The organism is Clostridium yunnanense (assembly GCF_016595795.1).
Lineage (GTDB): Bacteria > Bacillota > Clostridia > Clostridiales > Clostridiaceae > Clostridium_AR > Clostridium_AR yunnanense.
Map to the genome: position 1 here is coordinate 57,672 of NZ_JAENHN010000071.1, position 57,671 is coordinate 115,342.

Genomic DNA, 57,671 nt, shown 5'->3' on the forward strand with positions numbered 1-57,671 from the left:
GGAAAGATGGAGTAAGATATCACCAGGTATCTACTGACGAAGTTTATGGTTCACTTGGAGATACTGGATACTTCATGGAAACAACTCCATTGGATCCTCATAGTCCTTATTCTTCAAGTAAGGCTGGAGCTGACTTTATGGTTAAGGCTTATTTTGACACTTTCAATATGCCAGTAACTATAACAAGATGTTCAAATAACTATGGACCTTATCATTTTCCGGAAAAGCTAATACCATTACTTATAAATAACTGCTTAAACCATAAAGATCTTCCTGTATATGGAGACGGTCTTAATATAAGAGATTGGCTTTATGTAGAAGATCACTGTAAGGCTATTGATATGGTTGTAAGAGACGGAAGAGTTGGAGAAGTTTATAATGTTGGTGGGCATAATGAAAGAACTAACATTCAGATAGTTAAGACTGTTATAAAGCATATCCACGATAATGTTGATGAAACTGTAACAGAAGATTTAATAAAGTATGTAGAAGATAGAAAAGGTCATGATAGAAGATATGGTATAGCACCTGATAAGATAAAAGAAGAATTAGGATGGTATCCAGAAACTACTTTTGAAGTGGGAATAGTGAAGACTATTGAGTGGTACTTAGAAAATAGACAATGGATGGAAAATGTTACTTCAGGTGAATACCAGAAGTATTATGAGAAAATGTACACTGTATAATAAAAATAAAGAGGGGATAAATCCTCTCTTTAATAAATTTGTAAAGAAAATATTTAAATCAATGTAGACTTTGATATAATTAAGTTATTGATACTTATTTTACATTTTGGAGGTAAAGTAATGAAAATCTTAATAACAGGATCGAAAGGTCAATTAGGAACTCAGATAATAAATATAATAAAGTCTGGAAAGTCAGAACTTGGAGCAATTCCACAAGGTGTTGCTAGTGCAGATATTGTAGGTATAGACGTAGATGAGCTTGATATAACAAGCTTATCAGCTACAAGAAAGTATCTTAATGAAGTTAAGCCTGATGTGGTTATAAACTGTGCAGCTTATACTAATGTGGATGGTTGTGAAACTAACGAAGATATAGCTTTTAAAGTTAATGCTATAGGACCAAGAAATCTTGCTATAGTTTGTGAAGAATTAGATACAAAGCTTATACATATATCAACAGACTATGTATTCAGTGGTGTTGGAACTAAAGCTTTAAAGGAATACGAGCTAACAGGACCTGTGAGTGTTTATGGAAAGACAAAGCTTGCAGGAGAAGAGTTTGTAAAACAATTCGCTAGTAAATATTTTATAGTAAGAACAGCTTGGCTTTATGGTTATAATGGGAAAAACTTTGTTTACACTATGATGAGATTAGGAAAAGATAAAGAATATATTAATGTGGTAAATGACCAAAGAGGTAACCCTACAAATGCTGAAGATTTAGCTCATCATCTACTTAAACTTGTAGAAACTGAAGAGTATGGAATTTATCATTGTACTGGAACTGGGGAGTGTACTTGGTATGATTTTGCTAAGAAGATAATGGAACTTTCAGAAATAGACTGTGAAGTTAGACCTTGTACTTCAAGTGAATTTCCAAGTCCAACAAAAAGACCAGAATTTTCTTCTTTAGATAATATGATGCTTAGATGTACAGTTGGAGACGAAATGAGAACTTGGGAAGAGGCTCTTAAGATATTTATAAGCAACTTAAAGCAATAATTATAACTTATTAATAAAATTATTATCCAGTTAGATTTGATAGAAACTCTAATAAGGCTAAAAACTATAAAACAACTAGTTTTTAGCCTTTAAGATTAGAGATAAGGTGCAAGTTTTTATATAGACAAGTATTAAGGTGAAATATATAATAATGATAGTATTATTAATAAATGAGAAAGTTTGTATGAGGTTTATAAGGTAAATATATTCTACAAGCAGAATGATGTTTGTATATAAGAGAAAATGATAGTTGCTGAAATCAATGTATAAGAGAGGATTGAGAATATGTTCTCAGTTATTATAGCTAACTGGAATGGAGAAGCATTAATTGAAAAATGCCTCCAAAGTTTTGTTAATCAAAGCTTTAAAGAGTTTAAATTGTACATAGTAGATAATGGCTCAAAGGATTCATCCATTGATATAATCAATGGATATTGCGAGGTCTTAAATATAGAGATTATAAAATTAGATAGTAACACAGGTTTTGCTTATGCAAATAATGTTGGAATGTTAAGAGCTTTTGAGGATGATAATTCATATATCATAACTCTGAACAATGACTTAGAAGTTGAAGAAAATTGCTTTAAAGTACTAAAGAGATTTATTGAAAGTAATGTAGGCTATGATATTTTTCAGATAACAATGATTAATTATTATAATAGAAGTTTAACTGATGCCACTGGCTTATCCTTTAATAAAAGGAATTTTGTGTCTCAAATGGGATATGGAATGAGTATTAATGAGATTTCTAACATGGCAATAGACATAGATGGTGCATGTGCAGGGGCTGCGGTTTATTCTAAAGCTGCGCTTAAAAAAGTTCAAGATGAAAATGGAGTTTTTGATTCAAGATTTTTTGCATACTTTGAAGATACTGATTTAGCTTTGCGTCTTAAAAATGCTGGGTTCAAAGCTGCATTAGTAAAGTCGGCAGTAGTTTACCATATGCATTCAGCTACGGGCAAAAAGGAATCTCCATTTAAGGAGTATTATTTAACTAGAAACTTCTTTCTATATCAGAAAAAGAATAGTAGTAGTATAAGATACTATATGAATATGCCTTTCTACATAAAAGCAATGATAGATAGAACTGCTCAACTTTTAAAGGCAAAAGAATTTGAATGTGCGAAGGCAAGAGTCAAAGGTATACTTGATTACCTACGAGATGAGCCAAATAAAAATATATTGGAAAATATTTCTTGTAAAGAAATATCCAAAAGTCACGATAAAATTTATGATGCCCAAATATAAGAGGTCAAAATCATATATATTAGTATCAAATTTTAGGGGGATGCAGGAGGGTTTTATGAAACGGATAATTTTATTTCTGGTACCACTGGTCATATGCTTATTAGGGCTTAAGATTGTAGCAAAAGCAGATGAATTACCAGGCATTAGGTACCAAAGCCATGTACAGAATGTTGGGTGGCAAGGCTATGTATCAAATGGCAGTGATTCTGGTACTACTGGTAGAAGTTTGAGGATGGAAGCTTTAAAGATAGAAGTAACAAATGCTACATCAGATATGAAGCTTAAGTATCAGGCACATGTTCAAAACGTTGGTTGGCAGGATTGGGTAGAAGGTGGACAGATTGCTGGGACTTCTGGTAGGTCACTTAGAGTTGAAGCGATTAAAATACAATTAGAAAATGCATCTGGATATTCAATTCAGTACCAAGTTCACGTTGAGGGCATAGGGTGGACAAACTGGGTTAAAGATGGACAACTTGCAGGGACTACTGGAAGAAGTTTAAGAGTTGAAGCTATTAGAATTAAGCTTGTTAAAAATAATGATACTAATAGTAACAATAACACAAATACTAATGGTAATGCTACATTAAAATACAGTACACATATTCAGAATGTTGGTTGGCAGCAACAAAAAAATGAAGGTGAAATTGCTGGGTTGCCTGGACAAGGACTAAGAATAGCAAGCTTAAATATAATTGGAAGTAACTTTCCTAGTGGCATGCAAATAACTTATCAAACCCACGTACAGAATGTCGGATGGACAAGCTGGGTTAATGGTGGTGTAAATTCAGGTAATGAAACAAGTTCTCTTAGGATTGAAGGTATTAGAGTTAAGCTTACAGGTAATACTGGAGATTATCACATAATATATAAGACTTATGTGGAAGGAAGAGGATGGCAAGGCTGGCTTAAAGATGGACAGAGTTCGGGATATGTAGGAAGAAACTTGAGAGTTGAAGCTATACAGGTAAAGCTAGTGAAAACTAGTGAATTAGCAAATTACGTGAAACCAAAAGTTGCAATAGATATAGGGCATAATACACAATGGGATTCTGGTGCAAAAGGCATAAAACAAGAAGATGAACTAACTAAGGAAGTCGGGGATAAAGTAATAAATAAATTAAAAGATCTTGGGTATAGTGTTATAGATACCCTGCCTTCAAGTGCTACTAGTACAGAGGACTCATTAACTCAAAGATCAGACTTCGCAAATAAAAATGAAGTAGAAAGATTTGTATGCATTCACTTTAATGTATTTGATGGAAGTGCTGATGGTTCGGAAGTATATTATCAAACAAATTCTGAGGTATCTAAAAGTTTAGCAACAGCTATACTTAACAATTTGACAAGCTTAGGTTTTACAAACAGAGGAGTAAAAACTAATAATTTTGCAGTTTTAAGAAATACTATTGCTCCTGCAGTTCTAATAGAAAGTTGTTTTATTGATAATACATCAGATATGAGCAAATATGATTCAGAAAAATTAGCTAATGCTATAGTTAATGGATTAGTGAGCAATGTTAAATAATTAATGAAAAAGTAGCAAATTGTAAAAAATAAGCACTATAAGGATAAACCTCCTTACAGTGTTTATTTTTTTGCAAAAGGGTAAATAATATAGTTAAAATGTCAATATTTGCTGTTAAGATGTTTGTTAATAGATTTTAGTTGCATTTTTATCGATTAATATGTAGAATATAATTGTAAATATTATATTAAATATTTAATAGTGTTAAAGAAATGATTATATTTAATGTAGAATATAATATTTAAGAAGTTATATGCTGGATTTGAAGGGAGGATAAATTTTATGGATGAATTAAAATTATATAGATGCACTATAGTTGGAGAGAGCGATAAGTACTTTACAGGCAAAGATGTATTAGGAAATAAACTATTAATAGCTAAGAATAAAAATACAAGAAAGTACAAGATAGGAACTGATGATTCATTTTATGCTTCTATAAAAAAAGAAGGTTTATTAGTGAAAAAAGATATATTATATCCTATAAGTTCAGCAGAATATGAAGAATTAGTATCAAATAAAGGAATGCATAGTATAGATGACGAGATAATTGAAAAAATAAAAAGAATATAATTACATAATGATAATGTATAGATAGTTTAATATAAAAATGGGCTGTAGCACTAAGAGATTGGTGCACGGCTCTTTTTAATAAAAAAAGAGTATCACTGTAAGCTGTAATCCATTCAGTAATATGTATTTTGTTGACATTAATGTCGTAAAAACTTATTATGTATAATATAATTATTAGAATCGGGGGGGCAGTTAGATTTGCTAACAAAAGAAAGAAATTTGTATTACGACTTTATAAGAATTATAGCCTGCTTTTTAGTCATAGTTAATCACACCATCGCACCATTTGATCACTTCGATTCTATTGGCTTAAGTAGTTGGTTAATAACTGATGTTATGTTTTCCTTATGTAAAATGGCTGTGTCACTTTTTGTAATGCTAAGCGGTGCTTTACTTTTGGGTAAACAAGAAAGCTACAAAAAGGTATTTGTGAATAGGACATTAAAAATAGTATCAATCTTATTAATATGGTCATCTATTTATTATATGTGGAATTGTTGGTATGATAAAAAGCTAATTAGTTTAGAAAAGTTATTAACAAATATACCTAATTATATAGCTAAACCTATAAGCTTACATCTTTGGTACTTATATATGGTAATTGGATTGTATATAATGCTACCATTTACAAGAAAAATGATAAAGAATTTTGATAAAAAAGACTCAATAATTTTTTTGGGAATTTGGATTGCTTTTTCGTGCTTTATTCCTTTTGTGAATTCGTTTTACCCTATTATTTTATCGGAAAACTTTCAGTTACCTATCTTTTATGGATTCTTTGGATGTTTTTTTGCAGGATATTATTTAGATAAAATACAGTTGAACAGAAAGATAATAGTGGTGTCTGTAATCATATTTATAACTTCACTTTTAACTAGTACAATCCACACATTATATTTTAGTAGTTTATTTGGATTTACATCACGTAAGTTGGACAATCCTCTTATATTTCCAGTGATGATATGTTCCATTACTTTTTTCTTAATATTAAAATATATATTAACTAATTTAAATTCTAAACTTTACAAATTACGTGTAAACAAAATTATTGTGGATTTAAGCAATGCAACACTTGGTATTTATGTGATTCATATGCTTATACATAATTCCTTGTTTCAAACTTCTATTATAAAAAATCATTTTTCAAATATATCATATTCAGTTCACCAAGTTATTGTTTATGAAATTATGCTGTTTATTATTTGTTATATAATAGTTACGTTATTTAAAAGAATACCACTACTAAAATATATTGTTTAATTACCTAAGTTTCATACTTACGAAGGTTACTAACTTTTAACAAAAAAGAGTTGCTCTTATTTAAGCAACTCTTTTTGATTATTATTCAAAAGCTATTTCTAATATTTTATATACGTCGTCTCTCTCTAGTCTCTTTAAAGAACCTAGCGCTCCTTGCTTAGCAACAGTATCAGCAATGAAATCTAAGTCCTTTTTTTCAACTCCAACTTCTTTTAGGGTTATAGGAGCACCTATTTCTTTATAGAAAGCTCTTAAAGCTTCTATAGCGTTTAAGCCTTTTTCTTCTCTAGTTCCTTCTGTTATGCCAAATATTTTTTCAGCAAATCTTTCGAATTTTTCAGGCCATATACTGTGAACATATTTCATCCAAGCAGGCATAACTATTGCAAGACCTGAGCCATGTGCTATATCATTAAACACACTAACTCCGTGTTCAATTCCGTGAGAAGACCAGTCGCCTCTTCTTCCAACTCCATTTATTCCATTTAGTGCAAGGGTTGCTGACCACGCTAATTCGCTTCTTGAATCATAGTTAGAAGGATCTTTTATTAAGATTTTTGTATGTTTAATAATAGTTCTTATGATACCTTCTGAAAGTTCATCTTCCATATCTGTGTTTGAAGTGCCTCCAAAATAAGCTTCAAATACATGACTTAAACCATCTACAGCCCCATTGACTGTTTGAATAGTTGGAAGTGTTTCTTGAACTGATGGGTCAAGGATTGAAACCTTTGGAAAAAGTAGATGAGAGCCAAAGCCCCACTTCTTGCCTTCAGATTCGTTCGTTATAACTCCACCAGCATTCATCTCTGATCCTGTTGCCGAAATAGTAAGTATAGGGAATATAGGAAGAGCTTTAGTAATTTGAGCTTTTCCTTCAAAGAAGTCCCAAACATCTCCGTCATAGAAAGCTCCAGCTGCAATTGCCTTAGCAGAGTCCACAACGCTTCCTCCGCCTACTGCAACTATCCCCTCTAGATTATTATCCTTAACTATCTTAATAGCTTCATGCACCTTTGAAAGCACAGGATTAGGCTTAACCCCTGAAACTTCGATAAAATCTATATTATGTTCTTTAAGTGATGCAATTGCTGTATCGTAAACACCATTCTTGAATATTGAGCCTTTTCCATATAAGAATAAGACTTTTTTAACTCCAAAGTTGCTTACATGATTTCCTATAGTCTTAATTGTATCTCTACCGAAGACTAATTGAGTTGGATTATAATAAGTAAAGTTTAACATTTTAAATTCTGCCTCCTTCAAACTAATATAGATGAACCACTTCATAATTAAATTTATATTTTCAAATTCTTCTCTCAGAATCCATAGAAGTTTTGAAAATAGATTTCGGATTGAAGTGTTTCATATTTAGTCATTGTATCTATATTTTAGAACATTAGGTATATAATATACAATAGTGACAATATAAAATTGTGTAATTTTTATAGTAAGTATAAATATGTTAGTATATGGATAAAAAATATTTGTTTTAACGGAGTGGTAGTTTAAATAATATTTAATTGGATATATTTATAAATAGAAAATAATAAAACTGCTTAATATAGTTTGATAGGTTACTAACTTTATGTAAAATAAATTGTTATAATTTTTCCATTATGTTAAAATGTAAATGTTAAACTTATTGATTGGAGGACGTTTGTTATGAAAGTTAAAAAGGCTATAATTCCTGCTGCAGGACTTGGAACTAGATTTTTACCAGCAACAAAAGCACAACCTAAGGAAATGCTTCCTATAGTTGATAAACCAACAATTCAGTATATAATTGAAGAAGCTATAGCTTCAGGTATAGAAGAAATACTTATAATAACAGGAAGAAATAAAAAGTGCATAGAGGACCATTTTGATAAGTCTATTGAACTTGAGATGGAACTTGAAAAGTCAGGTAAAAGTGAACTTCTAGAGTTAGTTAGAGATATAAGTGATATGGTTGATATACATTATATAAGGCAAAAAGAACCAAAAGGACTTGGTCATGCAATTCACTGCGCTAAGGCTTTCGTTGGTAATGAACCTTTTGCTGTTATGCTTGGTGATGATGTTGTTTACAACGATGGTCAACCATGCTTAAAGCAACTTATGGACTGCTATGGTGAATATAATACTACAATATTAGGGGTTCAAGAAGTAGCTCACGAAAACGTTAATAAATATGGAATAGTAAACGGTATACATATAGAAGATAGGGTTTACAAGGTAAAAGATCTAGTTGAGAAACCATCAATTGATGAGGCTCCAAGTAATGTTGCTATTTTAGGAAGATATATAATAACTCCAGCAATATTCGATATACTAGACAACACTGCACCAGGAAAAGGTGGAGAAATACAGTTAACTGATGCACTTAAAACTTTGATAAAGCAAGAAGCTATGTACGCTTATAATTTCGAAGGAAATAGATACGATGTTGGAGACAAACTTGGATTTTTACAAGCAACAGTTGAGTATGCGTTAAGAAGAGATGATTTAAAGGAAAGTTTTACTCAGTATCTTAATTCAAGACCTTGGGACAATGCTTAAGTTATAATTACAATTTCAGATTTCTTAGGGTGAAAATAGGAGACAGAAATTATGCTCCTATTTTTCTTTTTTACATAATTATCACGTGTTTGGGTGATAAATTTAAGGCTATAATGAGTTTAAAGGTTATAAATATATTTTTTTGTGGTGATGAGATGAAGGAAATGTTAAGATTTATAAGATTTGGAATAGTAGGGGTTATGAATACTCTAATTACTATTATAGCATTTTGGATATTGGGCAAATTCGGAATAAATTATATTTTGGCAAATACTCTTAGTTACCTTATAGGCGTGGTAAATAGCTATTTTTTAAATAGCAAATGGGTGTTTAAGGTAAATGCAAAGAACAGTGAAAGAAGTGTAAAGTTTGTTATTATCAATCTTATTGTACTAGCTATTAATAACTGCTTGCTCATATTGTTTGTAAGTAAGTTCAGCCTAGATAAGCATGTAGCACAGATATTAGTGATTGGAATATGTATGGTGCTAAATTACTTCTTAAATAAGAAATGGACATTTTCAGAGGAGATAAAGAATAGATAAAAGGCATTAAATTATTATTCCTTGGAATTATAGGCTGATATATAGCTAGAATATACGACGAAAGCAAAAACAGACCACTATACATAAAAATGAGTAGATTAAGTCAAGATATATTAAAAATTTATGCACTTCTACAGTAGATGCCATATGAGCGAACAATAATATTAATTCCTTGTACTGCTTATATGGCATTGGATGTAGGAGTACTTTATTTTCAGTATCAATATTATCTAGGAATGAATCCAATCTTCTTTTGCATTTTTCTTAAGTTCTTAGTAGCTAAATAATTAGCCTTTTCTGCGCCCTTTTTATAGACTTCCTCTAGGTAAGACTTATCAGCTAAAAGTTCCTTAACTTTATCTTGAAGAGGAGAAAGCTCAGCAACTATTGTATCAGCAACATCACTTTTAAGCTCAGCGTAGCCTTTTCCTATATAGTCTGTAACTACTTCTTCAGGTTTTAAACCTTTTATGGCACATAATATATCTATAAGGTTCTTAACTCCAGGTTGTTCGTTTGTATAGTTTACAACTCCAATACCATCAGTAACAGCTCTGCTTATCTTCTTTCTTATAACTTCTGGTGGATCTAGAAGTAAGATGAAACTGTTTTGATTTTCATCTGATTTAGACATCTTCTTTGTTGGCTCTTGAAGGCTCATTATTTTTGCACCTTCTTTAGCTATATAGCCTTCAGGTACAACAAAGGTTGGGCTGTAGGCATTGTTGAATCTTTGTGCTAAATCTCTAGCCAATTCTAAATGCTGTGTTTGATCCTTTCCAACAGGAACTAAATCTGTATTATATAAAAGTATGTCAGCGGCCATAAGAACTGGATAATTGAAAAGTCCAGCTACTATAGAGTCGCCCATTTTTTGTGACTTATCTTTATATTGAGTCATTCTTCCTAGTTCACCCATATATGAATTACAATTTAAAAGCCATGCTGCTTCGCTGTGGGCAGGTACATGTGATTGTATGAAAAGAGTATTCTTTTCAGGATCTATACCAGCGGCTATATATATTGCTAGAACTTCTAGTGTTCTTCTTCTAAGATCTGCAGGTACTTGCTTAACAGTAATTGCATGTAAATCTACTACACAGAATAGACAGTCGTATTGATCTTGGAGTTTAACCCAGTTTTTTATAGCTCCTAAATAATTCCCTATGGTTAATTCTCCAGAAGGTTGAATGCCGCTAAATATTACTTTCTTTTTGTCTTCCATTGTTTATTCCTCCTACTCGGTTATAATGATGTATCACTTCAATAAGAAAAATATTTTCAAAACCTCAAGTGGTGCGGTAAGGGAATTTGAAAATGTAAATTTTATTAAGAAGCGGTACAGTAATATAGATAACTTTTTTATAATTAAATTATCTATAGTATAGTTTTTTTGAAAATAAAAAAGCCCTATGGATAAAAATCCATAGGGCGTATAAAACGCGGTGCCACCTATATTCAAGAGAAGTTCCGTCTCTTCTTTAATTAAGATACAATAATATCCTATCTCTATAACGTGAGAACACGACCAAAACTACTTAATTACATATAATAATTTTTCGTCTAAGTATCTCGGAGATCCATTCAACTTAAACAACAATACTGTAATTTCACCGTCTACAGCTCTCTGAAAATGTGAACTTAAGTTTACTATTTCTCTTCTTTGATTTTAGAATATAGAAGTAATAATTTGATACTTCTATAATATGACATATAAAACAAAGTGTCAACTCAGACTTTATTCTTTCTTCCGAAGATCAAATTAACTATAAAAATTATTGCTGCTACTACAAGAAGAATGTTGATAAAGTAACCTCCTATTCTAAAGATTATTCCAAGTAACCAAAAGAATATTACTATACCTCCAAGCCATCTTAGGAAAGCCATATAATCACCTCCTTTTTAGTACAGATGATTTTAAGAAATATTAAAACTAAATTTGCTTGTGTAATAATACATTTTTATATCTTGATACTAGTATTAGTAAAAATAAAATAATAATACATTAACTTTGTATCGGTACATTTGCAATGTAATGTATTATGTTATATCATCCATTTATGGATTAATTATCATTAAATTTCTATTGAAATTTAGGTACTTCTACATCCGATACTTTAATAAACTTCGCTAAGAATTAATATAAAAATTTATTAAAAAAAATTAAAAGGGGAGATATTATGGAGAATTCAAAAAACTTAAAAGTTAAAGATTTGGCTTTAACAGGATTAATGATTGCATTAGTTTTTATAGCTGGGAATATAATTAAGATTCCTACTGCTGGTGGTTTTGTGCATTTAGGAGATTGTATGGTTTTGCTTTCACCAGTAGTACTAGGTAAAAAGAGGGGTGCATTAGCGGCTGCTTTAGGTATGGCTATGGTAGATATAAGTGGAGGATGGCTTATCTGGGCTCCGTTTACTTTTGTAATAAAGGCTGGAATGGCTTATATAGCTGGAGTGGTGATTGAAAAGTTCAAGAGTACTTATGTTTCATATATAGTAGGATTTATTTTAGCGGCAATATTCATGATTTTTGGATACTTCTTGGCTGGGATAGTTATTGCAGCAGCTACATCAGGAAATGGATTTTCAACTGCAATAGTGGGCGGAATTGCACTTGCAGCTAAAGATGTTGTGGGAAATATACTTCAAGCCACCGCTGGTGTTGTTATAGCATTACCTCTGTCGGCAGCTCTTGTGAAGAAGAGGAGTAGTGCTAGTATTTAATTATAAAAAAAGGTCGCTGAAGAAATCTTTTCAGCCACCTTTTTTCACACATCTGCTTTTCTGAACGTATATTGGGAAAGTTTAGAGGTAAGTAAGCTTTGTTTTTACTGTATAGCCACAAAAAAACTTGTAAAAACATTAAAATATCTAGGTTTAGTTACCTCGGAAATTTTATAATTTCGGATGCAGTAAAAAAATAACCCAGTAATCCACGTTGGATTACTGGGTTTACTCAAAATCTCGAAAGATTAATTAGAATCTATCTCTTTGTTTTTGAGCTTTTCTTGCTTTTCTGCATTCTGGACATCTTACAGGATCGTTTTCAAATCCTTTTTCTTTGTAGAATTCTTGTTCTCCAGTAGTGAAAACAAATTCCTTTCCACAATCTCTACATAATATTTTCTTATCTTCCATTACAAAATCCTCCTTTAAAACTCATAGGCTATTTTGGATATTTACTGCCATACCAGTCTTAAAAGGGTAGGTTAGTAAACAGAAAATTTCCTATAAAATTTTAATAATATTCACACCTATATTATAGCATATTTTAGCATATTTTCAACTGGATATTTTCTTTAACTATTCTTCTTAAGCTTCAGTTTTCCTCTGTTTCCGTGAAAATGCTTTGCTCTATAAATGCTAAAAAGTATCAATGGAAAAACTAAAAATATCAAGAGATAAATGTATTGATTTATTTCTAAAATATCCATGAATATGAAAGCATTATTACCAATTAATAGTGAATAAATGTAAAGTAATATTGAGAGCATTGTTACAAAAAGTAATTTGTTTTTTATATTGTTTCTAAACAACATTACAATTCCATTTATAGCTAAGATATATTTTACCATCAGCCCAACTACACACAAGATCAGAACCAGTAATTCTCCATTTTCAATAAAGTTTCCGTAGGATATTCTTTGTACCTGCCTAAAAGCAGGGAATAAAATGTTTTTTGCTCTCATAGAACCTAAACTTGCAATATGTCCAGTTATTGCAAAGCATACCAAATCTACGGACAATAACACTCCTATAAAAAAATGAAAAGTAAAACTTTTAGTTTTTTGCACATTTTTCAGTAAAGGAAAAATTATTGCAACGCAACTAAAACCTCCTAGGAACTCTAATCCACAACGGATCCTGTTATAAAGTGAGTTGTATTTAAATAGGGGGAATAGGTAGTCAAAATGTTTATATCTATGTACTAATATCTCTATTACAACTATGGTTATTAATACTATAGAGGTTGCAATAAGTACTATATTCAGTATACTGTTGAAATTCCTAGAGGAGATATACACTGCGGGAACAATAAAGAATAACATTATATACCAAATGGGACTTTCTATAAATAGATTTACATGTATGGAACTTGCTTCTACTGCAGCACTTTCACCAGCAGAGATAAATAGACCAATTGCAAATAGCCATAGGTAAACCTCACCAAATCTATGGCCGATGGCGCCATGAATGATTTCTCTAAAATTAAAAGTCTTAGCTTTGGTAAAAGTATTTACAATGTATAGAATTAAAATCATAAATACAATTGATGAAAGTATACCAATAAGCCAAGTATCTCTTCCTCCTGCAGATATAAATATCGATGAAAAAATCTTCATAGATACTATCATAGAGCCTGCTATAAAAAGTATTAAATGTTTTGATGACAATCCTTCCAAAAAATTCACCTCTTTTGAGAATCCTATAATTACCTTAATTTATTATTCTCCAAAAAGTGAATATTAAACATTTTTAGTGAAGATAATATTTTTAGGTGATGATTATGAAAAATACAAAAGATTATATTTCAGAAAAACTAAAGGATTCTTTTGACTTAAAGGTTAGGGAGGTTGATACGGCACTAGGAAAAGCTACTGTGTTATTTATAGATGACATGTGCTCAACAGTATTTGTGAGTCAATATATTGTTGCTCCTTTAAAAAATACTAAAGAAGGTATAAATTCTATAGATGATATGGCAAACAGAGCCTTGGATATAAATATATTAGGCTATGCCAAGAATGACGACGATGCCATACTTCACATATTATCAGGCGATGTTATAGTGTTGTTTGACAATTATGATGGCAAGATACTGTATTGTGAGGCTAAGGGCTTTATAAGAAGAGGTGTAAGTATACCTGTTGCAGAAGCGGTTTTAAAAGGCCCAAGAGAGGGTTTTACAGAAGCTTTTGTGGATAATGTTGCATTGATAAGAAGAAGGATAAAAGACCCAGACTTGAAGTTTGAGCCTATATATGTTGGTAACAAATCTAATACAGTAGTATGTCTTACGTATTTAAAAGGCACAGCGCCAAAAGGACTAGTTGATTATGTAAGAAATCAGATAAATGAATTAGATTATGAATTTATCTTAGATACAAACTACATAGAGAATAAGCTTAGAGACAAGAATACAATTTTTGATACAGTAGGATACACTGAGAAGCCTGACACTGTAGTGGCAAAATTAATGGAGGGAAGAATTGCGGTGTTAGTGGATGGAACGCCTTTCGTGATGACTGCACCATGCTTCTTTGTAGAAAACTTTCAAGCTCAGGATGATTATTATATAAATAGGTATTATGCTAATTTTACGAGGTTTATGAGATGGCTTGCTTTCTTTTTCGCAGCATTTTTGCCAGGTTTATATCTAGCTATAGTAACTTATCACTTTGGAGTAATTCCTTCGTTATTTGTCTTTAGACTAGCGGTTTCTAGAGCCGGTGTGCCAATCCCTACTGTAGTTGAAGTTATACTTATGATGATTTTCTTCCAGTTAATAAAAGAAGCAGGACTTAGACTTCCTCAGCCAATAGGTACTGCGATGAGTATAGTAGCAGCACTGATACTAGGAGATGCTGCTGTTGGAGCAGGTATCGCTTCTAGAATAACAATATTAGTAGTTGCAATAAGTTCTTTGTCATATTTTTTAATTCCTAGAATATATGGAGCGATTACAGTATGGTCGATGCTTTTGGTAATTATGGCTGCATTTTTAGGATTACCTGGTTTCTTTGTTGGAATAATGCTATTGTTTGCTCACATATGCAATCTCAAGTCATGCGGATATTATTATATGTTTCCTATAGGAACTTTAAAAAAGTTAAAGCTTAAAGATATAGTATTTAGAGGACCATTAGAAGATATTTCAAATGATTTTTTAGGTGAGGATGATACTAATGAAAAGATTAAATAGAATGGTTTCAGCTTTATTGATTATATGTTTATCCGTAGGACTAACGGGATGCTATAACTATAGGGATATTAACAGGGCTACATTTGTAACCAGTATAATTTATGATATTGATGAAAATAAAAATACAGTTTTGTATTTGGATTGTGTTATGCCTTACAGAAGCACAAATGAAAGTTCTGAAAAAGGAAGAAGAATGGTCTTTAAGGGACAAGGGAAAACTGTTCTAGAAGCAATGAGAAATGCAAGTACCTTTTCAAGTTTTAAGCTTAATATGACACAATGTAGGGCGTACATCTTCTCTGAGAGAGCAGCAAAAGAAGGAGTTGGGCAATTTATTGATATAATGGCCAGAGATCAAGAGTTTCTTATAAGACCTTACGTATTTGTGTTTTTTGGGCAAGTTGAAGATCTTTTCACAAAGGTAAAGTCAGACGAAGAGTACCTAGGAATTTTTTTAAATGACTTGGTGTATAAAATGAAATCAAGTCCTAGAACCATAGCAACTAACTTAAATGATTATCTAACCAATAGAATCAATGGAGGTAATGTTGCAGTTTTAGGTGGATTAGAAATTGTAAAAGATATTATGGAAAACAGAGTGCAGATAAAAGGTGGAGCTATTCTTAAAAATGATAAACTTGCTGCGAAGCTAAGTATTGAAGAAGCACTTAGTTATAGTTTTTTAAGTAATAATGTTCAGAGTGGAACCTTGGAGATAAATAATCCTCAGAATCCTGATCAATTTATAACTCTTGAGATACTTAATTCTAAGACTAAAACTGATTTGAAATATGATGGTGAAAGAATAAAATTATACAAAACTATAAATATAAGATGTGATTTAGCTGAATCTCAAGGAAGGCTAATAGTAGATAGAACTGTAAGAGATTATATAAAAAGTGCTGAAGAGCAAAATGTGAAGAAGTATCTTAATATGGTGTTTGATACTTATAAATTGCAAGATTTGGATGTGTTTAAGGTAGGAAGGTTACTTGAGGAGAAATATCCTAATGCAAACCTAAAAGGTGAGCTTATGGAAAAAACTGATTTGATACTAGATGTAAATGTAAATTTAGAAGGACCTAGTGTAAGAGAACATACATTTTAATGTCGTAATTAAAAAGTTATTGATTTTAAAAGTTTAGATGAATTAAAGAATTTACTTAACATGTAAAAATTTGGGGGGCATGTGTATAAAAATGCCCTTGAAATTCTTGATGTAATAAGGCTCATAGGCTAAAATAACCATATGAACAATAAACTCCATAGGAGAGAAGTTTAAAGGTTAAGCCTTAGCGGGTTAAGTGCAAAGTTGGATGAGATTTGTAGTTAAATTAATGATTTGTTTTATAATAATGTAATAAAATGGTTATTTTTTTCGATTTACAAATTAAACCTAATAAGATAAAATAATATTGTATGTCGTAAATTATTAAAAAATCCTAGATACTCTAATAATGACATATTAGAGCTTGTTTTTACCCTTTATAAAGTTGAAGATTTAAATAATATATTATGTATAGATTGATAGAGAATGTTCTAAGTTTAATTTGTAAAATATTTTAATATAATGTTAAAAATGTATTTAATGGTGTGCCAATTCATAATAAAATCTAAATTGCTACTAACTAATTAATAAAATTATTAGCTTAGATCTATAAGGCAGAACTGGGATATCTATATATAGAGTTCTTATGTCGAAACTTAATTTATACTTGTTCAAAAATCACGCACCTATGACTTGTAGCATGTATAAATTAATAGTTGAGCTAGGAACTCTATAAGTAAAAGAAATTTAAATAATGATAAATTACATTCATTATAAAGAGTAAAAGAAGAAAAGTAGTAGGAGAGTTGCTTATGGACGATTACAGATTGATGTATGAGAGAATACATGAAGAGTTTGAGACCTATCAAAATTTTGCTGAAAAGCAGTTACAGGTGCTAAGTGAAAGAAATATAAGATTGGAAAGAGATCTAGATGCACTAGCAAATATAGTTGAAGTAAGCCAATATATTAATTCATACATTTCTCATGAAAACTTAATATCAATGATAAATGATATGATTGTTGGTATACTTGGGGGAACTTACTCTACAATTTATCTTATAGAAGATGGAAAATTAGAAGTCAAAGCAACTAATACAAACTCTCAAGAAATAATATTTCCTACTATAATAAACAGTTATATTGAAAATGCTGAAGAATTTGTTGTAAATTCTAAAGAAGTGATATTTGAAGATCAAAAATTTCGAAGAGATATCCGTTCGGTAATAGGTTTTCCTATAAGAATAAGAAATAGAAATATTGGGTATATAATGGTTGAGCATACCTTATATAGATTCTTTACAAGAGCACATATAAAGTTTGTGTCATCTATAGCCAATCAGATTGCTATTGCTATTGAAAATAGTATACTTTATAAAAGGATTCAGGAAGCATCTAAGAGGGATCCTCTCCTTAATATATATAATAGAAAATACTTCTTTGAAAGTTTAGATAAAAAGATTAAAGATTATCCAGATAAGAGCTTTGGAATAGTTATGATAGATGTGGATAATTTCAAAAAGGTTAATGATAATTTTGGACATCAATTTGGGGATGAAGCGCTTCAACATGTGGTGTCAGTTATAAAAAGCTGTCTAAAGGACGAAGATATAATTGCTAGATATGGTGGAGAAGAAATAATAGTTTGCTTACGGGGTGATGAAACAGAAAAAGAGATGGAAAACCGAGTAGAGCAAACAAGAAAAAAACTGGAGAATAGTCCTGTCATAAGAGATAATATTATAAAGACAGTAACTATAAGTATTGGATTAAGTTTTTATCCAGCAGATGGACATAGTGTTGATGCTGTAGTAGAAGTAGCAGATTCATTAATGTATAAAGCTAAGAGTTCTGGTAAAAATAGAATTATAAGTTCATTAATATTTAGATAAAAACAGCTTGTTGTACAGGCTGTTTTTTTGTTTTGGAGTTTTAGAAAGTTAAAGTATTGGATGTAGAGACATCTAAAATTCAACTAGTAAAGTTTTTATAATTAATTTAACTTTTATGTGGTATCTTATACAAGGCTATTGGAATATAATATATTATATTAGGATAATTTGATTTAACTTCTGAGAGGAAATTTCTAATGGATAAGAAGAAACTTTTAAGCCTACTAGCTAGGGAAGAAGGAAGAAAGTTAGATTTTAAACAACGAATAGAGCTAAACTATGAGACTGGTAAAAAAGAATTAACAAAGGATATATGTGCTATAGCTAATTCTAATGGTGGAAGAGGTTATATAGTAGTTGGAATAGAAGATAAGACAAAGAGAATCATAGGGATAAGTGAAGAAGATAAATTTAATGAGGAAAAGATTCAACAAATAGTAGCCTCTAGATGTGATCCTCCAATACCAGTATCGGTAGACTATCTCACAATTGAAGGTAAAGATGTGGCGGTAATAACAATATATAACTGGGAACAGAGGCCATATCAAGTAAGAGAAAGTGGAGCGTTTTTTATAAGAAGGGGTTCTACTACTGATATCATGAGAAAGCAGGAGCTTGTTGCTGCTTTTGAGGAAAGTCTAAACCTTAATATAGAGGCCTGTGCTATTGTAAGAAGTGATATGAGTGCTTTAAATATGGATATAGTTGATAAATACTTCAAATCTAAGTCTGTTGAAATAAATGATGAAAATAGAGAATTTCTTCTTCAAAGGAGCTCAATAACTTCTAGAGATAGAGAAACAGGAGAAACTATTTGTACGCTTGGAGGGCTCTTAGTATTTTCAGATATAAATAGTATATATATACCTCATAATATGATAAAAATAATAAATAAAATAAATAAGAATAAGCCAGAGGTAATTATAGTTCAGGGAAATATAATAAATATGATTGATCTTTGCGAAATTCACTTAAAGGAATTGCTACCAGATAATTATCCGTATATTGCAGTACTAGAAGCTATTAAGAATGCAGTTTTATACAGGGAATATTCAGAGTTCTCAAGGATAATCGAGGTTTATATGGGATACAACTCCATTGTAGTAATGAGTCCAGGCGAGCTTATGAAAACCAATAAAAAGAATGGTGATACAAGGGATTATAATAGAAGAAATATGTGGTTATATGAAAAAGTGATAACCCTAGATGATAAAGGGAGATTTCTAAAGAATAATACAGGTTTATCTAACATGAAGAAGGCTTTCAAGGGAAAAGGAAAGATAATATTTATTAATTCTAAACAAGAGAATGTTTTCAAAGTTATATTTCCAGGTGTAAGTGAAGCTTTATAAAATTGAAAAAATATAAAAAATGTTAAGAAAACTTGAATATTATATAAATAAAGTAAAATTATATAATTAGTTGATTTTTTTCACTATTTCTAGTTAATAATCTATATAAAGATGAAATACTTCTATAAAATCTTAAAAAATGTTCGTTTGTACTTATTCTTTAGTTGAAGATTTTTTACAATTATTTTATGAAAAATCTGTGCAAAATCTTGAACTAAAATTAAAATAAATTTAAGGAGTGATTCTAATGATTCAGGTATTCTGTAATAAGAGAGGTTCTGGAAAAACTAAAGAGCTAATTAATCTTGCAAACAGAAATGTTTTAACTGAAAAAGGTAACTCTGTTTTTATCGATGATGATAGCAGATGCATGCTACAAGTAGACAAAAAAATAAGGTTTATATCTACTAGCGATTTAGGTCTAATGAGCTATGAAGGTATGTATGGATTTTTGTGCGGCATAATTTCTGAAGATTACGATATTGAGAACATCTATATAGATGGGCTATGTAATATTGTTGATTGTGAAATAGAAAATGCGGCACATTTGTTTTATAAATTAGATGAATTGGCTAATAGGTTTGGAATAAACGTATACATTAGTATTAACCATGAACATGAAGCTCCGGAATTTATTCAGAAATACACTAATTGTCAATTGGTTGCTAACTAAAAATATGGTGCTAAAATTAAGTGGTCACGCATCCAATGCTTTAATGAGATTACGCAAAGAATTAATATGATTTTGTCATATTCCATGGCTAAAACTGTAAACTCACTACGTTCGAACAGTACAGTTTATTAACGCCATTACATCTGAAAAAATCATTTAATTCTAATAGCTCGCTCATATAGCATCTCCTGCATAACAACTTAATTTCAAGGATATTATTAGATATAGAAAAATATATAAAGTTGAACACCTAAAGGATTTTTGAGTGGAAAGTTAATTTATGCATGTTTAAAAATCACTAGCCCATGACTTTTGATAGCAGAACTTAATAGATGATATTGAACACTATGATATATTAAATAAGGGAGCTGCTATATAGTATTTTAATCACTATATAGCAGCTCCTATTAACTTTGATATTGTGGATGAAGCACTTAGATGCGACAGGAAATTATGAATTTATTAATTTAATTTATATGGATACAGTCTATAATTAGAGTTTTATGTTGATAAATAAATGGAATATTTATATACTATAATTATTGGCTTTTATGATATGGAATTTTTAGCTTTTAAAGAGAAGAGTAAAATAACAGTTGGATGATAAAGTGATACATCTAAGAATATTTGGAGGGATTTTAATGGCGCAAGTACTTGATGAGTTAATGGAACGTGGATACATAAAACAATTTACTCATGAAAACGAAACTAGAGAATTATTAGAAAAGGAAAAAATAACTTTTTATATAGGTTTTGATCCAACTGCTGATAGTCTTCATGTTGGACACTTTATTGCTATGATGTTTATGGCACATATGCAAAGAGCTGGACACAGACCAATTGCACTTATTGGTGGTGGAACAGCTATGGTTGGAGATCCAAGTGGAAAAACTGATATGAGAAAGATGCTTACAAAAGAGCAAATACAGCACAATGTAGATTGTATAAAGAAGCAAATGGAAAAGTTTATTGATTTCTCAGAGGGAAAAGCAATTCTTGCTAACAATGCAGATTGGCTTTTAAATCTAAACTATGTTGATTTCTTAAGAGAAGTTGGAACTCATTTTTCTGTAAATAGAATGCTTACTGCTGAATGTTTTAAACAAAGACTAGAAAAAGGACTTTCCTTCTTAGAATTTAACTATATGTTAATGCAAGGTTATGATTTTTATGAATTAAATCAAAAGTACGATTGTAAGATGCAGCTTGGAGGAGATGATCAGTGGTCAAATATGATTGCTGGTGTTGAGCTTATAAGAAGAAAATCTCAAAAAGATTCTTTTGCAATGACATGTACTCTACTTACTAACAGTGAAGGTAAGAAGATGGGGAAAACAGAAAATGGAGCTTTATGGCTAGATCCAGAAAAGACATCCCCATATGATTTCTATCAGTACTGGAGAAATGTAGGAGATGCTGATGTTCAAAAGTGTCTTGCACTTCTTACATTCCTACCTATGGATGAAGTAAGAAGATTAGGAGCTTTAAAGGATTCAGCTATAAATGATGCTAAGAAGGTCCTTGCTTTTGAAGTTACAAAGCTTATACATGGAGAAGAAGAGGCTGCTAAAGCTCAAAGTGCTGCAGAAGCTCTATTTGGTGCTGGAAGTGATATGAGTAATGTACCTACTGTAACTGTAACTAGAGAAAAATTAGGTTTATCACTTTTAGATGTTCTTGCTGAAACTGCTGTAATTCCATCAAAGGCTGAAGGAAAGAGATTAGTTCAGCAAGGTGGACTGTCAATAAATGGAGAAAAGGTAACCGACTTTAAAAGAGAACTTACTGAAGAAGACTTCAAAGATGGTGCTGCTCTTATAAAAAGAGGTAAGAAGAATTATAATAAAATTGAATTAGCTTAAGAAGCTTTTAAAGCACTACTTAATGCATTTTGTTGAAGAAGAATCAGTGGTTTTAGATGAAGGTTACTCTCAATAATTTAAGCATAGGGTAGTGCTTTTTTATAAGAAATAATAATTAAAGGAAATCAATTTAATTTTCGATAATATAGTATAAATAGTTATATAGAGGGGAGTAGCATATGCCAGCAATTTGGAATGTAAATAATGTATATAATACTGGGAATAAAAAGCTGTCTTCAAAGTTAACCTTTGAAGTAGGAGAAAAATTTTCTGGAAGAGTTGTAAAGGCTTTAGATGATAAAAATGAAGTAATGATTAAGCTTTTAGATGGTTGGCAATTTGCTGCAGAAGTAGATGCTCCTCTTGAACAAATTAAAGATGGATTAGTTAAGTTTCAAGTAGATGGTTTTGTAGATGGAAAGTTAAAACTTAAGATTGTAAATGATAATGCTAAGGATGGAAGCAGCACAAAAGATCCTGTTGATGATTTTATTAAAGCAGAAGGACTCTCTTCGGAAGATAAAGATATTGTAAAACTTATGATAAGATTTGATATGAATTTAACTAAAGAGGGTGTAGTAAGGCTTAAAAGTATTATGAATTTTAGAGACAAGCTTCAAACTAATCCTAGGGAAGCTGATGCTTTCATAGATAGATATCTTTCTATAAAAGGAATTCCTAAAGATAGCGAGCAAGGACAAAAGATTCAAAAACTTCTTAAAGAATTTTTCGTTAGTTTTAATACTCTGAATAAAGATGAATTAATGATGATGATGGAGAACGGAATAGATCTTACAGCAGAGAATATAGAGAGTTTTAAGAAATTATCAAAGAATTTTGCAGTTGTTTTTGAAAACTTGAATTTAATTGACCATAAGATGAATGAGGTTCAAATAAACTCAGATATATATACCTGTGATTTGAATGAAATCCTTCAAGAAAAATCAAATGATAAAGAAAACATATCTCAAGAAAAATTTATTGATAAGAGTAAAGTTAATACAGCTAGTAATGAAGCCTCTTCCAATAATGTAAAAGGTAAACTGATAAATGATACCTATTCCTCAGGAAATAGCAAGATTAATATGCTACAACTGCTTAAATCCATGACTGCTAATGATAATGATATATTAAGGAATAGTTTGAAAGATATATTATCAAATAATAAAAATCAATTTATGATTACGGGGGAGTATGATGCATTAGAAGGTAAATTAAATGCTCTTTCTGATAAGGAATTGATATCAGTTATTAGGAAGGAAGTTTCAGCTAGTGGTAATAATATGTCCCAAATTAATAAAGAGAATATTGAAGATGGGATATTTAAAATTCTAGATAGAAGAATAAATCTATCGAATAAAGAATTTAGTAGGATACAAGATGTAATAAAAGTTGTAAATGAGGCTGTAGCTGATAGTGATGTTTTAGGGAAAGATATAGGGAAAAATGATGCACAAGCTACTAAAGTTACATTGGATGAAGCTAATAATACAAATAGTACCTCTTTAAAACCTAATAGCGCAGAAACATTGTCTAATGAAAAAAACATGAAAGCGGACTCAAACTTACCTAACAACGAAATTATAAAGAATCAATTTTCTAGCAGAAATGAACAAGTTAAAGATCTTGTAAAAAGTGTAATAACTCATTTTGACTTGGTGAATATTACTGTAAGTAATGACTTAAATAGTTCAATTGATGATATTATAAATAAAGTTGTTCAACAGCAGGTTAATGGTGATGGAGAGGCTGACGGCAGAGCAAATACAGCTAATAAGAATGAAACTACTTCTAGTGGAGAAACTATAACATACAAAGAAAGCTTGCCTAAAGATAAGGCTGGACTTCAAGTAACTAATTCTTCTGTTGATAAATCAACAACACAGTTAGCTCCAAAAGAAATTGAGAGTTCAAAGCTAGATATAGTAAAAACTTTATTAGATAAGCATGGAATGGATAAAATATTAGAAGTGAAGATGGCTAATTTAGATGAACCTACTAAGATGAAGGTTATTGAAAAATTAAATGATACTATTAAGAATCAATTGGATGGAGTGTTTTCTGAAAAACTCGGTGAAAAGGTAATGGAACTTTTAAAAAATAATATGAGTGATTTTAAAGTGTTTAATAATTTGAATAATCAGTATTATTGTTTAGACCTTCCTATTCAACTTAAAGAAAAGGATTATCCTTGTAAGCTTATAATAAAAGATGATAGAAAAGAAGGTAAAAAAATTGATTCAACTAATGTTAAGATGGTGGTTACCGTAAAAACTTTCAATTTAGGCACAGTTGATGGATATTTGAATTTAAAAAATAAACTTCTTAGTATTGATTTAAAATGTGACGGAAAGTTTGTTAAGGCCTTGGATATTGGAAAGAGTAAGCTTCAAAGTTCTTTGGAAAGTATGGGTTTTACTTCGAATATAGTCATATCTAAAAAACTAGAAGATGTTAATCTAGTAAATTGTAGAGATTTTTTTGATGATAAGAATATATCTGCCATAAATGTAACTGTTTAATATATACGATTTACCGATTAATCTGCTATAATTAAGAGTAGAATATGTTGTCTGCCAAGTTCTTCTCATATACATTGGGAAAAGCAGATGCACAAAAGAATTACTGGAGAAAGTTACTTCAGAAATTTTTTATTCTTTAAGAAATTATACTATAAGGTTACATATCAATGAATGGAATAGGCAAAGGGTGTGATGATGTGAACCAAAGGAGAAAAGCTGCTGCACTTAAATACGAACAGAATTTTGAAGCACCAATCGTAACTGCAGCAGGTATTGGAGTTATCGCAGATAAGATAATTGAAAAAGCAGAGGAAAATAAAATACCTGTAGTTTATAATAAAGAATTAGCTGAGATGTTGTCGAATGTAGATGTAGGAGATAATATCCCCTATGATCTTTATGAAGCTGTAGCCCATGTGATAGCCTATGTAACTGATATAGATAAACTAATAGACGAAAGGTGAATTTAATATGGCGCTATATGCTATTTCTGATCTTCATCTTGCTTTGAATGTTGATAAGCCTATGGATATATTTGGACAGAACTGGTATAGGCATGATGAGAAGATAAAAGAAAATTGGATAAGTAAAATAACCGCAGAAGATACAGTATTAATTGGCGGTGATATATCATGGTCAATGACTGCTGATGAAAGCAAAGATGACCTTGATTGGATTAATAATCTCCCTGGAAGAAAAATAATAATAAAGGGAAATCATGACTATTGGTGGAGTAGCATATCTAAGTTAAACTCTATGTATGAGGGAATGCATTTTATACAAAACAACTTTTTTACATATGAAGATTATGCGATATGTGGTACAAGAGGATGGATTTGTCCAGGTAGTGACAAGTTTACAAGTCGTGATGAAAAGATTTATTCAAGAGAACAGATAAGATTAAAGCTGTCCTTAGATGCTGCAAAAAGAGCTGGATATGAAAAGTTTATTTGTATGATACATTATCCACCAACTAACGAAAAGTTTGATGGATCGGCCTTCACAGAAATATTTAAGGAATATAATGTGGAAAAGGTCATATATGGTCATCTGCATGGTCCAGCACTATCTAGAGTTATAAATGGCATGCATGAAGATGTTCAGTATATAATGACTTCATGTGATTATATTAATTTTAATCCAGTAAAGATTTTAGATTAGTGAGTAAACAATAAAAAACCACTTCAGTTTTAGCACTGAAGTGGTTTTTTATTTACCTATTTATTAAGATCTTTCTCTATTTTTTTTACTGAATCAGTAAAGTCTGAAAGAGATCCTACTTGTTCATTTAGAGTTACTGCTATTTCATCTACTAAAGCTGAGTTTTCTTTTGATAGAGTAGTTACATTTCCTATAAAGTTGATTAAGTTATCCTTTTGTTCAGCAGTTGCAACAAGGTTAACTAAACAGTCATTTATTTCTGAAGTAGCGCCATCTATAGAATTTTTTATATTAGTAAAAGTATCTTTTGTTTCAACGATAGTATCATGTTGAGCCACTATTGCTGTATTTCCACCATTCATAGCGGAAGAAGCATTTAGTATTTCTACTTTTATTTCATCTAATATCTTTGTTATACTTTGAACAGCTTGTTTTGAGTTTTCTGCAAGCTTTCTAACTTCTCCAGCTACTACTGAGAATCCTTTACCAGCTTCTCCAGCTCTAGCTGCTTCAATAGCTGCATTTAAAGCAAGTAGGTTTGTTTGGCTTGCTATTTGACTTATGGAGTCAGTTATCATATTAACTGATTCTAGCTTTGATACAAGCTCATTTACAGTTGAATATGAAACTTGAAAGGCTTGCTGAAGTTCTTTAAGTGATGAATCTAATGAGTTTATTGTAACTATACCTTTATCTGCCAATTCATCAGTGTCAAGAACAGAAATATGTACGTTGTTGATGTTCATTGCTAAAGATTCCATAGATTCATTAAAACCCCTAAGCATTCCATCAGCTGTATGCAGTTCGTCATTTATTGATTCAGTTGATGTTGTAAGATTTGATATAGAGTTAGTTACGTCTCCAATATTGCTCTTAACATTATCAGCTTCATTAGAAAGTGTAACTAGCTTGTCTACGAAATTATGATAATCATTGTTTGCTACTTCTTTTACGGCTATTTCTTCCGGTTGAGTAGCAGCTATTTCTCTTATAGACTCTTTCTTTTTTGAAAATAATCCCATCATTATCCTCCCCTGATTTACATATATAATATTAAACATATAAGTTTCTCTGATAAATTTATTAATAATAAATATTAAGTAAAAGAAAGTATTTGTTTATTGCAACTTATATAATCTAATTATAGCACAAAGTGCAAAAAATTCTCTGTATTTCTATAAAAAATAACAAAAAAGCCATTAATATTACAATTGCTGATCTTTAATTAATTCTCTCATATCTCTAGTCATATCTTTAATCTTTTGTGGTGCTTGAATGCTACTAATTACTTTACTAAACCATTGAAGTGCTGCTTCAGTCTTTCCTATTCTTCTGGACAACTCTCCAAGAAGATACATCAAACTGAATCTATCCATACCATATAGGGGAAAGTCTTCATTTTGGTAAGCGTTATCAAATCCTTCTAAAGCTTTTTCTAAGAAGGCAGTTTCATTAGCACTGTCTTCAAGAAGTCTATACATCCAAGCAATTTTAAGACATATCATTGCTTTTGTACTGCTTTTTCCTTCCATAACAACACTGTTTATAAGAGCTAACTTATATCTTTCAATAGCTATATTCTCATCATAAATTGCAGGATAGGTTTTACGATTCCATTTACTAGATACACCTTTTACAATAGGTTCAATTTGATAAGACTTTAATTTGTTAAAATCAGCCTTCATTGCACTATAGCCGCAAGTTGGACATACATACACATCATAAAAATATGGGTTTATAACTGAATATCTCATGAAGAAATCTGAGTCCTTACTTTGTAATCTAGGTCCATTTGTTTTAGGGGAACGAGCTTTGAATTTGCTTTCGCATACGGGACATTGACACTCTTTATCGTATAAAAAAGTAGATAGATCTATTTCTTTTTTTGCGGCTTGTGCGTTAGCTGCCTTTGCCTTTTCCTCTTTGTTATATAAATCTACATTTTGTAGATTGTCAAACCCTAGGTTTTCTAATCCTGAAAAAATTTTATCCATAATAACACCTCTTTAGAAGTACACCTTTAAATATTAGTTGACATATTATGTAAAATAATTTAAAATTGGCATTTGTGGGCCGTAAATTATTAACTAAATTTTTGGGTGACAAAATATAATTTTAATCATAAGTTTAATTAGACTTTATTCATACTCTTAATTTTACTCCATATTTTAATACATTTCCACTTGGAATTATAATTAATTATCGTAATATTTATAAAAATTTTTACACGTAAATCATATTTTGATATAATTATAGAAGTTGCAATAAAGTTTAATCATTTTTATATTTAGGGTTTGGATTTAAAGTGATTATGAAAAGGTGAGATTATGGCAATAAAAAACTGGAAGGAATTCCTTACTCCTTATGAACAGGCTGTTGAGGAATTGAAAGTTAAGCTAAAAAGTATAAGAAAAGAGTATAGAAGGAAGAATGAATATTCACCTATTGAATTTATTACTGGAAGAGTAAAAGAAGTATCTAGTATTTTAGAGAAAGCAAATAAATTCAACATTCCATTACATAGACTTCAATATGAAATGGAAGACATAGCTGGTGTTCGTATAATGTGTCAGTTTGTTGATGATATACAAAGAGTTGTTGAAATTATAAGAGAAAGAAAGGACATGCAAATACTGTATGAGAAGGACTATGTTGCCAACGTAAAGGGTAGTGGCTATAGGAGTTATCATATGATAATAAAGTATCCAGTGAATATGGCTGAGGGACAAAAGGAAATATTGGCAGAGTTTCAAATAAGAACTTTGGCTATGAATTTTTGGGCTACCATAGAACATTCTTTGAATTATAAGTACAAACAGCAGATTCCTGGTGAGATAAAGCAAAAGCTTAAAAAAGCTGCAGATGCAGCCTTTAGACTTGATGAAGAGATGCTAGAGATAAAAGACGAGATAAAGGATGCACAAAAGCTATTTGAGGTTAAGTCAGATCTTATCTCTACTATAATGAACAATATATTAAGCCTTATGTCTATTGGAAAGCTAGCAGAGGCATCAAGGTACCAAGTTTCTCTTAATAAACTAATTGAAGAAGGAGAAGTATGGGAACTTAATAATCTGCTTCATCTGGTTCAAAGAGATCTAGAAAAATACAGGGACATATAAAAAATAGACGCTACTTAAGTATTGTTTTGGAATTAAGCTATTAGTCATCAGATTGTGTTTAGATGAACAACTCTATAATTGAATTTGCATTTTTAGGATTAGAGTTGTTTATTTCTAATGAGCTTACTCAAAGAATTAATATTCTATATACAAAAACCTCTGTTTTATTAAAATGGAACCTATGTTTAGGACATCTTAATATTTCAGAGGTTTTTTATGTTGTATAGGGTTCCAACTTCAATTATAGATAAACTACTGCCGAAAATCCCAAGATATTAGCTTTCTATTGGGACTCTTACAGTATGACTAATGTTTTGTGTGATTATTCTACTTACATCACCTAGATAATCTTTACGAACTTCATCGGTAACATAAGGAACTGCACCAAAGAAGGTTTGATCTACCTCTTTTATTCCACTGAAGTTAAATATGCCTTGACCTATAGTTTGTTCCATAGATTTGTGCATTCCACTTGCGGCATACATCTCATTTGGTGTACCAGTAGTAGAGAATATAACTACTTTCTTACCTTTTAATAATCCATTTGGAGCTCCATCTACGTATTCATAAGCAAAGCCATATGAAAATACTTTATCTATATATCCTTTTAAGATAGCTGGCATAGATGCCCACCATACGGGGAAAACAAAAGTTATTACATCAGCCCATTGTATCTGTTCTTGTTCTTCTTTTATGTCTGTTGGAGTGTTACCGCTTTGAAAAGCCACAAAATCATCAGACTTAAGTAGCGGGCAAAATTGCATTTGATATAGATCCCTAACTCTTACGCTTGCACCTGCTTCTTCAGAAGCCTTAACTACAGTGTCTACTATACCCTTACAGAAGCTTTGTTGATTTGGATGTGCAAAAACAACTAAATTATTCATTATTGTCCTCCTCAAAATATGTTATTGATGAACCATTGTTATTTAAGTTGAATATGTTAGTTATGTAGGGGCTAATTTGATGATCTAATCTAAATCATTAATTCCAACATAACGCATAATGACTCTAACATAAAACCTTGATCATATATCAAAGATTCATCTTATGTATTTTTTCAATGTAAAACTATGTTTATACTAAACCTCAATAAAAATTATAAATACTTTTATAAAAATAAGATGAAGAAGCACATTTCTTAATAAAATCCAAATCTTAATTAGAAAGTAGAATGTCCGTATGAAAATTGAATTGATAGTTCTAAAACCTAATCTTATTTAATATAAATAATTTATTAAACTGTTTGTATCAATTGATATTCAAGTGAAAATAAATGAGAATCGTTTTAAAATGGTGATACAAATCAATATAATTCATTTTGCGGAGGGTGTTCATAATGAGCGAAAAAAACAATGTTGCTAAGCTATCCATAATATCAAATTCTATAATCATAATATTAAAAATAGTATTTGGTATTTTTACAGGCTCTGTTAGTATAATGTCAGAAGCAATACACTCGTCTGTAGATTTAGTGGCAGCTATCATAGCATTTATCTCTGTTAAACTTTCAGGAAAACCCGCAGATGAAGAACATCCATATGGGCATGGAAAGATGGAGAATGTTTCAGGAGTAATTGAGGCTTTACTAATATTTGTAGCTGCATTTTGGATTATATTTGAGGCTGCTAAAAAAGTACTATCTGGAATAACAGTTGAGTCGGTTGGAGTTGGATTTGTAGTTATGTTTATATCAGCAGTGATAAACTTTTATGTGTCTGGTAAGTTATACAAAGCTTCTCAAAAATATGATTCCATAGCCCTAAAAGCAGATGCCTTACATTTGAAAACAGATGTTTATACCTCTTTAGGTGTAGGTGGAGGACTTCTAATGATTTGGATAACAGGATTGAATTTTCTTGATCCAATAATAGCAATATTGGTAGCGTTATTTATATGTAAGGAAGCCTTTGAATTATTAAGAGATGCCTTTAATCCGATTTTGGATTCTAGTTTATCTGAAGAAGATTTAATAGTAATAAAGAGTATTATGGAAAATTACAAGGATTCTTATACTGAATGGCATGAACTTAGAACAAGGAAAGCTGGAAGTCAAAGATATGTTGATATACACTTAGTATTAGATGAAAATATAACATTGAAAGAAGCAAGTAAAATTTCAAAGAGTATCGAGAATGATATAGAAAGTAAGCTGAAAAACTGCAATATTTTAATCAAGCTTGAAACTTTGGTTTAAATTATATAAGTTCCATTCAACTTGTGATATTCTATCAGGGGTTGTACATGTAGGAAAAGTTATTATAAAAGAAAATCTTAAAGGGTGTAGAGATGCGCAAATAATAGCCTCCGCCACACCGAGAGAAAATATTTGGATTATTTATAAATATGCTTATATTTAATTTATACTTGTTCGAAAATCACGCACCTATGAATTTTAGCATGTATAAATTAATATTTGAGTTAGGAACTCTATATGGATGTACCACTTCGTAATAAAATTTATATTTTAGAGCGAAGTGGTACATCATTATGTAGAGTCATTTTTTTCAGTGTTGTTGATTTTAATACTAAAGAGAGTGCTTCTTAGCAAGATATAATTAAAGAAGTTAAATTTATACAAACAATTGATAATTGATATTATCTAATATATAGTAATATTGTAAAGCAAGATTCTAATAGTTGCTCGTATAGAATCTAGTTTATAACTACTTAATTTCAAGGATATTTTTAAATGTAGACTAAAGATAGGACTTTATAATCATAGAATCTTAAAAGTATAAAAAGATAAACACATAAAAATTTAATAATTTAGAAAGATAAAAAGTTAAGAACTTAAAAAGTTAAGAATTTATGGGTAGAATCAGGCTTAGGGACATTAATTGAAGCTAAGAGAGGAAGGGCTTAAAAATGGAAGAGAATGAACTTAGAAGTATATTAGACAATCCTATTTATATAAGAAATATAGACAATCCAAGCATGGAATTAAAGCTGGCTGCAGTTAAGAAGAATGGTTTCGCTATTCAGTATATAAAGAATCCAGAATATGAAGTTCAATATGAAGCAGTTAAAAACAATCCACTAGCTATAGAATATATTGAAGATGTTGCTGAAGATATAGCAGTTGTAGCAGTTAAGAGCCTTTGGAATTCGCTAAAGGTTATAAAGAAGAAAACTGAAAAGGTAGTAACTGAAGCTATTAAGGCTAAAGGGTGGGCCATACAATTTGTTGAGCATCCAAGTGTAGAGCTTCAGCTGATGGCTGTATCTAAAGATTATGATGCAATAAAGTATATACAAGATCCATCTGAAGAGGTACAACTTAAGGCTATTGAAAATTATTGGGGAGCTATAAGATTTATAGACAGACCAACCCTGAATGCTAAAAGAGCTTCAGTTAAGGCAAGTGAAGAAGCAATCAATTATATCTCGAATTTTGATTATGAAGATATAAAGCTTTTTATAAGAGATAATATAAATGTAGTTAAGTACATACATGATAGTATAGAGGTGGACATGGTTGTAGAAGTATTGATGGAGGAGTTTGCAAAAGACGATGTCAGTGATGACTATGTAAGAAATTATTTAGAGCTAGAGATACTTGATATGAACAAAGTGAAGTTTATCAGTGAATATGGAAGTAAAAATACTAAAAAGATCTTAGTTGATTATAAGCTATCGATGTAGAGAAGGTGACAGTATGAATTTTGGTGAAGCATTAAAAACAGTTGAATTAGTTTTAGAAGCAGGGGATGTGCCTCTTATTATAGGTGAAAGTGGGATAGGTAAAACTTCTTTAATTAAGGAATTATGTGAAAAAAATAAATATTACTTGGTAAATATAGATGCCAATCTTCTTAAAGAAGGAGAAATTGGGGGATTACCAACAGTTGATGATAGAGAGTATATAATAGGTGGCAAAAAAGTTAGGAGAAAAACTACTATTTATGCTACACATTCTAAGCTTGTAGAAGTTGATGAGGCTTTAGAAGATGGAAGCACGATTTCTGTTTTGCTTTTTATAGATGAACTTAATAGGTGTGAGCATGCGGTACAGCAGGAGCTTATGAACCTTATACTTAATAGAGAGATTAACGGTTATAAATTATCTTATAAAGTTCATGTAGTAGCCGCTATGAATCCTTCAAACAGGTATGATGGATTTGAGGAAAGCGACTATCAAGTTGTGGACATGGATCCTGCTCAAGAGGATAGATTTGTCTGGATCAACATGGATTCAGATGTTAAGTCTTGGATAAAATGGGCAATGAGTAAAGGTAATATACATGGAGATATCATTCAATTTATATCAACATTTCCAGAATATCTTCATACACCAGATTCTAAGGACAGCATTAAAGCAACTCCAAGAAGCTGGGAAAGAATATCTAAGTCTTACAGGGTTTACTTAAGACGTAAAGATAGTATATCCTTTGATATATTCTACAATGTGGTTAAGGGAAATGTAGGTACTAGCATTTCAGGAGATTTTATAAACTTCGTAAAGAATTTAAAGACGCCACTTATAACTGCTGCAGATATATTTGAAGATGACATTTTATCTTTTGAATTGAAGGAAAGAACTAAAAATGAAAGCCATTCGAGACTTTATATAATTGCTAAGAACTGCTTAGAATTCTTAGAACGTATAGAGGGCAAAAGAAGCAATAAAATAGCTGTTTTTTCAGAATTGTTAAAGGTTTATCCTAAGGATTTGAGACTTGGAATAATGAAGGAGATCAAAAGTGACTATTCTTCTAGTGGGTTATATCAAGAAATTCTAGATACTGAAGACTTCTTAGATGCATTCTTTGATATATTTGCATAGTTCTCCTAGAATGACTAAGATAAGTAAGTATACTTAGATTAGTGTATAGCTTCGTCAGCAGGTACTTTAGAATGCAAAGTTTAAGGTTAGTTTATGGGGGATGTAGATTTACCACTTCGTAATAAAATTTACTATTTTCAAATTCTCTCACCAGAAGCCGTGAGAGTTAAAAAAATAGATTTCGGATTGAAGTGTTTCATCTTTAATTCCCTAATAAGGATGTGATAATATATGAATTTTGATGTAAGAAGAAGAGAATTACTTATGGAAGCAACTTCCTGGGAAAGTGAAAATGATGTTGATGAGAGCTTTAAAAGAGGTTTTAATGAACTAATAGAGCAAGTGATAATAAGTATGTTAGAAAAAGAGGATAACTTTTTTGGACAATTTCTTATTCAGGTGAAGAGAGGCCTTAAGCTTGATATAACTTGGCCTATTGCTACTGAGCCTCTTATATCAGGTTTTAACATGTACTTTAACCCTATTTTGTTTCTTCAATGTGAACTTAAAGAGATGCAGGCCCTTTTTAAGCATGAAATCTATCATATAATGTTAGGTCATTATGAAAGACAAAGAGCTTTAAGAGATAAGTATTCTAATATAGCTATAAGCAAGGCTATGGATATAGCTGTAAATCAGTATATTGAGCATCTTCCTGCTTGGTGTGACAGGATATATAATGTTAATTTAGAATATGAGCTAGAACTTAAGGAAGATATGACAATGGAACAGTACGCTGAGGAGTTACAGAAAGCAGTAACCAAAAAGGGGAAGAAAGCGATAGTAAAAACTAAAGAGAATGTAGTTACAAGTATTGATGTGGAAAGTGCTCATGATACTTGGGAAAACGCTAGTTTATCCGAAGATATACTAAAAGAGATAAAGAAAAAGACGGCATTAAATGCTTATAAAGGAAAAGCTCCTAAAAATATTGAAAAATATATATTGACGCTAGATGAAAAACCTGAGATTAAGTGGAGTGATTACTTGAAAAAGTTGATACCTTCAGTAAGATGTGGATATAAGAAAACAATTACTCGCAAGGATAGAAGGCAGCCAGAAAGATTGGATTTAAGAGGAAAGCTTCCAAGTGTACTACCTAAAATTTTAGTGGCTATTGATATAAGTGCATCTATGAGTGACAAAGAAGTAAATAATATAATGATTGAGATTTTGGCAATATCAAAGAGTAGAAGTGCAGAAATCACAGTTATTGAATGTGATAATGAAATAAGAAGAATATATGAATTAGCATCTCCAAAGGATATAAAAAAGAGAATAAGTAAAAGTGGAGCAACCAAATTTTCACCAGTATTTGAATTTATAAAGAAAGAGAATATGAGGAATCATATTTTAATATATTTTACTGACGGGTTAGGTGAACAGGAGCTTACTGTAAAACCAATAAATAAGGATATTCTGTGGGTACTTACTGGTAAAGAAGAACTAAGCTTAAAAAAATCTCCTGGAGTAGTAAAAAGACTTACTAGAGAAGAAACGGTGAAATATGGGTATGATTATGGTCTGCAGGCTATGAGAGATGTTATACATGATTGGGCTAGATAAAGATGTACCAATTCGATCAGAAACCTATTTTTAAAACTCTCACGGTTTCTGGTGAGAGAATTTAAAAATATAAGCGTTAGTACGAAGTGGTGCATCTAAAGATGTACCAATTCGATCAGAAACCTATTTTTAAAACTCTCACGGTTTCTGGTGAGAGAATTTTAAAATATAAACTTTAGTACGAAGTGGTGCATCTAAAGATGTATAGAACGTTACATTATGTAACGTTAAAAAAGTTAAATTAATAAAAAATTCATAATCTTCGTAATATCTAATATAGATGAATGATACATCCTATGGTAAAATGTAATCTATAGGGATTTATACGAAGATTATGAATTTACACATGTTTGAATTTGTCTTAAGCCTTGTAGCTCGGGGGGAGATTATATGGGAAAGCTTAAAAGTTCTCAGTATGTTGCTTTTATTGTGGCGATTTTACTTGTAAGTTTAATTGTAAATGTTTTCTTAAGTATTGATAACGGAAACTATAGGGAGAGGATTGGAAAGAAATCTTCTGATGAACTAGAGACAATAATACATGGAAATGAGACTATCAACCAAATATTGGCTAATTCAATACAGAGCAAGTGTATATTAAAAACTGATTTAGTTAAGTTATCTTCTCAGTATGATCAAGTGTATCTAGGGGTTTGGAAGTTAATGGATGACTACTCATATTATAAGCAATCTAAGAGATTTGCGTTTAATAATGGTTCAAATATTAATAGTGACATTACAAACGATGCAATTAATAAAATAAAGCTTTATGTAAATAAATTTGTAGAAAGCAATGCTAACTCTAATGGGGACAAGATAGGACTTAAGAGTAGTGATTTACTAAATTTTAAGAAGATGAGTGATTTTTCAAAAGAATTAGATACATATTTCCAGACGACTATAAAGAAAAACTCTAAAGATGGAACTTATGACGGAATGAAGGATAAGATAGAAGTTAAAAATTTATGGATTGATATGTTAAACAAAATCTTTAACATAAGTAATAGCTATTCAAGCTTTGAATTTAAGGCTTAGTATTGAAAATATGCTAAAAATAAGGTGTCACTGCTTCAATATTTTAATGAATTTCGCGAAGAATTAATATGATTTTCTACAATTCCATAGCTAAAACTGTATAACTCACTACGTTCGGACAATACATTTCCCAAAATCATTTAATTCTAATAGCTCGTTCATGTAGTGTCTCCGTAGCATCACCTTAATTCCAACAATAATATTAAACTAATATAAGATTATTCATTGTAAAATTTCTATACTTAAGTATAATAATGAACTAATAATATAAAAATAAAAGGAAGAGATTTTTATGTCTCTTCCTTTTTGAGGATAATTATTCAAATGATTACCTAAGGTAAAGATAGTTACTAGTGGCAACCACCACAAGTACCACAGCCACCTTCAGGTTCAATTATAGGTCTTAGTGATAAGCCTCTGCCATCATTTTCTTCTGTTGATAAAATGATAAAACCACCAAATTCATCAACTAAATTAGGCTCTACGAGGAAAGTAATATCATTTACTTTTTCAACTACATCATTTTCATGTGATTCATCAACTGAAATATTAAATACTGGACCACTACAACCGTAACCAGCAAGGTTTATTCTGATTTTGTAGTCATTAATTTCATTTTCATCTAAGAACCCTTTGAATTCCTCATAAGCTGGTGTGCTTATTGTTATTTTTTCCATAAAAATCACCTACTTGATAATAAATAGTATTTAAAACTTGTTTTCAGTATATACCTATTAATTATTAAATGCAAGTGTTTTACTTTATTATAATGTTTGAATATGTTGGAAAAAATGATACAATATAAATATAAAATATAGAATTGAGGGGACAGCATGATTCCGTTTGAAGAGGAATTTTATATTGATAAACTAAAGATATATTACGATAAATTAAAAAATTCTAAATTTAATAATCTGCTTATAAATGAGAATTATTTGAATAGATTAGAAGGGTATCTTTTTGTAGAAGATAGACTTTCATATAATAACGACAAATTACAGATACTAGAGCTTACTAGTGGTGAAAAAAAGTATATGGAAATATCCCCTAAGGAGATTCAAGGCTCTTTTGAAGCTATTAAAAGAGTAAAAGGAAAAGTTGGAGTGGTTGGACTTGGAATGGGATACTTTCTTCAAGAAATACTACAAAAGGAAGAAGTAACTGATATAGTAGTTTATGAAGAGGATAAGGATGTAATTAGCCTCTATGAAGCTAATTTTAGTTCTAATGAGAAAGTCAAATTAATAAACTGTGATGCATTTGAAGCACAGAGAGAAACTTTTGATTTTTTCTATGTAGATATTTATAATTATGAACTTTCTAAAGATGTTGTAAATCACTTTGTTAAATTTAATGAGCTTCATAACATAGAAAACTATTTATTTTGGGGAATGGAACATTTTTTGTTGAGCTGTAAGGTAGAGGAAATAGCTTGGGTGTATGTGCCAGAGTTATGGATGGGAATGGCTAGAGATTTGTTTGAGAGATTTAATGATTCAAAATACATAGAGTATTTTAAGCAATTGGATGAGGAGTTAGTAAAAGAGGTATTAGAGGACTTTACAAAAGTACTATAAGAATTTTTGTTATCTAAGAAAAAGTGATTTGAAAATGTACTATTTTGATAAAAAACTCACTGAAGAGGGTGCTTCAGTGAGTTTTTTATTTACATAAATAGAAAATTAAAGAAACCTAACTTCGATACGATAATAAAGAGTCATTATACCAAAGGGATATGTGAGTATATTTGTAAAAAATGGATTAAGGTAAGTTTCTACACGTGAATTTCATGTGTTTATATACCTAAATTAATAATTTGGCTACAAAATATTTGAATTTAAAATAATAGTTTATATATTATGTATAATTATGTAATTATATATAATATTGTGTTATAATCTGTAAGTATGCAAATTTTGATGTTTTATCATAGTAAAGGATGAAGTATGGGAAGTTTATATTATTTTATAATAGTTATTGTTTCATATGCAATTTTTTCAACAATATTCATGATATACAATATAATAGAACCTAAAAAATATTTTGGCTATATATCATTAAGCCATATTATAGGAATTTTTACTACAGTTGCAACTTTATATAGGGAAGTTTACGGCAGTTCGTTAGCAAAAGGGTTATCTGTAATCTTCTTTCTAAGCTGTCACTTCATAATATATATAGGACTCTTAGAGTTTATGGAAAAGAAGATAAAAAAGTCATATATAATTACAATGGTTATAGTGATGATTATGGATTTAATTGCTATTTATGATTTTAATATGGTTTCAGTTATGATACATAAGGTACTTTTAATGTCTATTTACATATATATAGGAAATAAATTTATGAAACATACAAATACAATAAGCAAGAGAGTCTTTGGGATAGTTGCTATATCTCTTTCATCATTTCAGATTGTTTATTTTATAGTGAGTCTGTTTGTAGATCTTCAAAGATTTAAGGTGGATCTTGTGGCTTATTTGCTACAAAGTTTTATTTTATCTTTACTTCTTATAGCGATTAGTATAGAAGAGTCAAGAAAGAACATGGATATAAGGTTGATGGATCTTAAAAATCAAGTTGAGAATAAGAAGATGATGTTAGAAGAAGCTTATGAAGTAGATAAGCTTAAGAACGAGTTTATAGTAAATATATCACACGAGTTAAGGACTCCTATAAATGTGCTTTATAGCAGCATACAATTGATTGAACATACTGATATTAAAAATAATGAAGAGAGTGTGAAAAATTATTTATCTAGCATGAAAGTAAATGTAAGAAGACTTATAAAGCTTATAAATAACTTTATATATATAAGTGCTATTGATACAGGCTATATGAAATTAAAAATGGGCAATTACGATATTGTGGAGTTTATTGAATCTTTAACTTTATCAACAGTTGATACGGCTAATGAGAAAAATATAGAATTAATATTTGATACTGATTTTGAAGAACATATGATAGCTTTTGATAGTGAAAAGATAGAGAGAATTATGCTAAATCTACTTTCAAATGCCTTTAAATATACGAAAGCTGGGGGGCATATTGAAGTAGTTCTATCTGAAGAAGATCAATATGTAGTTATAAGCGTAAAAGATGATGGTGAAGGAATACCTAAAGACATGCAAGGCAAAATATTTGATAGGTTTGTAAGGGGAACTACTTCTCTTGTAAGAGAAAATGAGGGAAGTGGTATAGGACTATCTTTGGTAAAAGAACTTGTAGACATGCACGATGGAAAGATTCTGCTAGAAAGTAAAGTTGGCGAAGGAAGTACTTTTAGAGTATATTTACCTAATAAAGAAAAAACTGATTTATCCATTAATTCAGTTGAAAGTCTAGTAAATAGCGAAAATAAAGACATAGAGTTCTCTGACTTGCTTTAGTATACATAGCTTAAATTTAAGATTTTACTACATCCGATACTTTAATTAGTTTCGCAAAGAATTAATATAGTATCTCCGTAGTAGAATCTTAATTTTTTATTTTAATAGTCAATACAATTTTTTAGATTTGCCGATGATATAAAATTAAAGCTATGGAAACTAATGAACAACTTAATGAACAATTAGATAGATAAAGGCCACGAGTAAAATCGTGGCCTTTATTGAAACTATAAATCTATTTTACAACTATATTAACTAATCGTCCTTTTATAACTATTACTTTAACAACTGTTTTATCAGTAGTAGCATTTTTTATTGCTTCATCCTCTAAGGAAGCTGCTTTTATTTGTTCATCATTAAAGTCACTTGGTATAACAATCTTGGATTTTATCTTACCATTTACTTGTATAGCAATCTCTATTTCGTCTTTTACAAGAGCCTTAGGATCAAATATTGGCCAAGAAGAATTAAACACAGAGAAATCATTGCCAAGTGATGCCCAGTTTTCTTCTACAAAATGAGGAGCAAATGGTGCTAAAAGTTTTAAATAATCATCTAATACTTCCTTTAGGAAAGTAGGATTTATATCACTTTCTTGAGTGTACTTAGATAAAGCATTGATGAACTCCATCATTCTTGCTATAGCTGTGTTGAATTGCATTTTCTCTGTATCATCTGAAACAGCTCTTATTGAGTTATGTCTCCAGAAGTTAAGCTCTTTTTCAGCTTTATCAATTGTTGTTTTAGTATTTTTGCCAGAATCAATAAGTTCTTTTGAGGTCTCTATAATTCTTTCAATTCTTTCAACAAATCTGTGAACTGATTTTATACCATCATCGCTCCATGCGCCACCTTCTGTATAAGCAAAGCCAAACATTAGGTACATTCTAAATACATCCGCACCATATTTTGATATATAATCGTCAGGAGATATTGTGTTTCCTTTTGATTTACTCATCTTAAGTCCATCTGGTCCAAGGATTAAGCCTTGATGAGTTAAGGATTTAAATGGTTCGTCAAAGTTAACATATCCCATATCTCTTAATGCTTTTGTTATAAATCTTGCGTATAATAAGTGCATGCAAGCATGTTCTGGTCCACCTACATATTTATCAACAGGAAGTATCTTGTTGATTGAATCAGTATCAAAAGGCTTTTCTGTATTCTTGTTATCTGGGTATCTTAAATAATACCAAGAAGAACAAATGAAGGTATCAAGAGTATCTGCTTCACGCTTTGCAGGTCCACCACAGCAAGGGCAGGTAGTGTTCATAAATTCGTCACTCTTTGCAAGTGGTGATTTTCCGTCAGGAGTAAACTTAACATCATATGGAAGTTCTACTGGAAGATCCTTTTCAGGTACTGGAACTGTTCCGCATTTTTCACAATATACTATTGGAATAGGAGTGCCCCAGTATCTTTGTCTTGATACTAACCAGTCTCTAAGCCTAAAGTTAACTTTTTGTTCTCCAAGGTTACTTTCAGCTAGTTTTTCAACAACCTTAACCTTAGCTTCTTCAGTAGTTAAACCATCAAACTCTCCACTGTTGACAAGTACTCCATATTCAGTATATGGAAGTTCGTCGTTTCCACCATTTTTAGCTTTTATAACTCTTTCTATAGGAAGTTCATACTTATATGCGAAAGAATAATCTCTATCATCATGAGCTGGTACTGCCATTACTGCACCTGTACCGTAAGTTGCAAGTACATAGTCACCTACCCAAATTGGAACTTCTCTGTTGTTTATAGGATTTATAGCATAAGAACCAGTAAAGACACCAGTTTTTTCTCTTGTTATTGATTGTCTTTCTATATCTGATTGTTTTTTAGCTTCTTCTTTATAGTTTTCTACGGCACCTTTGAAATCATCTTTAGTAAGATCATCAACTAATGGATTTTCAGGTGCTAATACAACATAGGTTACTCCATTTAAAGTATCCACTCTAGTTGTAAATACATCGAATTTGATATCTGAGTCTTTTACTTTGAAAGTAACTTCTGCACCAGTTGATTTTCCTATCCAATGTTTTTGCATAGATACTGTTTTTTCTGGCCAATCAAGTGTATCAAGCTTTTCTAGCAATTCATCTGCGTAATCAGTTATCTTAAAGAACCATTGGGTTAAGTCCTTTTTTGTAACTTCAGTTGAGCATCTTTCGCAAGCGCCATCAACTACTTGTTCGTTTGCTAGAACTGTATTACAAGAAGGACACCAGTTTACTGGAGCTTTCTTTCTATAAGCTAAACCTTTTTCATACAACTTTAGGAATAACCATTGAGACCACTTATAGTAATCTGGAGAACATGTTACAACTTCGTTATCCCAGTTGAACATTGCACCCATAGCTTTAAGTTGCTGTTCCATTGTTTCAATATTTTTATAAGTGGAATCCATAGGATGTATTCCGGTTTTTATAGCATAGTTTTCTGCAGGTAGACCGAAGGCATCAAAGCCCATTGGTTGGAACACATTATAACCCTGCATCTTTTTAAATCTTGCCCAAGAATCAACTGGACCATAGTTAAACCAGTGACCAGCATGAAGCTGAGCGCCTGATGGATATGAGAACATTTCAAGCACATAAAGCTTTTTATCTAAATTCTCTTTATCAAATTTATAAAGGTCAGTTTCTTCCCATTTCTTTTGCCATTTTTTATCTACGGCAGTACTGTATTTTCCCATTACTTTTCCTCCCTTGATTCTTACTAAAATATTAATAATTAAATGTTCTAGTAAACTGTTATATAAAATACTATTATTAAGACTTTTAGAAAATAAAAAATTCGCTAAAGCGATCTTCTTTAGTAATTTTATTGCGCATCTGCTTTTTCTGCATGGATGTGAAGAAATTTTAGCAGGCGACATATTATTCTTTTTTTATCCTTTAACTTTATACTATGTCTTAAGTTTGTTCCCATAATTATCTACCAATACAATTGTGATATAATTTCCTAAAGAATAAAAAAAGCCCTTCATCTCCAAAAGAGACGAAAGGCATAATCCGCGGTACCACTCTTATTAGATCAATGAATAATAAAATATTCGTTGATCTCACTTAATTTTATAACGGAAAATCCGTACCTGATTTTCTTCAGGTATGCTCCATGGCGAGTTCGTATTGTTGAAGCACCGTGTCGCACCATACCACAGCTCTCTGAAGATTCTAAAATACTACTATTCCAATTCACAGCTTTAATTACTATATTTATTTACATGATATTATATATTATACGAAAAGTTAGAGTCAATAGCAAATAATAAAATTTATAAAATACAAGTTCTAATAGTTTTATCCATAAAAAAATTGAATTGAACATACTTTAATCTGTTATTCAATAAAGCAAATTAAAGAAACTTATATATTTTTAAAATAGAAATATAATTAAGCTTTTAATCACACAAGAATCACATATTTACTTGATATTGATTCAACAATTATTTTATATAATTCTAAATGAAAGCGGAGCAAAATATTTAGTTGCAAAAACTTAAATATAATTTATACATACTGGTATGTTTTGCTGCTTTTTAGATATTGTAAGTATATGTATTTATAAAAAAATGTTGTAAGTTTATTACTTTAATATTAATTATTGTTTTAAATTGTGATAATATTTGATAACATTTGACAAGATTTATAGTATAATTTTATTGGGTATGTTTGTAAGATTAAAAACTTAAGATATGTTTCATAATTTGAAATTGTTTTCTGAATAATTAAGGTATTAAGATGAAAATGGACAAGTGTACAAGCATTAATATAAAGAACGTCTATATGCAAAATAAAACATTAAAGGGAGTGGACAAGGGTGAAATTGTTAAACAGGATGAAATTATGGCAAAAGATGAGTGTACTTACGGTTAGTTTTTTATTCTTTATTGCGCTTATGGGAGGAGCTTCTATACTTAGATTAGCAGATTTAAACTCAAAGATAATTGAGCTTAATGATGAAAGACTTGCACCAATAGTAGAATTAGAGGATATAAAAACGGGTATAGAGACAATAAAATATGATTCTAATACACTTATGGATGAAACAGATGCGAGTACAATAGCTAACACAAAGGCAGCCATAGCAACAGAGGTTGCATCAGTAACAAAAGCATTAGATAAATATAAGTCAAATTCTGAGTTTAAGACATTGCTTGCTGATTTTAACTCTTTTTTACAAGCAAAGGATGCCTTTATAATTAATGCAGAAGAAAGAGCTAAGGAAAAAGCACAAGGGATACAAGGACAGCCAGGACAGCAAGGACAACAAGGGCCACCAGCAGCAGTATCAAACTTTGATTCAATGAAGAATGCTTTAATAAAGGATTTTAATAGGATAATAGATAAACATGTATCAGAAGCAAAAACTACATATGATAGTAGTAAAGTTACATATACAACTACAAGATTGGCTTTATTTGGACTAATAGCTATTTGTGCTTTAGTTTCAATTGTATTATCTCTTATTATAATGAGGGCTGTGACAGTGCCTGTAAGAAGAGTTACTTCAAAGCTTAAGGAAATTAACGAAAGTAACGGTGATTTAACTCAAAGAATTAATTACAATAGTAATGACGAAGTTGGAGAATTAAGTAGGAACTTCGATAGGTTTATGGATAAACTACAAACAATAATTAAAGAGGTTGCTGTGTCAGCAGATACTATATCTTCCTCAAGTGATCAACTTAATGCATCGACTTCAACTTCTACTGAAAGTCTTGAAGAGATATCAAGAACTGTTATGGAGATATCAGCATCAACTTCAGATGGAGCTGCTGCTGCTGAAGAAACAACAGCTAGTCTTATAGAAGCTGCAAGCTTTTCTGAATCTACGGCAGTTGCAAGTAAGAACACAACAAACAATAGTAGAAGAGCAAAAGAAGCTGCTGAAAATGGTGAATTAAAGGTAAATGAAATAGTAGAATCAATAACTGAAATTGCTGAGTCATCTAAAGAAGTTTCATCAATAATCAATGACCTTGATGTTTCCTCAAAGAAGATTGGCGATATTATAAAGATAATAACCTCAATATCAGAACAGACAAACCTGTTAGCTTTAAATGCAGCTATTGAAGCAGCAAGAGCTGGTGAAGCTGGAAGAGGCTTTAACGTAGTATCTGATGAGATAAGAAAGCTTGCTGACGAAAGTAACAATGCGGCTAAGGAAATAGCTGCATTAGTTAAGGAAAATCAAATTAAATCTGCTACAGCGGTTCAATCGGTAAGTCAAGTTGAAGACAGAGTGGCTCTTGGAGTTTCTAAGGCTTCTGAAGTAAGAGAAACTATACAGAATATAATAGATAGTGTTCAAAATATAGCAACTCAGATTGAGCAAATTGATGATGCCAATGAACAACAGGCAAGAAGTACTAAAGAAATAGAAAAAGCTATCGGAAATATAGCTTCAACATCCAATGAAATAGCAGGAAGAACTGAAAATATGAGTGCTAGTGTACAAGAACAGCTTAGCGCTATGTCTGAAATAGAAAGAACTACAGATGAGTTATTTGAAATGTCTAAAAAACTTAAAGAAATAACCTCTGGATTCAGAGTTTAATGAATGAGTTATTGAAATTAAGGCGTCACTCATCCAATGTTTTAATGAGTTTCGCAAAGAATTAATATGATTTTCTACAATTCCATAGCTAAAACTGTATAACTCACTCCGTTCGAACAGTACAGTTTTAAACGCTATTACATTTTCGAAAATCATTTAATTCTAATAGCTCACTCAGATAGCATCTCCGGAAGCAACACCTTAATTTCAACAATATTATTAAACAGAAATTAATCCTAATAAAATGTGTAGGATGATTTTGAATAGTAAAAAAGATTGATGTACTTGCATCAATCTTTTTTTGTATAGGGAAATATAAACTTTTCAAAGTAGCTAAACCTAAGGCTTTAAGCGATTTTTTAAGTAAGAACCATTTATAAATGGAGCTTAAGTGTATTAAATCTACACTTAAGGGGAATATAAGCTAAATTATGGGATGAAAAGGATGAACCAGTAATTGTAACTTTTATGAGGTGAATTAATTAATTTGTTATGATATAATAAATTGACATTTTATTGTTAAGAGGAGAAACATAATATGGGTAAACGTTATAAAAAGAATGAAAAGAAACCAATAAATAAGAAGAAGAGAGCATTAATAGTTGTTACGGTTATTGTTATTATAATAGGACTGGTTTTTGGCATACCATATTACATGATAAACAGACAATTTTCAAAGATAAATACAACTACCATTTCTAGGGATAATAGCAAGCTTGGTATTGACTCGAATGCTTATAATGAAAAAAATAAAGAATTGCAAAATGATTATATTAACATATTATTAATGGGGGTAGATGCAAGAGCTGTAGATCAAGACGCAAGATCTGATTCTATGATGATTGCAACCATAGATAAGAAACATAATAAGATAAAATTATCTTCTCTTATGAGAGACATGATTGTTGATATGACAGGACATGGGCCTATGGAGGGATTGAATCAAGATAGATTAACTCATACTTACGCGTATGGGAAAGGTGAATTAACTCTAAAAACCATTAATGAAAATTTTAAAATGAATATAAAAAACTTCGTGGAAGTTGACTTTTTTGGACTTGAGAAAATAATTGACCAGGTTGGTGGGGTAGAGATAAATGTTACTTCAGAAGAAGTTCCATATTTAAATAGCTATGTAAAAGAGGTTGCTAACATAGAGAAAGTGAAGCCTACTTTAGTCACAAAACCTGGGCTGCAGCTTCTAAATGGAAAGCAGGCTGTTGGATATGCCAGAATAAGATATGTAGGGAAAAGTGACTTTCAAAGAACAGAAAGACAGAGAACGGTTTTAACAAAGATGGTTGAGAAGTTATCTAAGATGAATCTGTTGGAGTTAAATACTGCAATTGGTGAAATGCTACCAAATGTTACTACAACAATGGATAGATCAGATATAATAAGTTTATCTAAGGATGTGCTTTTAAAGAAGATAAATAAAGTTGATCAATTAAGAATTCCTATAGATGGACATAACAGTACAATATATGTTAGAAATACATATTTTTTAGGTTGGGACAAAAAGGAGAACATTGAAGCACTTCATAAGTTTATATATGAAGAAGATTACAATGAGGAATCCATAAAATAATGTGCTTTTAAAATAATTTGTAATTAGTTTACAACATTTAGTGTATGGATTACAATTGGAAATGTGTGTAATCTTATCTGGGACATATTTAGTATTAGGTTTTAATAAAGCATGCACAATTGTGTATGCTTTTACTTTTTTGATGTACGGAAGAAAGACGCTTTAGCGACTTTTTTACTGTATGTACTATAAGATAAATATATTGAACGTGTAATTTGGAGGGCAATAGTGGAAGGATTTCTAATAATGAAAATAAGCTAAAGCAACTTTTATATAAATACTACTATGTTTTGATAATAGTCATTTTAGCAATAACTGTGTTTAATTTAACCTATAAGCTTGGAACAGAGCCTATAAAAGATTGGGATGAGGCTAGACATGGAGCTAATGCTTATGAAATGATTAAAAACAGTAACTATATATTAAATACCTTTAATTATGAGAATGACTACTACAACTTAAAACCACCATTAAGTTATTGGGGTATAATTTTAGGATTTAAGATTTTTGGGTATAATCTAATAGGTTTTAGAGCTATGTCAGTTTTGAGTGCTTTTTTAACTATAATTGTTATAGAAATTTTCTAATATAAGAGGTTTGGAAGGATTGCATCACTTGTATCATCTATGGTTATGGCTACTTCAATACATTTTTTATAGTTTCATGGAGCAAGAAGTGGAGATGGGGATTCAATATTTCGGTTATTGCGGCCATAAGCTCATACCATAAGCGCAATTACATTTATGTGACGGGACTTGCCTTTTCCTTGGCGTTCTTAGCTAAGAGTTGGCATACTGTAGCAATTGTAGGGTTGTTGGATTATATTTAATAGTTACAAAGCTAATTGTAAAATTCAATTGGAAACAATGGCTTATATTCATTGGATGTAGTTTTTTACCCATTCTTTTATGGGCGCTTATAAGAATAAGATATGATGGCTTTAAGTTTATACATGATATGATAAGCTATGATTTGCTTTCTAGGACTAATTCACCAATAGAGGGACATTCCGGTCCTTGGTATGTTTATATTATGAATTTAATTGTGAACTATAGATGGTATATAGGTGTTTCTATAGTACTTTTGCTTATATTAATAATATCAAGGAATATAAACTATGCATTTAAGGATAACTTTAATGAATGTATAGGTTTGGTGATATGGGTAATGCTGCTACTGATCTTATTTTCAATTGCTAAGACAAAGCTGTCATGGTATATATTCCGTATATATCCACCATTACTTTGATAATAGGGGGAATGGCTGAGTATAGTATTCAAAGCTTTAGAAAGAGTATATTTCCTGTTATGTTATGTTTAGCTATTGCAGCTACAGCAGGGTTATATGAATATAAGTTCTTAAGTTACATTAAGACTGAGCCAACAGATGTGTTTGAAAACTACTTAAGAGACACGAATATATCTTTGGACAAGTATACATCTTACGTTTATAGTACTAATCAATTTGAAGGCACTGATTGGAATCAAAGAAATGTATTTGCTTTAGAGCTTTTTAAAGATGGAAAAGCTAAAAAAGGTGGTATAAAGGAGTTTTTAAATACAAACACAGACAGTATTTTGTTTTTGGATAATAATGAAACATCGCTTAAGTTAATTAAAGATAATAATCTTGAAGTAGTAGATTCTGATAAAAATATTATTACTGTAACTAAGAAATAAGTTGATTTAATTTCACCTATGCAAGAAATAGTAAGATGTAAGCTACGGTTACTATTTTTAACATAGGTGTTTTTTATTTATTAATAAACATAATTAGTGGGGGATCTATTTTTGGGATTTACTATGAGATTTATACTTACTTATAAAATTAACCAAAAAAATGACACCAAAAACAAAAAACGATTACTTATGTAAACGTTCAGAGAGATGTAAAATAATACTTGTAAACGTTGCAGTGAGGGGGAGAAAGGATGCAGGAACGAGGAACAGCCGTAGCAATAAATAAACCACAAAACAAAGTACCATTCAAAGAAAAGTTTAACAAGGTTAAACTAAAGTTTAAGAATCAAAAGCAACTGCAAGTCATGGCTTGGCTTGGAGTTATATGGATGATTATATTTTCTTACATACCAATGTATGGTGTGGTAATTGCTTTTAAAAAGTATAGCATTATTAAACCAATATCAGAAGCACCATGGGTGGGGCTCCAATATTTTAAAGAGTTTTTAGCTGATGAAAATTTCATGAATGTTATGAAAAACACATTAGGTATCAGTATATTCAAACTTATAGTATGTTTTCCATTGCCAATAATATTTGCATTGATGTTGAATGAGCTTACATCTATAAAGTTCAAAAAATTTGTACAAACTATATCATATCTTCCACACTTTCTATCATGGGTAATCTTAGGTGGAATAATGATGAACTGGCTTTCAGATGTAGGAATATTAAATACAATATTAATGGATTTACACATAATAAAAGAACCATTAACGTACCTGGCAGAACCAAAGTATTTTTGGCAGATATCAGTAATATCTGAGTTGTGGAAAGAAATGGGATGGTCAGCTATCATATATCTTGCGGCTATAGCAGGAGTCGATCCTGAATTGTATGAAGCGGCTACCACTGATGGAGCTGGTAGAATTAGAAAAATGTTAAGTATAACTTTACCTTGCATAAAACCTACTATAGCACTATTATTCATACTCGCTGTAAGTGGACTTTTAAATACTAATTTCGATCAAATAATGGTTTTAAAGAACCAATTAAATGCTAGTGCTAGTGATGTTTTAGATGTATATGTTTATAGAATGGGTTTACAACAAGCAAGATTCTCTTATGCAACAGCAGTAGGATTATTTAAATCAGTAATAGCATTTATGCTTTTATGGAGTGCTAATTTTGTAAGCAAAAAGATGAATGATACATCATTATTCTAGGAGGAGCAGGGTATGAAGATAAATTTTTTAAAACGCCGAACTAAAGGCGAAGCAATATTTGATACTATAAACATAATAGTTATGCTATTAATATGTTTTATAACTGTATATCCAATTTGGTATACTCTAGTAAATTCTTTTAACGATGGAAAAGATGCCATGCTTGGTGGAATTTACTGGTGGCCAAGAAAGTTTACGATTGAGAATTACACAGCAGTATTTAGTAATCCAGGAATTGTAAAGGCATTAGGAGTAACTGTTGCAAAAACTGTAGTAGGAACTGTAGTACATGTTTTCTTTACAGCAATGGTAGCCTATGCACTTTCAAAGAAGAGTTTAGTTGGAAGAAATATATATACAACCTTAGGACTAATAACACTATTCTTTAGTGGTGGTTTAATACCGTTGTATTTACTTATAAGAAATTTAGGTATGTTAGATAACTTTTTAGTTTATATAATACCAGCAGCATTCAGTTTTTATGATTTGCTTATATTTAAATCCTTCTTTAGTCAGATTCCGCCTTCATTGGAGGAAGCTGCTAGAATAGATGGAGCTACAGATTTTAAAATATTTATTAGAGTAGTAATACCTGTATCACTTCCAGTAATAGCAACAATAGCTTTATTCCATGGAGTTTATCAATGGAATGACTACTTTACAGGTATGATCTATATAAACAATAATGATTTGCAACCTATACAAACTTATCTATATAAGATTGTAGCGCAAACTGGAGCTAGTGCAATTAGTACAAATATGCCGGGATCAGTAAGTTCATCCGGTGTGACACAGCAGACTATAAAGCTTGCGACAATGGTTGTTACTACATTCCCAATAGTATGTGTGTATCCATTCCTTCAAAAGTACTTTGTAAAGGGAATGCTTTTAGGTTCAGTAAAGGGTTAACAATTTCTGATTAATATTAAGTTAACTTATTTAAATCCTAATAAATTTAATCAGAAGTTTGTATAAATAAAATTATCTTAGGGGGGACTAAGTATGGTCAAGAAGAAAATTTTTAAAGTTTTAACCGTAGGCCTAGCAACTGTAATAAGTATGTCATTTTTAGTAGGCTGTGGTAATAAGAAAGACGATAAAGCTAAAGAAACTAGCACTACGTCTGCAGACCAACCAGGTTGGAAGGAAGATATTTCACCTGTAACTCTTGATTGGTATGTAAACTTCTCATGGTTTACAAAGAAGTGGCAGGATGACGCTATTTCTAAGTATGTAACTAAGAAAACTGGTGTTACTCTTAATCTAATATCACCAGCTGGTAATGAAGCTGAAAAAGTAAACACTATGATAGCTTCAGGTAAACTTCCAGATATTTTAACTTTAGACTGTAATGATGCTGCAATTAAGACTATGATTCAAGGTGGATTAGTATCTCCACTAGATGAATTAGCACAAAAGTATGATATGTACTTCACAAAGGTTGCAGATCAACAAAAACTTGACTGGTACAAACAAGAAGATGGACATGTTTATGAATATCCAAATGCATCATCATCTTTAAAAGATTTCGATAAATATAAGGATCTTAAGCCATCAAATCAAACTTTCCTAGTAAGAAAAGACATGTATGAAGCTTTAGGAAAGCCAGATATGTCAACACCAGAAGGATTCCTTAATGCTTTAAAGGCTGCTAAGGAAAAGTTTGGAACAGTAAATGGTCAACCATTAATCCCAATAGGATTGCATGAGTTTGGAGATACAGGAAACTACTCTTTAAATGACTATATTCAAAACTTCTTAGCTATTCCATGGGAAAAAGATGGAAAAGTATATGATAGACAAACTGATCCAGAATATATAACTTGGTTAAAGACTTTCAGAAAAGCTAACGAAATGGGACTTTTAGCAAAAGATATATTTGTTGATAAGAGATCACAAATGGAAGAAAAAGTTGCTCAAGGCAGATATTTCGCTATGTTATATCAGAGATCAGATATGGCTTCACAACAATTAGATTTATACAAAAAAGATCCTAAATCAATATATATAGCAGTAGATGGACCTAAGAATTCTAAGGGAGATCAAGCAAAGCTTGCAGGAGACAAATTAGGTGGTTGGACAGTAACACTTGTATCAAAAGCTTGTAAGGATCCTAAGAGAGCTATAAGATTCATAAGCTACTTAATCAGTGAAGAAGGTAACAAAGACTTATTCCTAGGTGAAAAGGGAGTAACTTACGATACAATAGACGGAAAAGAACAATTTAAGCCAGAAGTACTTAAATTATTAAATGAAGATAGACCTGCATTCGATAAGAAATACGGTGCATCATTCACTTACTGGATGTTAATGGATACTAACCTACAACTTAAGTGGGCTCCTCCATCATCAGAACCAATAAAGGCTATGGAAGACTGGACAAAAGGAAAGACTGTAAGCTATGCAGTATATGACCAAATCAATCCAAAGGGAGATAATGCAGAAGGAATAGCACAAACTAAGCTAGATCAGCTTTTAGGAGCTACACTTCCTAAATTATTAATGGCTAAATCAGATGCTGAATTCGACACAATATTTGCTGAATTCAAGAAGAAGAGAGATGAAGCTGGTTTCGATAAGGTTGTTGCTTACAGACAAAAACAATTTGAAGAAAACAAAAAGAAATTAGGCGTTAAATAGTAATTATAATAAGGTGCTGTCTTGAATGAAAAGTTCAAGGCAGCACCATAATTTAATTTCAAATAAATTCAAATATTGAAAGAAATATGGTATAATCAAAATGAAAGATTTTTTAATCTCTCCAACGAAAAAAATTAGGACTAAATCAATGAGAAGCAAGCTTATAGATTTTTTGTTAAGTATGAAAACCTTTAGATGGGGGGATAGAATGATAAAAAAACTTTTAGATAAGTTCAATAATACGACTCTTATAAAAAAATTTCTCATTTCCTACATAAGTATAATAGCTATACCTATATTGGCAGTAGCAACTATATCCTTTAAAGTGATTCAAAAGAAAAATTTAGAAGATGTGCTTAAACAAAATAGATACAAGCTAGAAGCTGAATGTGCAAATGTAGATAGAAATATAGATATAATGGGAAATGTTGCTCAAGTTTTAATGAATAATAAAGATATGCTGGCATATATTGGAGGTAGTGAAGAGTTTACTGTTGAGGAGTTAGTAAATTTTAATATCACTACTAAAAAGGAAATTATGAATCTGCAGTATAACAATTCTATGTTAAAATCAATAAATATATTTACTGATAATGGTTATGTAGTAAATGAATTGTGGCCTTTAATATATAGAGAAAATAGAGTGAAAAACAACACCTGGTATGAAAAGACACTTGAAAATAAAAATAGAGTATATTGGGATATAAATCATTATGATAACGATATCAGTAAGGCTGTAGCAACAAATGAAGGGGAACCTAATTTAGTAGTTTCGCTAAATAGAGAATTAAGATATCCGGAAGACAAGCATATAGGTATTATAAGAATAGACATGCTTTCAAAGGTTTTTTTTCCAAAGATGTTTGAAAATCCAAATGACGATAGTAGTGAAATGCTGTTAGTAAATAAAAATGGAAAGATGTATGGAAATGTAGACAATGCCTTTGAGCAGAATACAAGATTTAATAAAAAAAAGTTCTTCACGACTTTTGAAGATACAGTTAAGAATGATAGTGGAATGTTTTCTTTTAAGGATGGATTTACAGAATATACTGTAGTGTATAAGGAAGCCCCATTAGAAAATACTTATCTTGTGAGTATAATAGCTCTAGATAAGATAAATGGGAGCATAAAATACACCAGAAATTTACTTGTAATAGGAACAATGCTTCTAATTGGAATGCTTTCTCTAATAGTATATTACATAACCAATATAATCTTAAGGAGATTATATATTATTATAAAATCCCTAAAACGAGTTCGTGGGGGAGATCTAGATGTAGACATACCTGTCTATAGTAATGATGAGATTGGCCTTTTAGCCCATCATTTTAGGCAGCTAGTAAATAAAATAAATGTACTAATAAAAGATAGCATAGACAAAAAAACTGTAACTAAAGAAGCTGAATTGAAAGCTTTAAAAAATCAATTAGATGCACATTTTTTATATAACACACTGGAAAACATAAGAATGATGGCAGAAATAGAAGAGAACTATACTGTATCAGATTCTTTAGCAAGTCTTGGTGAAATGATGAGATATAATATGAAATGGGACAGGGATTATGTGCCACTTTTTGAAGAAATAAACCATATAAAAAATTATATCGCATTGATGGCCATAAGATTTGAGCATAATATAAACTTAAAGATCAATATAGAAGAAAAACTAATGGACAAAGAGGTACTTAAGTTATCACTTCAACCGTTGGTTGAAAATTCAGTAAAACATGGGTTGATTAAGAAACTTGTTAAAGAAGATGGAACAATAGTTATAGAAGGTAAGGAAGATGAAAAATACACATATATAACTATTATAGATAATGGCTGTGGTATAGAAGATGATACTCTTGCAGAATTAAAAGAGTTTTTGGATAGCAATGAACAAAACACAAAACATGGACTTGGAATGAAAAATGTAAATGAAAGAATCAAAATTTATTATGGTGAACATTACGGCATTGATATTGTCAGTAGAAAAAATTATTTTACAAGGATAATATTAAAATTACCAAGGTAAGGTGGAGAGGCTATTTGAAAAAGGTTTTGATAGTTGATGATGAGAAGTTTATACGAAACGGACTTGAATCCATAATTAAAAGAAAATACGAAGAGAAATATGAAACTATTTTATGTTCAAATGGAATTGATGCATTAGAAAAAGTAAAAAGTGAAGATATATTTTTTGTAATCACTGATATAAGAATGCCTGAATGTGATGGAATAGAGTTTTTAAAAAGATTAAATAATGAAGAGTTAAGAATACCAACACTAATTCTCAGTGGGTATGATGACTTTAATTATGCAGTAGAAGCACTAAGATATGGTGCAAAAGACTATCTATTAAAGCCAATAAAAAAGAATGAGTTATATGAATCTATAGAGAAAATAGAAAAAGAATATAATCAAGCTATGGAAGATATAAATAAGATAAATATTGAGCTGGTTAATGACATTAGCAATAGGTTTAATATAATACTTTTAAATGAAAGAGTTAGTGATGAAACTGTAAAAGAGGAACTAGGAAAGCTTTGTCAGGGAATTGATGAGAGTTCTTATTATTTAGCTGTTTTATTTAATAAAGATTTGATGATGATTCCTGAACAAGAAAGAAATGAAAAGTATGATGAGCTACTAAATGCAGTTATGAGGCAACAAGAAAAAATATCTGCATTTGTAGATAATCAAGGAAATCTAAATATCATTTATAGTGATATCAATGCAATAACAGATATAAGAAATTGGATTAATGACAATAAAAAGTATGGTTTCTGCTGTGGAGTAAGCAATAATTTGATTGATTTTAATCAGTTTAGATTGGGATATAAGAATGCTATACTAGCTCTAAAAAGCAATTTAATATATAAAGAAAATAAACAACTTACAACCTATGAATATGTTTTGGAAAAGAGTAAAAACTTTGTGCGAAATGAAGTTGTTGAGAAGCTTATTAATTTAATTGGAACTAAAAGAAGGGACAAGATGATTGAACTTCTTCAGGCAATTTATGCTGAAGAAGTGGTGAGAGAGCAAGGAATTGTCTACCTTGAAAGGTCAAATGAAAAACTGTTAAAAAGCATAAATCGTTATGTGCAGCAGCAATTGAATAGTAATTTAGAGTTAAAGAATAAGCTTGAGTTTGTAAGTAGTATCTTAAATTTTAATAACTATAGAGAGTTTTATTATGAACTTAAAGAATTAGTGCTTTATGTTGACGAGCTGCTTTTCGAGATGAGAAGAGCCTTGTGTGATAAGAGCTTTATAGGAAAAGCGATCGAGTATATAAATAACAATTATTCTAAAAATTTATCACTTACTGTAGTATCAAATGTAGTATCTGTTAATTACAGTTACTTCTCACAGGTATTTAAAGAACATACTGGAGAAAATTTTATAAATTATTTAAGGAACATAAGAGTTAAAAAAGCTCAAGAACTTTTGAAAGAGCAAGAACTTAAGGTTTATGAGGTTGCTGAAGCTGTGGGATATTCAGATTCAAAGCAGTTTACAAAAGCTTTTAAGAGTGTAACGGGAATAACTCCACAAGAATTTAAAGAGAAACAGTTTATCAACTAGTATTTTTAAATGCGTGCTGAAATTTTGGTGTCACTATCTCCAATGCTTGAATGAGCTTCGCAGAGAATTAATATGACTTATTCCAATAAGATAGCTACAACTGTATAACTCACTACGTTCGGACAATACAGTTGATTAACGCTATCTTATCTTCATAAGTCATTTAATTCTAGTTGCTTGCTCATAGAGCATCTCCGTTAGTAACACCTAAATTTCAATAGTAATATTAAAATGATACTAGTTAGCATTTTAATATGTAAACTAAAATCATATGGTTATATTTTTAATAAACGAGAGTTGTGAAGGATTTTATTTATGTAGGAAAGTTGATTATAAATAATATTAAATATAGTATAAATTTAATTAATTTAATGAAGAACTTCATAGATAGATTTGATTGAAACTATAATTAGAATAGACAATTTTAGTATTGTTTAATAAAGGAATTATTATCAACTGATAACATATATCATGAATAATTATGTAGAAAACAAAATATATATAATTATAGAAGTCTTATAAATACCGAGGTTTAGAGCGATATCCTCGGTATTTTTGCTTGTTATAAGGGGTCAAAGTATTATTTAATGAAAAATTTTCTAAAAAAAGTCTTTACAAGTAATAATAACTATTATATAATATGAATTGTAGAAACGCTAACAAGTTATCAAATGAAATTAATATATATGATTTAAGAGGAGGATTTAGGAATGAAGAAGTTTATATGTACAATATGTGGATATGTTTATGAGGGAGAAGCTGCTCCAGAGAAATGCCCAGTATGTGGAGCGCCAGCATCAAAATTCAATGAACAAAGCGGAGAACTAGTATGGGCTGATGAGCACAGAATCGGAGTTGCTCAAGGCGTTGATGAAAGAGTATTAGAAGGCTTAAGAGCTAACTTCACTGGAGAATGTACAGAAGTTGGTATGTATCTTGCAATGAGCAGACAAGCTGATAGAGAAGGATTCCCAGAAGTTGCTGAAGCATATAAGAGAATAGCTTTCGAAGAAGCTGAACATGCTGCAAAGTTTGCTGAATTATTAGGAGAAGTTGTAGTTGCTGATACTAAGAAGAATCTTGAAGCTAGAGTAGAAGCTGAATACGGCGCAACTGCTGGTAAGAAAGAATTGGCTACATTAGCTAAACAATTAAACTACGATGCAATCCATGACACAGTTCATGAAATGTGTAAAGATGAAGCTAGACATGGAAAAGCTTTCAAGGGTTTATTAGAAAGATATTTCAATAACTAATTATAACATATCAAAGGACAGGCGTTTGCCTGTCCTTTTTAGTTATGTGAATATGTATAAAAATTTAGGAAGTGCTACTTCCTATACTTGATGAGCTTCGTAAAGAATTAATATGATTTACTCCAATGAAATGACTAAAACTGTATAACTCGCTTTGCTCAGACAATACAGTTTCCTAACGTCATTTCATTTCCGTAAATCATTTAATTCTAGTTACTTGCGCATATGTATCTTCCGTAGCACTACCTAAATTTTATACGTGATATTAAACATAACTTAAAATTTAGATATTTCTACATCCAATGCTCGAATGATCTTCACAAAGAATTAATATGATTTTTTACGATTTAATAGCTAAAACTTTATAACTCACTACGTTCAGACAATAAAGTTTCTTAACGCTATTCAATCTCCAAAAATCATTTAATTCTAAC

48 protein-coding genes and 2 other annotated features (1 of these 50 only partly in view) are annotated in these 57,671 nt (G+C 30.6%); of the genes, 38 read left to right on the top strand and 10 right to left on the bottom strand.

What is annotated here, in order from left to right; all coding sequences use genetic code 11:
* The 6 genes from rfbB to JHL18_RS25255 all read left to right on the top strand — a co-directional run.
* Positions 1–686 carry the 3' portion of a dTDP-glucose 4,6-dehydratase gene (rfbB, locus tag JHL18_RS25230; RefSeq protein WP_200274480.1) on the top strand. 367 nt of this gene lie to the left of the window's left edge, so only the last 686 of its 1,053 coding nucleotides appear in the window; the start codon falls outside the window, past its left edge; the stop codon is at positions 684–686.
* Positions 687–806: 120 nt separating this feature from the next.
* On the top strand, positions 807–1,688 hold the full coding sequence (gene rfbD / locus JHL18_RS25235) for a dTDP-4-dehydrorhamnose reductase (RefSeq protein ID WP_200274482.1): 882 nt from the start codon (positions 807–809) through the stop codon (positions 1,686–1,688).
* A gap of 285 nt (positions 1,689–1,973) precedes the next feature.
* Entirely contained in the window at positions 1,974–2,939 is a 966-nt protein-coding gene (locus JHL18_RS25240; protein WP_200274484.1) for a glycosyltransferase family 2 protein, read from the top strand.
* Between the two features lie 55 nt (positions 2,940–2,994).
* Entirely contained in the window at positions 2,995–4,467 is a 1,473-nt protein-coding gene (locus tag JHL18_RS25245) for an N-acetylmuramoyl-L-alanine amidase (RefSeq protein WP_200274486.1), read from the top strand.
* 282 nt (positions 4,468–4,749) lie between these two features.
* Positions 4,750–5,037 (top strand): hypothetical protein, encoded by a 288-nt coding sequence (locus tag JHL18_RS25250; protein ID WP_200274488.1) that lies wholly within the window; start codon positions 4,750–4,752, stop codon positions 5,035–5,037.
* A 198-nt stretch (positions 5,038–5,235) separates the two neighbouring features.
* Positions 5,236–6,297, top strand: coding sequence for an acyltransferase (locus JHL18_RS25255; protein WP_200274490.1), 1,062 nt, complete (start codon positions 5,236–5,238; stop codon positions 6,295–6,297).
* Between the two features lie 81 nt (positions 6,298–6,378).
* On the opposite strand, the gene JHL18_RS25260 is transcribed toward JHL18_RS25255, so the two are convergent.
* Positions 6,379–7,542, bottom strand: a complete 1,164-nt coding sequence (locus tag JHL18_RS25260) for an iron-containing alcohol dehydrogenase (protein ID WP_200274492.1) — start codon at positions 7,540–7,542, stop codon at positions 6,379–6,381.
* Between the two features lie 420 nt (positions 7,543–7,962).
* Here JHL18_RS25260 and galU point away from each other — a divergent pair, with 420 nt between their 5' ends.
* Together galU and JHL18_RS25270 are read left to right on the top strand one after the other, a co-directional pair.
* Entirely contained in the window at positions 7,963–8,838 is an 876-nt protein-coding gene (gene galU, locus JHL18_RS25265; RefSeq protein WP_200274493.1) for a UTP--glucose-1-phosphate uridylyltransferase GalU, read from the top strand.
* A gap of 89 nt (positions 8,839–8,927) precedes the next feature.
* A complete protein-coding gene (locus JHL18_RS25270) occupies positions 8,928–9,383 on the top strand; it encodes a GtrA family protein (protein ID WP_243278166.1) in 456 nt (151 codons plus the stop codon).
* A gap of 226 nt (positions 9,384–9,609) precedes the next feature.
* On the opposite strand, the gene trpS is transcribed toward JHL18_RS25270, so the two are convergent.
* Both trpS and JHL18_RS25280 read right to left on the bottom strand, forming a co-directional pair.
* The gene (trpS, locus tag JHL18_RS25275; protein ID WP_200274496.1) at positions 9,610–10,608 is read right to left on the bottom strand and encodes a tryptophan--tRNA ligase; all 999 of its coding nucleotides are present in this window, start codon (positions 10,606–10,608) and stop codon (positions 9,610–9,612) included.
* A 199-nt stretch (positions 10,609–10,807) separates the two neighbouring features.
* Positions 10,808–11,056, bottom strand: a binding site (T-box leader).
* Positions 11,057–11,114: 58 nt separating this feature from the next.
* Positions 11,115–11,270, bottom strand: coding sequence for a lmo0937 family membrane protein (locus JHL18_RS25280; RefSeq protein WP_183275844.1), 156 nt, complete (start codon positions 11,268–11,270; stop codon positions 11,115–11,117).
* Between the two features lie 293 nt (positions 11,271–11,563).
* On the opposite strand from JHL18_RS25280, the gene JHL18_RS25285 reads away from it, so the two are divergent.
* Entirely contained in the window at positions 11,564–12,112 is a 549-nt protein-coding gene (locus tag JHL18_RS25285) for an ECF transporter S component (protein WP_200274498.1), read from the top strand.
* Positions 12,113–12,364: 252 nt separating this feature from the next.
* Here the strand turns inward: JHL18_RS25285 and JHL18_RS25290 are convergent, their stop codons facing one another.
* Together JHL18_RS25290 and JHL18_RS25295 are read right to left on the bottom strand one after the other, a co-directional pair.
* Positions 12,365–12,526, bottom strand: coding sequence for a zinc-ribbon domain-containing protein (locus tag JHL18_RS25290; protein WP_200274500.1), 162 nt, complete (start codon positions 12,524–12,526; stop codon positions 12,365–12,367).
* A 161-nt stretch (positions 12,527–12,687) separates the two neighbouring features.
* Positions 12,688–13,791 (bottom strand): endospore germination permease, encoded by a 1,104-nt coding sequence (locus JHL18_RS25295; protein ID WP_200274502.1) that lies wholly within the window; start codon positions 13,789–13,791, stop codon positions 12,688–12,690.
* A 104-nt stretch (positions 13,792–13,895) separates the two neighbouring features.
* Between JHL18_RS25295 and JHL18_RS25300 the strand changes: the two genes are divergently transcribed.
* The 9 genes from JHL18_RS25300 to JHL18_RS25340 all read left to right on the top strand — a co-directional run bounded on the left by JHL18_RS25300 (position 13,896) and on the right by JHL18_RS25340 (position 25,821).
* Positions 13,896–15,311 (top strand): spore germination protein, encoded by a 1,416-nt coding sequence (locus tag JHL18_RS25300; RefSeq protein ID WP_200274504.1) that lies wholly within the window; start codon positions 13,896–13,898, stop codon positions 15,309–15,311.
* Positions 15,295–16,419: a Ger(x)C family spore germination protein gene (locus JHL18_RS25305; RefSeq protein WP_200274506.1), complete on the top strand. Its 1,125-nt coding sequence runs from the start codon at positions 15,295–15,297 to the stop codon at positions 16,417–16,419. The genes JHL18_RS25300 and JHL18_RS25305 overlap by 17 nt, the downstream gene beginning before the upstream one ends.
* Before the next feature lie 752 nt (positions 16,420–17,171).
* Positions 17,172–18,251: a sensor domain-containing diguanylate cyclase gene (locus JHL18_RS25310; protein ID WP_200274509.1), complete on the top strand. Its 1,080-nt coding sequence runs from the start codon at positions 17,172–17,174 to the stop codon at positions 18,249–18,251.
* Positions 18,252–18,448: 197 nt separating this feature from the next.
* Entirely contained in the window at positions 18,449–19,603 is a 1,155-nt protein-coding gene (locus tag JHL18_RS25315) for an AlbA family DNA-binding domain-containing protein (protein WP_200274511.1), read from the top strand.
* Positions 19,604–19,850: 247 nt separating this feature from the next.
* Positions 19,851–20,276, top strand: coding sequence for a hypothetical protein (locus JHL18_RS25320; RefSeq protein WP_200274513.1), 426 nt, complete (start codon positions 19,851–19,853; stop codon positions 20,274–20,276).
* Positions 20,277–20,917: 641 nt separating this feature from the next.
* Positions 20,918–22,138: a tyrosine--tRNA ligase gene (gene tyrS / locus JHL18_RS25325; RefSeq protein WP_200274515.1), complete on the top strand. Its 1,221-nt coding sequence runs from the start codon at positions 20,918–20,920 to the stop codon at positions 22,136–22,138.
* A gap of 179 nt (positions 22,139–22,317) precedes the next feature.
* On the top strand, positions 22,318–24,660 hold the full coding sequence (locus JHL18_RS25330; protein WP_200274517.1) for a hypothetical protein: 2,343 nt from the start codon (positions 22,318–22,320) through the stop codon (positions 24,658–24,660).
* A 197-nt stretch (positions 24,661–24,857) separates the two neighbouring features.
* Positions 24,858–25,124 (top strand): EscU/YscU/HrcU family type III secretion system export apparatus switch protein, encoded by a 267-nt coding sequence (locus tag JHL18_RS25335; protein WP_200274624.1) that lies wholly within the window; start codon positions 24,858–24,860, stop codon positions 25,122–25,124.
* 7 nt (positions 25,125–25,131) lie between these two features.
* Complete coding sequence (locus JHL18_RS25340; protein WP_200274519.1) at positions 25,132–25,821, top strand: metallophosphoesterase; 690 nt, start codon at positions 25,132–25,134, stop codon at positions 25,819–25,821.
* 56 nt (positions 25,822–25,877) lie between these two features.
* On the opposite strand, the gene JHL18_RS25345 is transcribed toward JHL18_RS25340, so the two are convergent.
* Positions 25,878–26,843, bottom strand: a complete 966-nt coding sequence (locus JHL18_RS25345; protein WP_200274521.1) for a methyl-accepting chemotaxis protein — start codon at positions 26,841–26,843, stop codon at positions 25,878–25,880.
* 183 nt (positions 26,844–27,026) lie between these two features.
* Complete coding sequence (locus JHL18_RS25350; RefSeq protein ID WP_200274523.1) at positions 27,027–27,815, bottom strand: DUF2225 domain-containing protein; 789 nt, start codon at positions 27,813–27,815, stop codon at positions 27,027–27,029.
* 333 nt (positions 27,816–28,148) lie between these two features.
* Here JHL18_RS25350 and yjbM point away from each other — a divergent pair, with 333 nt between their 5' ends.
* Both yjbM and JHL18_RS25750 read left to right on the top strand, forming a co-directional pair.
* Entirely contained in the window at positions 28,149–28,943 is a 795-nt protein-coding gene (gene yjbM, locus JHL18_RS25355) for a GTP diphosphokinase (RefSeq protein ID WP_200274525.1), read from the top strand.
* Between the two features lie 62 nt (positions 28,944–29,005).
* Positions 29,006–29,170, top strand: coding sequence for a hypothetical protein (locus JHL18_RS25750; protein WP_207753115.1), 165 nt, complete (start codon positions 29,006–29,008; stop codon positions 29,168–29,170).
* Positions 29,171–29,218: 48 nt separating this feature from the next.
* Here JHL18_RS25750 and JHL18_RS25360 read toward each other — a convergent pair whose 3' ends face one another.
* Positions 29,219–29,830 carry an NAD(P)H-dependent oxidoreductase gene (locus tag JHL18_RS25360; RefSeq protein WP_200274526.1) on the bottom strand — a complete coding sequence of 204 codons (612 nt, stop codon included), beginning with the start codon at positions 29,828–29,830 and terminating at the stop codon, positions 29,219–29,221.
* Between the two features lie 452 nt (positions 29,831–30,282).
* On the opposite strand from JHL18_RS25360, the gene JHL18_RS25365 reads away from it, so the two are divergent.
* The 5 genes from JHL18_RS25365 (at position 30,283) to JHL18_RS25385 (ending at position 36,330) form a co-directional block, all read left to right on the top strand.
* Positions 30,283–31,140: a cation diffusion facilitator family transporter gene (locus JHL18_RS25365; RefSeq protein WP_200274528.1), complete on the top strand. Its 858-nt coding sequence runs from the start codon at positions 30,283–30,285 to the stop codon at positions 31,138–31,140.
* Positions 31,141–31,811: 671 nt separating this feature from the next.
* Positions 31,812–32,588: a hypothetical protein gene (locus tag JHL18_RS25370; protein WP_200274530.1), complete on the top strand. Its 777-nt coding sequence runs from the start codon at positions 31,812–31,814 to the stop codon at positions 32,586–32,588.
* A 13-nt stretch (positions 32,589–32,601) separates the two neighbouring features.
* Positions 32,602–33,729, top strand: a complete 1,128-nt coding sequence (locus JHL18_RS25375) for an AAA family ATPase (protein WP_200274532.1) — start codon at positions 32,602–32,604, stop codon at positions 33,727–33,729.
* A gap of 231 nt (positions 33,730–33,960) precedes the next feature.
* Positions 33,961–35,295: a vWA domain-containing protein gene (locus tag JHL18_RS25380; RefSeq protein ID WP_200274534.1), complete on the top strand. Its 1,335-nt coding sequence runs from the start codon at positions 33,961–33,963 to the stop codon at positions 35,293–35,295.
* Positions 35,296–35,685: 390 nt separating this feature from the next.
* Positions 35,686–36,330: a hypothetical protein gene (locus JHL18_RS25385; protein ID WP_200274536.1), complete on the top strand. Its 645-nt coding sequence runs from the start codon at positions 35,686–35,688 to the stop codon at positions 36,328–36,330.
* A gap of 350 nt (positions 36,331–36,680) precedes the next feature.
* Here JHL18_RS25385 and JHL18_RS25390 read toward each other — a convergent pair whose 3' ends face one another.
* Positions 36,681–37,007, bottom strand: coding sequence for a HesB-like protein (locus JHL18_RS25390; protein WP_200274538.1), 327 nt, complete (start codon positions 37,005–37,007; stop codon positions 36,681–36,683).
* Between the two features lie 156 nt (positions 37,008–37,163).
* Between JHL18_RS25390 and JHL18_RS25395 the strand changes: the two genes are divergently transcribed.
* Complete coding sequence (locus JHL18_RS25395) at positions 37,164–37,907, top strand: hypothetical protein (RefSeq protein ID WP_200274540.1); 744 nt, start codon at positions 37,164–37,166, stop codon at positions 37,905–37,907.
* A gap of 369 nt (positions 37,908–38,276) precedes the next feature.
* Positions 38,277–39,719 (top strand): sensor histidine kinase, encoded by a 1,443-nt coding sequence (locus tag JHL18_RS25400; RefSeq protein WP_200274542.1) that lies wholly within the window; start codon positions 38,277–38,279, stop codon positions 39,717–39,719.
* A gap of 235 nt (positions 39,720–39,954) precedes the next feature.
* Here JHL18_RS25400 and leuS read toward each other — a convergent pair whose 3' ends face one another.
* Positions 39,955–42,405: a leucine--tRNA ligase gene (leuS, locus tag JHL18_RS25405; RefSeq protein ID WP_200274544.1), complete on the bottom strand. Its 2,451-nt coding sequence runs from the start codon at positions 42,403–42,405 to the stop codon at positions 39,955–39,957.
* A 298-nt stretch (positions 42,406–42,703) separates the two neighbouring features.
* Positions 42,704–42,920 (bottom strand) — a binding site (T-box leader).
* Positions 42,921–43,550: 630 nt separating this feature from the next.
* Between leuS and JHL18_RS25410 the strand changes: the two genes are divergently transcribed.
* From JHL18_RS25410 to JHL18_RS25460, 11 genes are all read left to right on the top strand, one after another.
* Positions 43,551–45,272 carry a methyl-accepting chemotaxis protein gene (locus tag JHL18_RS25410; RefSeq protein WP_200274546.1) on the top strand — a complete coding sequence of 574 codons (1,722 nt, stop codon included), beginning with the start codon at positions 43,551–43,553 and terminating at the stop codon, positions 45,270–45,272.
* Positions 45,273–45,810: 538 nt separating this feature from the next.
* Positions 45,811–46,860: an LCP family protein gene (locus tag JHL18_RS25415; RefSeq protein WP_200274548.1), complete on the top strand. Its 1,050-nt coding sequence runs from the start codon at positions 45,811–45,813 to the stop codon at positions 46,858–46,860.
* Between the two features lie 215 nt (positions 46,861–47,075).
* A complete protein-coding gene (locus JHL18_RS25420) occupies positions 47,076–47,447 on the top strand; it encodes an ArnT family glycosyltransferase (protein WP_200274550.1) in 372 nt (123 codons plus the stop codon).
* A gap of 199 nt (positions 47,448–47,646) precedes the next feature.
* Complete coding sequence (locus JHL18_RS25755) at positions 47,647–48,108, top strand: hypothetical protein (RefSeq protein ID WP_207753116.1); 462 nt, start codon at positions 47,647–47,649, stop codon at positions 48,106–48,108.
* An 11-nt stretch (positions 48,109–48,119) separates the two neighbouring features.
* Positions 48,120–48,539, top strand: a complete 420-nt coding sequence (locus tag JHL18_RS25430) for a hypothetical protein (RefSeq protein WP_200274554.1) — start codon at positions 48,120–48,122, stop codon at positions 48,537–48,539.
* A 251-nt stretch (positions 48,540–48,790) separates the two neighbouring features.
* On the top strand, positions 48,791–49,765 hold the full coding sequence (locus JHL18_RS25435; RefSeq protein ID WP_243278167.1) for an ABC transporter permease: 975 nt from the start codon (positions 48,791–48,793) through the stop codon (positions 49,763–49,765).
* Positions 49,766–49,777: 12 nt separating this feature from the next.
* Complete coding sequence (locus JHL18_RS25440) at positions 49,778–50,674, top strand: carbohydrate ABC transporter permease (protein WP_200274555.1); 897 nt, start codon at positions 49,778–49,780, stop codon at positions 50,672–50,674.
* A 93-nt stretch (positions 50,675–50,767) separates the two neighbouring features.
* Positions 50,768–52,405: a type 2 periplasmic-binding domain-containing protein gene (locus tag JHL18_RS25445; RefSeq protein ID WP_200274557.1), complete on the top strand. Its 1,638-nt coding sequence runs from the start codon at positions 50,768–50,770 to the stop codon at positions 52,403–52,405.
* 208 nt (positions 52,406–52,613) lie between these two features.
* Positions 52,614–54,425: a cache domain-containing sensor histidine kinase gene (locus JHL18_RS25450; protein ID WP_200274559.1), complete on the top strand. Its 1,812-nt coding sequence runs from the start codon at positions 52,614–52,616 to the stop codon at positions 54,423–54,425.
* A 14-nt stretch (positions 54,426–54,439) separates the two neighbouring features.
* Complete coding sequence (locus JHL18_RS25455) at positions 54,440–55,981, top strand: response regulator transcription factor (RefSeq protein WP_200274561.1); 1,542 nt, start codon at positions 54,440–54,442, stop codon at positions 55,979–55,981.
* 710 nt (positions 55,982–56,691) lie between these two features.
* Complete coding sequence (locus JHL18_RS25460) at positions 56,692–57,237, top strand: NADH peroxidase (protein ID WP_200274563.1); 546 nt, start codon at positions 56,692–56,694, stop codon at positions 57,235–57,237.
* Positions 57,238–57,671 lie beyond the last annotated feature (434 nt).

Bases quoted from the DNA above. Each gene is read 5' to 3' on its own strand.
- JHL18_RS25370 (WP_200274530.1), top strand. From the start codon at position 31,812: ATGGAAGAGAATGAACTTAGAAGTATATTAGACAATCCTATTTATATA.
- JHL18_RS25290 (WP_200274500.1), bottom strand. From the start codon at position 12,526: ATGGAAGATAAGAAAATATTATGTAGAGATTGTGGAAAGGAATTTGTT.
- JHL18_RS25330 (WP_200274517.1), top strand. From the start codon at position 22,318: ATGCCAGCAATTTGGAATGTAAATAATGTATATAATACTGGGAATAAA.
- JHL18_RS25340 (WP_200274519.1), top strand. From the start codon at position 25,132: ATGGCGCTATATGCTATTTCTGATCTTCATCTTGCTTTGAATGTTGAT.
- JHL18_RS25385 (WP_200274536.1), top strand. From the start codon at position 35,686: ATGGGAAAGCTTAAAAGTTCTCAGTATGTTGCTTTTATTGTGGCGATT.
- JHL18_RS25450 (WP_200274559.1), top strand. From the start codon at position 52,614: ATGATAAAAAAACTTTTAGATAAGTTCAATAATACGACTCTTATAAAA.
- JHL18_RS25305 (WP_200274506.1), top strand. From the start codon at position 15,295: ATGAAAAGATTAAATAGAATGGTTTCAGCTTTATTGATTATATGTTTA.
- JHL18_RS25245 (WP_200274486.1), top strand. From the start codon at position 2,995: ATGAAACGGATAATTTTATTTCTGGTACCACTGGTCATATGCTTATTA.
- JHL18_RS25260 (WP_200274492.1), bottom strand. From the start codon at position 7,542: ATGTTAAACTTTACTTATTATAATCCAACTCAATTAGTCTTCGGTAGA.
- JHL18_RS25300 (WP_200274504.1), top strand. From the start codon at position 13,896: ATGAAAAATACAAAAGATTATATTTCAGAAAAACTAAAGGATTCTTTT.
- JHL18_RS25440 (WP_200274555.1), top strand. From the start codon at position 49,778: ATGAAGATAAATTTTTTAAAACGCCGAACTAAAGGCGAAGCAATATTT.
- JHL18_RS25360 (WP_200274526.1), bottom strand. From the start codon at position 29,830: ATGAATAATTTAGTTGTTTTTGCACATCCAAATCAACAAAGCTTCTGT.
- JHL18_RS25315 (WP_200274511.1), top strand. From the start codon at position 18,449: ATGGATAAGAAGAAACTTTTAAGCCTACTAGCTAGGGAAGAAGGAAGA.
- JHL18_RS25250 (WP_200274488.1), top strand. From the start codon at position 4,750: ATGGATGAATTAAAATTATATAGATGCACTATAGTTGGAGAGAGCGAT.
- JHL18_RS25445 (WP_200274557.1), top strand. From the start codon at position 50,768: ATGGTCAAGAAGAAAATTTTTAAAGTTTTAACCGTAGGCCTAGCAACT.
- JHL18_RS25285 (WP_200274498.1), top strand. From the start codon at position 11,564: ATGGAGAATTCAAAAAACTTAAAAGTTAAAGATTTGGCTTTAACAGGA.
- JHL18_RS25430 (WP_200274554.1), top strand. From the start codon at position 48,120: ATGGCTGAGTATAGTATTCAAAGCTTTAGAAAGAGTATATTTCCTGTT.
- JHL18_RS25460 (WP_200274563.1), top strand. From the start codon at position 56,692: ATGAAGAAGTTTATATGTACAATATGTGGATATGTTTATGAGGGAGAA.
- JHL18_RS25380 (WP_200274534.1), top strand. From the start codon at position 33,961: ATGAATTTTGATGTAAGAAGAAGAGAATTACTTATGGAAGCAACTTCC.
- JHL18_RS25345 (WP_200274521.1), bottom strand. From the start codon at position 26,843: ATGGGATTATTTTCAAAAAAGAAAGAGTCTATAAGAGAAATAGCTGCT.
- JHL18_RS25400 (WP_200274542.1), top strand. From the start codon at position 38,277: ATGGGAAGTTTATATTATTTTATAATAGTTATTGTTTCATATGCAATT.
- JHL18_RS25280 (WP_183275844.1), bottom strand. From the start codon at position 11,270: ATGGCTTTCCTAAGATGGCTTGGAGGTATAGTAATATTCTTTTGGTTA.
- yjbM (WP_200274525.1), top strand. From the start codon at position 28,149: ATGGCAATAAAAAACTGGAAGGAATTCCTTACTCCTTATGAACAGGCT.
- JHL18_RS25365 (WP_200274528.1), top strand. From the start codon at position 30,283: ATGAGCGAAAAAAACAATGTTGCTAAGCTATCCATAATATCAAATTCT.
- JHL18_RS25410 (WP_200274546.1), top strand. From the start codon at position 43,551: ATGAAATTATGGCAAAAGATGAGTGTACTTACGGTTAGTTTTTTATTC.
- trpS (WP_200274496.1), bottom strand. From the start codon at position 10,608: ATGGAAGACAAAAAGAAAGTAATATTTAGCGGCATTCAACCTTCTGGA.
- JHL18_RS25390 (WP_200274538.1), bottom strand. From the start codon at position 37,007: ATGGAAAAAATAACAATAAGCACACCAGCTTATGAGGAATTCAAAGGG.
- JHL18_RS25415 (WP_200274548.1), top strand. From the start codon at position 45,811: ATGGGTAAACGTTATAAAAAGAATGAAAAGAAACCAATAAATAAGAAG.
- galU (WP_200274493.1), top strand. From the start codon at position 7,963: ATGAAAGTTAAAAAGGCTATAATTCCTGCTGCAGGACTTGGAACTAGA.
- rfbD (WP_200274482.1), top strand. From the start codon at position 807: ATGAAAATCTTAATAACAGGATCGAAAGGTCAATTAGGAACTCAGATA.
- JHL18_RS25240 (WP_200274484.1), top strand. From the start codon at position 1,974: ATGTTCTCAGTTATTATAGCTAACTGGAATGGAGAAGCATTAATTGAA.
- JHL18_RS25375 (WP_200274532.1), top strand. From the start codon at position 32,602: ATGAATTTTGGTGAAGCATTAAAAACAGTTGAATTAGTTTTAGAAGCA.
- JHL18_RS25395 (WP_200274540.1), top strand. From the start codon at position 37,164: ATGATTCCGTTTGAAGAGGAATTTTATATTGATAAACTAAAGATATAT.
- JHL18_RS25750 (WP_207753115.1), top strand. From the start codon at position 29,006: ATGAACAACTCTATAATTGAATTTGCATTTTTAGGATTAGAGTTGTTT.
- JHL18_RS25310 (WP_200274509.1), top strand. From the start codon at position 17,172: ATGGACGATTACAGATTGATGTATGAGAGAATACATGAAGAGTTTGAG.
- leuS (WP_200274544.1), bottom strand. From the start codon at position 42,405: ATGGGAAAATACAGTACTGCCGTAGATAAAAAATGGCAAAAGAAATGG.
- JHL18_RS25320 (WP_200274513.1), top strand. From the start codon at position 19,851: ATGATTCAGGTATTCTGTAATAAGAGAGGTTCTGGAAAAACTAAAGAG.
- tyrS (WP_200274515.1), top strand. From the start codon at position 20,918: ATGGCGCAAGTACTTGATGAGTTAATGGAACGTGGATACATAAAACAA.
- JHL18_RS25350 (WP_200274523.1), bottom strand. From the start codon at position 27,815: ATGGATAAAATTTTTTCAGGATTAGAAAACCTAGGGTTTGACAATCTA.
- JHL18_RS25435 (WP_243278167.1), top strand. From the start codon at position 48,791: ATGCAGGAACGAGGAACAGCCGTAGCAATAAATAAACCACAAAACAAA.